The sequence below is a fragment of the Vibrio barjaei genome (assembly GCF_001639065.2).
Lineage (GTDB): Bacteria > Pseudomonadota > Gammaproteobacteria > Enterobacterales > Vibrionaceae > Vibrio > Vibrio barjaei.
On sequence record NZ_LQXO02000014.1, the window covers coordinates 326 to 57787 of the forward strand.

Annotated in this window: 59 protein-coding genes, 1 tRNA gene and 1 riboswitch (1 of these 61 running past the window's edge); of the genes, 29 read left to right on the top strand and 31 right to left on the bottom strand. The window is 45.1% G+C overall.

Translation table 11 applies throughout. The features are described 5' to 3' along the window. Nucleotides 1–41: 41 nt before the first annotated feature. The 7 genes from AWH66_RS09615 to pncC form a co-directional block, all read right to left on the bottom strand. Nucleotides 42–134: transfer RNA gene (locus AWH66_RS09615), tRNA-Ser, on the bottom strand. A 209-nt stretch (nucleotides 135–343) separates the two neighbouring features. Beyond that, nucleotides 344–541 (bottom strand): carbon storage regulator CsrA, encoded by a 198-nt coding sequence (gene csrA / locus AWH66_RS09620; protein ID WP_004415691.1) that lies wholly within the window; start codon nucleotides 539–541, stop codon nucleotides 344–346. A 92-nt stretch (nucleotides 542–633) separates the two neighbouring features. Continuing rightward, nucleotides 634–1821 (bottom strand): aspartate kinase, encoded by a 1188-nt coding sequence (locus tag AWH66_RS09625; protein ID WP_063604596.1) that lies wholly within the window; start codon nucleotides 1819–1821, stop codon nucleotides 634–636. Between the two features lie 218 nt (nucleotides 1822–2039). Continuing rightward, nucleotides 2040–4625, bottom strand: coding sequence for an alanine--tRNA ligase (alaS, locus tag AWH66_RS09630; RefSeq protein ID WP_063604597.1), 2586 nt, complete (start codon nucleotides 4623–4625; stop codon nucleotides 2040–2042). Nucleotides 4626–4772: 147 nt separating this feature from the next. Continuing rightward, nucleotides 4773–5237 (bottom strand): recombination regulator RecX, encoded by a 465-nt coding sequence (recX, locus tag AWH66_RS09635; protein ID WP_038228916.1) that lies wholly within the window; start codon nucleotides 5235–5237, stop codon nucleotides 4773–4775. Between the two features lie 75 nt (nucleotides 5238–5312). Then, a complete protein-coding gene (gene recA, locus AWH66_RS09640; RefSeq protein WP_063604598.1) occupies nucleotides 5313–6350 on the bottom strand; it encodes a recombinase RecA in 1038 nt (345 codons plus the stop codon). A gap of 197 nt (nucleotides 6351–6547) precedes the next feature. Beyond that, nucleotides 6548–7048, bottom strand: a complete 501-nt coding sequence (gene pncC / locus AWH66_RS09645; protein WP_063604599.1) for a nicotinamide-nucleotide amidase — start codon at nucleotides 7046–7048, stop codon at nucleotides 6548–6550. 135 nt (nucleotides 7049–7183) lie between these two features. Here pncC and mutS point away from each other — a divergent pair, with 135 nt between their 5' ends. Beyond that, entirely contained in the window at nucleotides 7184–9745 is a 2562-nt protein-coding gene (mutS, locus tag AWH66_RS09650; RefSeq protein WP_063604600.1) for a DNA mismatch repair protein MutS, read from the top strand. Nucleotides 9746–9860: 115 nt separating this feature from the next. Here mutS and AWH66_RS09655 read toward each other — a convergent pair whose 3' ends face one another. Continuing rightward, nucleotides 9861–10661, bottom strand: coding sequence for a glycosyl hydrolase 2 galactose-binding domain-containing protein (locus AWH66_RS09655; protein WP_063604601.1), 801 nt, complete (start codon nucleotides 10659–10661; stop codon nucleotides 9861–9863). Nucleotides 10662–10781: 120 nt separating this feature from the next. Further along, the gene (rraB, locus tag AWH66_RS09660; protein ID WP_063604602.1) at nucleotides 10782–11198 is read right to left on the bottom strand and encodes a ribonuclease E inhibitor RraB; all 417 of its coding nucleotides are present in this window, start codon (nucleotides 11196–11198) and stop codon (nucleotides 10782–10784) included. Nucleotides 11199–11761: 563 nt separating this feature from the next. On the opposite strand from rraB, the gene arcA reads away from it, so the two are divergent. The 5 genes from arcA to AWH66_RS09685 all read left to right on the top strand — a co-directional run bounded on the left by arcA (nucleotide 11762) and on the right by AWH66_RS09685 (nucleotide 16309). Further along, entirely contained in the window at nucleotides 11762–12982 is a 1221-nt protein-coding gene (gene arcA / locus AWH66_RS09665; RefSeq protein ID WP_063604603.1) for an arginine deiminase, read from the top strand. A 123-nt stretch (nucleotides 12983–13105) separates the two neighbouring features. Further along, nucleotides 13106–14110: an ornithine carbamoyltransferase gene (gene argF, locus AWH66_RS09670; RefSeq protein WP_063604604.1), complete on the top strand. Its 1005-nt coding sequence runs from the start codon at nucleotides 13106–13108 to the stop codon at nucleotides 14108–14110. 300 nt (nucleotides 14111–14410) lie between these two features. After that, a complete protein-coding gene (gene pyrB / locus AWH66_RS09675; RefSeq protein ID WP_063604605.1) occupies nucleotides 14411–15340 on the top strand; it encodes an aspartate carbamoyltransferase in 930 nt (309 codons plus the stop codon). A gap of 12 nt (nucleotides 15341–15352) precedes the next feature. Further along, the gene (gene pyrI / locus AWH66_RS09680; RefSeq protein ID WP_006073314.1) at nucleotides 15353–15814 is read left to right on the top strand and encodes an aspartate carbamoyltransferase regulatory subunit; all 462 of its coding nucleotides are present in this window, start codon (nucleotides 15353–15355) and stop codon (nucleotides 15812–15814) included. A 105-nt stretch (nucleotides 15815–15919) separates the two neighbouring features. Next, nucleotides 15920–16309, top strand: a complete 390-nt coding sequence (locus AWH66_RS09685) for a RidA family protein (RefSeq protein ID WP_038228906.1) — start codon at nucleotides 15920–15922, stop codon at nucleotides 16307–16309. A 49-nt stretch (nucleotides 16310–16358) separates the two neighbouring features. Here the strand turns inward: AWH66_RS09685 and AWH66_RS09690 are convergent, their stop codons facing one another. The 8 genes from AWH66_RS09690 to mlaF all read right to left on the bottom strand — a co-directional run bounded on the left by AWH66_RS09690 (nucleotide 16359) and on the right by mlaF (nucleotide 21730). Further along, complete coding sequence (locus tag AWH66_RS09690) at nucleotides 16359–17087, bottom strand: 1-acylglycerol-3-phosphate O-acyltransferase (RefSeq protein WP_063604606.1); 729 nt, start codon at nucleotides 17085–17087, stop codon at nucleotides 16359–16361. Nucleotides 17088–17158: 71 nt separating this feature from the next. Further along, nucleotides 17159–18427, bottom strand: a complete 1269-nt coding sequence (murA, locus tag AWH66_RS09695) for a UDP-N-acetylglucosamine 1-carboxyvinyltransferase (RefSeq protein WP_063604607.1) — start codon at nucleotides 18425–18427, stop codon at nucleotides 17159–17161. A 9-nt stretch (nucleotides 18428–18436) separates the two neighbouring features. Continuing rightward, complete coding sequence (gene ibaG / locus AWH66_RS09700; protein WP_006073308.1) at nucleotides 18437–18691, bottom strand: BolA family iron metabolism protein IbaG; 255 nt, start codon at nucleotides 18689–18691, stop codon at nucleotides 18437–18439. A 9-nt stretch (nucleotides 18692–18700) separates the two neighbouring features. Next, nucleotides 18701–19000 carry an STAS domain-containing protein gene (locus AWH66_RS09705; protein ID WP_063604608.1) on the bottom strand — a complete coding sequence of 100 codons (300 nt, stop codon included), beginning with the start codon at nucleotides 18998–19000 and terminating at the stop codon, nucleotides 18701–18703. Further along, nucleotides 19000–19641: a phospholipid-binding protein MlaC gene (gene mlaC, locus AWH66_RS09710; protein ID WP_063604609.1), complete on the bottom strand. Its 642-nt coding sequence runs from the start codon at nucleotides 19639–19641 to the stop codon at nucleotides 19000–19002. The genes AWH66_RS09705 and mlaC overlap by 1 nt, the downstream gene beginning before the upstream one ends. Before the next feature lie 4 nt (nucleotides 19642–19645). Next, complete coding sequence (gene mlaD / locus AWH66_RS09715; protein WP_063604610.1) at nucleotides 19646–20128, bottom strand: outer membrane lipid asymmetry maintenance protein MlaD; 483 nt, start codon at nucleotides 20126–20128, stop codon at nucleotides 19646–19648. Nucleotides 20129–20145: 17 nt separating this feature from the next. Next, nucleotides 20146–20934, bottom strand: coding sequence for a lipid asymmetry maintenance ABC transporter permease subunit MlaE (mlaE, locus tag AWH66_RS09720; protein ID WP_063604611.1), 789 nt, complete (start codon nucleotides 20932–20934; stop codon nucleotides 20146–20148). 1 nt (nucleotide 20935) lies between these two features. Further along, nucleotides 20936–21730, bottom strand: a complete 795-nt coding sequence (mlaF, locus tag AWH66_RS09725) for a phospholipid ABC transporter ATP-binding protein MlaF (protein WP_063604612.1) — start codon at nucleotides 21728–21730, stop codon at nucleotides 20936–20938. A gap of 292 nt (nucleotides 21731–22022) precedes the next feature. Between mlaF and AWH66_RS09730 the strand changes: the two genes are divergently transcribed. From AWH66_RS09730 to mgtE, 12 genes are all read left to right on the top strand, one after another. After that, the gene (locus tag AWH66_RS09730) at nucleotides 22023–22994 is read left to right on the top strand and encodes a calcium/sodium antiporter (RefSeq protein ID WP_006073285.1); all 972 of its coding nucleotides are present in this window, start codon (nucleotides 22023–22025) and stop codon (nucleotides 22992–22994) included. Between the two features lie 8 nt (nucleotides 22995–23002). Next, on the top strand, nucleotides 23003–23974 hold the full coding sequence (locus tag AWH66_RS09735) for a KpsF/GutQ family sugar-phosphate isomerase (protein WP_143081486.1): 972 nt from the start codon (nucleotides 23003–23005) through the stop codon (nucleotides 23972–23974). Beyond that, a complete protein-coding gene (kdsC, locus tag AWH66_RS09740; RefSeq protein WP_063604614.1) occupies nucleotides 23974–24531 on the top strand; it encodes a 3-deoxy-manno-octulosonate-8-phosphatase KdsC in 558 nt (185 codons plus the stop codon). Before AWH66_RS09735 ends, kdsC begins: the two co-directional genes overlap by 1 nt. Further along, nucleotides 24528–25091, top strand: a complete 564-nt coding sequence (gene lptC / locus AWH66_RS09745; protein WP_063604615.1) for an LPS export ABC transporter periplasmic protein LptC — start codon at nucleotides 24528–24530, stop codon at nucleotides 25089–25091. The genes kdsC and lptC overlap by 4 nt, the downstream gene beginning before the upstream one ends. Beyond that, complete coding sequence (gene lptA / locus AWH66_RS09750; RefSeq protein ID WP_063604616.1) at nucleotides 25072–25569, top strand: lipopolysaccharide transport periplasmic protein LptA; 498 nt, start codon at nucleotides 25072–25074, stop codon at nucleotides 25567–25569. The genes lptC and lptA overlap by 20 nt, the downstream gene beginning before the upstream one ends. 8 nt (nucleotides 25570–25577) lie before the next feature. Further along, on the top strand, nucleotides 25578–26303 hold the full coding sequence (lptB, locus tag AWH66_RS09755) for an LPS export ABC transporter ATP-binding protein (protein ID WP_006073275.1): 726 nt from the start codon (nucleotides 25578–25580) through the stop codon (nucleotides 26301–26303). Between the two features lie 46 nt (nucleotides 26304–26349). After that, entirely contained in the window at nucleotides 26350–27819 is a 1470-nt protein-coding gene (locus AWH66_RS09760) for an RNA polymerase factor sigma-54 (RefSeq protein WP_038228894.1), read from the top strand. 25 nt (nucleotides 27820–27844) lie between these two features. Further along, on the top strand, nucleotides 27845–28132 hold the full coding sequence (gene hpf, locus AWH66_RS09765) for a ribosome hibernation promoting factor (protein ID WP_038228892.1): 288 nt from the start codon (nucleotides 27845–27847) through the stop codon (nucleotides 28130–28132). A 1-nt stretch (nucleotide 28133) separates the two neighbouring features. Next, on the top strand, nucleotides 28134–28580 hold the full coding sequence (gene ptsN, locus AWH66_RS09770; RefSeq protein ID WP_006073263.1) for a PTS IIA-like nitrogen regulatory protein PtsN: 447 nt from the start codon (nucleotides 28134–28136) through the stop codon (nucleotides 28578–28580). Between the two features lie 18 nt (nucleotides 28581–28598). Beyond that, complete coding sequence (rapZ, locus tag AWH66_RS09775; RefSeq protein ID WP_063604617.1) at nucleotides 28599–29456, top strand: RNase adapter RapZ; 858 nt, start codon at nucleotides 28599–28601, stop codon at nucleotides 29454–29456. A gap of 11 nt (nucleotides 29457–29467) precedes the next feature. Further along, a complete protein-coding gene (locus AWH66_RS09780; protein WP_006073260.1) occupies nucleotides 29468–29743 on the top strand; it encodes an HPr family phosphocarrier protein in 276 nt (91 codons plus the stop codon). Nucleotides 29744–29868: 125 nt separating this feature from the next. Beyond that, nucleotides 29869–31227 (top strand): magnesium transporter, encoded by a 1359-nt coding sequence (mgtE, locus tag AWH66_RS09785; protein WP_063604618.1) that lies wholly within the window; start codon nucleotides 29869–29871, stop codon nucleotides 31225–31227. Nucleotides 31228–31283: 56 nt separating this feature from the next. Here mgtE and pmbA read toward each other — a convergent pair whose 3' ends face one another. Continuing rightward, complete coding sequence (gene pmbA, locus AWH66_RS09790; protein ID WP_063604619.1) at nucleotides 31284–32627, bottom strand: metalloprotease PmbA; 1344 nt, start codon at nucleotides 32625–32627, stop codon at nucleotides 31284–31286. A 118-nt stretch (nucleotides 32628–32745) separates the two neighbouring features. Here pmbA and yjgA point away from each other — a divergent pair, with 118 nt between their 5' ends. Then, the gene (gene yjgA / locus AWH66_RS09795; protein WP_063604620.1) at nucleotides 32746–33273 is read left to right on the top strand and encodes a ribosome biogenesis factor YjgA; all 528 of its coding nucleotides are present in this window, start codon (nucleotides 32746–32748) and stop codon (nucleotides 33271–33273) included. Nucleotides 33274–33336: 63 nt separating this feature from the next. On the opposite strand, the gene thiQ is transcribed toward yjgA, so the two are convergent. The 5 genes from thiQ to mpl form a co-directional block, all read right to left on the bottom strand. Then, on the bottom strand, nucleotides 33337–34041 hold the full coding sequence (gene thiQ, locus AWH66_RS09800) for a thiamine ABC transporter ATP-binding protein (RefSeq protein ID WP_063604621.1): 705 nt from the start codon (nucleotides 34039–34041) through the stop codon (nucleotides 33337–33339). Further along, entirely contained in the window at nucleotides 34041–35639 is a 1599-nt protein-coding gene (gene thiP, locus AWH66_RS09805; RefSeq protein ID WP_167360944.1) for a thiamine/thiamine pyrophosphate ABC transporter permease, read from the bottom strand. Before thiP ends, thiQ begins: the two co-directional genes overlap by 1 nt. 124 nt (nucleotides 35640–35763) lie before the next feature. After that, nucleotides 35764–36762, bottom strand: a complete 999-nt coding sequence (thiB, locus tag AWH66_RS09810; RefSeq protein WP_143081487.1) for a thiamine ABC transporter substrate binding subunit — start codon at nucleotides 36760–36762, stop codon at nucleotides 35764–35766. Between the two features lie 54 nt (nucleotides 36763–36816). Next, nucleotides 36817–36923, bottom strand: a riboswitch (TPP riboswitch). Nucleotides 36924–37000: 77 nt separating this feature from the next. Next, complete coding sequence (locus tag AWH66_RS09815; protein ID WP_063604622.1) at nucleotides 37001–37621, bottom strand: flavin prenyltransferase UbiX; 621 nt, start codon at nucleotides 37619–37621, stop codon at nucleotides 37001–37003. Then, on the bottom strand, nucleotides 37621–38970 hold the full coding sequence (gene mpl, locus AWH66_RS09820) for a UDP-N-acetylmuramate:L-alanyl-gamma-D-glutamyl-meso-diaminopimelate ligase (RefSeq protein ID WP_063604623.1): 1350 nt from the start codon (nucleotides 38968–38970) through the stop codon (nucleotides 37621–37623). Before mpl ends, AWH66_RS09815 begins: the two co-directional genes overlap by 1 nt. A 282-nt stretch (nucleotides 38971–39252) precedes the next feature. Here mpl and fbp point away from each other — a divergent pair, with 282 nt between their 5' ends. Together fbp and ppa are read left to right on the top strand one after the other, a co-directional pair. Next, the gene (gene fbp / locus AWH66_RS09825; protein WP_063604624.1) at nucleotides 39253–40266 is read left to right on the top strand and encodes a class 1 fructose-bisphosphatase; all 1014 of its coding nucleotides are present in this window, start codon (nucleotides 39253–39255) and stop codon (nucleotides 40264–40266) included. Between the two features lie 131 nt (nucleotides 40267–40397). Beyond that, entirely contained in the window at nucleotides 40398–40928 is a 531-nt protein-coding gene (gene ppa / locus AWH66_RS09830) for an inorganic diphosphatase (protein ID WP_031494627.1), read from the top strand. A gap of 68 nt (nucleotides 40929–40996) precedes the next feature. Here the strand turns inward: ppa and AWH66_RS09835 are convergent, their stop codons facing one another. From AWH66_RS09835 to tamA, 4 genes are all read right to left on the bottom strand, one after another. Continuing rightward, complete coding sequence (locus tag AWH66_RS09835; RefSeq protein WP_063604625.1) at nucleotides 40997–41353, bottom strand: DUF2799 domain-containing protein; 357 nt, start codon at nucleotides 41351–41353, stop codon at nucleotides 40997–40999. Nucleotides 41354–41375: 22 nt separating this feature from the next. After that, on the bottom strand, nucleotides 41376–41726 hold the full coding sequence (locus AWH66_RS09840; RefSeq protein ID WP_063604626.1) for a DUF2799 domain-containing protein: 351 nt from the start codon (nucleotides 41724–41726) through the stop codon (nucleotides 41376–41378). A 91-nt stretch (nucleotides 41727–41817) separates the two neighbouring features. Next, nucleotides 41818–45576 (bottom strand): autotransporter assembly complex protein TamB, encoded by a 3759-nt coding sequence (gene tamB / locus AWH66_RS09845; RefSeq protein ID WP_063604649.1) that lies wholly within the window; start codon nucleotides 45574–45576, stop codon nucleotides 41818–41820. After that, on the bottom strand, nucleotides 45576–47291 hold the full coding sequence (gene tamA, locus AWH66_RS09850) for an autotransporter assembly complex protein TamA (protein WP_063604627.1): 1716 nt from the start codon (nucleotides 47289–47291) through the stop codon (nucleotides 45576–45578). The genes tamB and tamA overlap by 1 nt, the downstream gene beginning before the upstream one ends. A gap of 166 nt (nucleotides 47292–47457) precedes the next feature. Between tamA and msrA the strand changes: the two genes are divergently transcribed. Continuing rightward, complete coding sequence (gene msrA, locus AWH66_RS09855; protein WP_063604628.1) at nucleotides 47458–48078, top strand: peptide-methionine (S)-S-oxide reductase MsrA; 621 nt, start codon at nucleotides 47458–47460, stop codon at nucleotides 48076–48078. Between the two features lie 76 nt (nucleotides 48079–48154). On the opposite strand, the gene AWH66_RS09860 is transcribed toward msrA, so the two are convergent. Continuing rightward, nucleotides 48155–48355 carry a DUF1107 family protein gene (locus AWH66_RS09860; RefSeq protein ID WP_006073236.1) on the bottom strand — a complete coding sequence of 67 codons (201 nt, stop codon included), beginning with the start codon at nucleotides 48353–48355 and terminating at the stop codon, nucleotides 48155–48157. 279 nt (nucleotides 48356–48634) lie between these two features. Between AWH66_RS09860 and AWH66_RS09865 the strand changes: the two genes are divergently transcribed. From AWH66_RS09865 to AWH66_RS09890, 7 genes are all read left to right on the top strand, one after another. Further along, nucleotides 48635–49186 (top strand): YtfJ family protein, encoded by a 552-nt coding sequence (locus AWH66_RS09865; protein WP_063604629.1) that lies wholly within the window; start codon nucleotides 48635–48637, stop codon nucleotides 49184–49186. 149 nt (nucleotides 49187–49335) lie between these two features. Further along, complete coding sequence (locus AWH66_RS25405) at nucleotides 49336–49629, top strand: DUF2607 family protein (protein WP_083400000.1); 294 nt, start codon at nucleotides 49336–49338, stop codon at nucleotides 49627–49629. Nucleotides 49630–49680: 51 nt separating this feature from the next. Beyond that, a complete protein-coding gene (gene zrgA, locus AWH66_RS09870) occupies nucleotides 49681–50421 on the top strand; it encodes a zinc uptake protein ZrgA (protein WP_063604630.1) in 741 nt (246 codons plus the stop codon). A gap of 64 nt (nucleotides 50422–50485) precedes the next feature. Continuing rightward, complete coding sequence (locus AWH66_RS09875; RefSeq protein WP_063604631.1) at nucleotides 50486–51175, top strand: ABC transporter ATP-binding protein; 690 nt, start codon at nucleotides 50486–50488, stop codon at nucleotides 51173–51175. After that, nucleotides 51172–52431, top strand: coding sequence for an ABC transporter permease (locus tag AWH66_RS09880; RefSeq protein WP_063604632.1), 1260 nt, complete (start codon nucleotides 51172–51174; stop codon nucleotides 52429–52431). Before AWH66_RS09875 ends, AWH66_RS09880 begins: the two co-directional genes overlap by 4 nt. A 58-nt stretch (nucleotides 52432–52489) precedes the next feature. Beyond that, nucleotides 52490–52954, top strand: coding sequence for a DUF3299 domain-containing protein (locus AWH66_RS09885; RefSeq protein WP_063604650.1), 465 nt, complete (start codon nucleotides 52490–52492; stop codon nucleotides 52952–52954). A 379-nt stretch (nucleotides 52955–53333) separates the two neighbouring features. After that, nucleotides 53334–54236, top strand: a complete 903-nt coding sequence (locus tag AWH66_RS09890; RefSeq protein ID WP_063604633.1) for a TIGR03899 family protein — start codon at nucleotides 53334–53336, stop codon at nucleotides 54234–54236. On the opposite strand, the gene cysC is transcribed toward AWH66_RS09890, so the two are convergent. From cysC to cysN, 3 genes are all read right to left on the bottom strand, one after another. Beyond that, nucleotides 54233–54865, bottom strand: coding sequence for an adenylyl-sulfate kinase (cysC, locus tag AWH66_RS09895; RefSeq protein ID WP_083400001.1), 633 nt, complete (start codon nucleotides 54863–54865; stop codon nucleotides 54233–54235). The two genes, AWH66_RS09890 and cysC, sit on opposite strands and share 4 nt — an antisense overlap. A 21-nt stretch (nucleotides 54866–54886) precedes the next feature. After that, nucleotides 54887–56611, bottom strand: coding sequence for an SLC13 family permease (locus tag AWH66_RS09900; RefSeq protein WP_063604634.1), 1725 nt, complete (start codon nucleotides 56609–56611; stop codon nucleotides 54887–54889). A 71-nt stretch (nucleotides 56612–56682) separates the two neighbouring features. Beyond that, nucleotides 56683–57462, bottom strand: the 3' portion of a protein-coding gene (cysN, locus tag AWH66_RS09905; protein ID WP_063604635.1) for a sulfate adenylyltransferase subunit CysN. The gene runs 633 nt beyond the window's last position; only the last 780 of its 1413 coding nucleotides appear in the window; the start codon falls outside the window, past its right edge — the gene reads right to left on this strand; it ends in the stop codon at nucleotides 56683–56685.

The following is a 57462-nucleotide window of genomic DNA, read 5'->3' on the forward strand; positions in this document are numbered from 1 at the left end:
TATGTTCAATAAGAACAGTGTTATACAACACTTCGCAAGAATGGCGGTGAGGGAGGGATTCGAACCCTCGATACGGCTACAAACCGTATACTCCCTTAGCAGGGGAGCGCCTTCAGCCTCTCGGCCACCTCACCGTCTTGCGGAGGCACATATTACGATTTACCAAAAATAAGTCAAACATTTTCTTGGCAAAATTAGGAAAAAACAGACTAAGCGTTGGCAATTTAACCAAACCACCATTTAATCGTAGCTTTCCTACACAAAATCCGACCTAGTGCCCCAGTTAAGCGACGAATTTTGCGCAACAAAAAGGCCGGCATAACGCCAGCCCTCTCAGTTTGGATTAGTAGTTGCCTGAAGCAACGTTACCATTTCCTTTTTCCGCCTGAATGCGCATGTAAATTTCTTCACGATGCACTGAAACTTCTTTGGGAGCGTTAACACCAATGCGAACTTGGTTACCTTTAACACCTAGTACAGTAACAGTGACTTCATCACCAATCATCAACGTTTCGCCAACACGGCGAGTCAAAATCAGCATTCTTTGCTCCTTGAGTATTCTCTAATTATCTTGCTACGAAACTTATTATCCAACAAAAGTTATATTTTCGTAAACTATCTTATGAAAAGTATTTACCCCAAATGTACCTGTTTTTCTTCTCTCATAACGGATTCACTGGTGATAATGTAGTTATCATGCAGTACGTTAGCCGCTTTGTCGATAGCCCCCGGTTCCATTACTAACGTAATTGAGTGCTTATCCTCACAAAAGTGTAGAACAGATATGTCTGATAAGTTGAGAAGTTGTTGATATTGTGATGCTTGCGCCTTTGCATCGGCGCCCACAAGTGTCAATAACGCGACCTCTTGAGTCGCTACCACTTTATCATCGATAACCAGTCGAAGCTTATCGCAACACTCTGGGCCCACTAACAACTGCTTGTAGGTGGAATCTGTCACCCAATGGCAATCATCAACCCCTAGCATTTGACGCTGTTTGTCAACGATATCAGCGTGCTCTGCCATCACGCTTAGCGCCATCATTTGTTTTCGGACTGCTAAACCACTAATCCCAGGCCTCGACTCCATGCCAGCGACTAAGGTCCCTTCGCCCAGTTCGAAACTTGACAACACACGAAGCGGCACTTGATGTTTCCATGCATAAGCAACACAAGGTAAATGTAAGACTTTCGCCCCCTTATGTGCCATTTCATGCATGGTAGGAAAATCAATGGTATGAAGCTTTTCTGCTTTACTGACAATTCTTGGGTCGCAACTATAAACGCCATCAACGTCTGTGAATATCTGACACTCTTGAGCTTCAAGCGCTCCGGCTAACGCGACCGCCGTCGTATCAGAGCCACCCCGACCTAAAGTCGTAATGTCACCAATTTCGTTCACGCCTTGAAAGCCCGCCACAATGACAATTTTGTCCTGAGCCAAATAGTCATCAATCACACTGGTATCGATACTACTAATCGTTGCGTTGTTGTGGTGGTTGTTGGTGGTAATTCTCGCCTGCCCGCCAGTAAGAGAAACCGCAGCGTGTCCAAGTTTACTTAACGTCATGGATAGCAATGCCATAGAAATTTGCTCACCGGCAGATAACAAGACATCCAGTTCACGAACATTGGGTACTTTGTCGATCTGTTTAGCCAGTTCAACCAATCGATTGGTTTCTCCTGACATCGCAGATACGACGACAACAACTTGTTTGCCCGACGCTTTAGCTCGAATTACGTGCTCTGCAACATTATGAATGCGTTCTACAGAGCCAACAGAAGTTCCACCGAACTTTTGCACGATTAGTGGTCTTTTCACCAGTCTTCACCTTCCCAAGACAACTTTACATTGTCGATTTTTGAAATTACGGCCAAATTGGCCGCTCCCTTATAGTAAGCGACGTCCGCACGCACACTTATTAAATCATCTTTACAGTAGAGCATTATGCAATTGATTTTTTAAATACATCGAGACCAAAAGCAACAATGCCCAATCAACGTACATTGATTGGGCATTTTATGATGTCGATTAGCGCGTTATAGACGCTCTTCTAACCAGGTACGAATCGATTTTAACGCTTCAGGAAGCGCTTCAACATCAGAGCCCCCTGCTTGTGCCATGTCAGGACGACCACCGCCCTTACCGCCAACTTGCTCAGCAACCATCTTAACAAGGTCGCCTGCTTTTACTTTGCCTGTAAGGTCTTTCGTCACACCCGCAATCAAACCAATTTTGCCATCTGCTACGTTCGCAATAAACGCAATACCGCTGCCCATTTGGTTTTTCGCATTGTCCATCATAGTACGAAGGTTCTTGCTATCTGCCCCTTCTAGAGCAGCAACAAGAACTTGCGTACCCGCAATCTCTTCTACTTTGCCCATAATGTTGGCACTTTCAACCGCTGCAAGTTTATCTTTCAGTTGCTGAATCTCTTTTTCTAATGACTTAGCTTTACTTGCCGCATCAGTTAGTTTCTCTTCATATTGAGAAGCTTGAGCTTCGATAGCATCTAGTGCGGCTTCACCAGTCACGGCTTCGATACGACGAATACCAGCTGCAATACCACCTTCCGATGTAATCTTGAATAGACCAATATCACCCGTATTGCTTGCGTGAATACCACCACAAAGCTCAGTTGAGAAGTCGCCCATAGATAGAACACGAACTTCATCATCGTACTTCTCACCAAACAGAGCCATCGCTCCTTTGGCTTTCGCTGACTCGATATCCATCACGTTAGTTTCAATAACGTGGTTAGTGCGAATCTGCGCGTTAACTAGACGTTCAACTTCTTTGATCTCTGCTTTCGTCATCGCTTCTAAGTGAGAGAAGTCGAAACGTAAGTTATCAGGCTTCACCAAAGAACCTTTCTGTGTAACGTGCTCACCAAGTACTTGGCGCAGTGCAGCGTGCAACAAGTGAGTTGCAGAGTGGTTCAATGAGATAGCAGCACGACGCTGTGCATCAACGATCGCATCGACTTCATCACCTTTTGCTAGAACACCTTCGACAAGCTCACCGTGGTGTGCAATCGCGTTGCCCAGTTTTTGGGTATCTTCTACTTTGAATAGACCAGCCGCTGTTTTCAGTACACCTGCGTCACCACACTGACCACCTGACTCTGCATAGAACGGCGTTTGTTCTAGCACCACAATTGCTTTGTCACCCGCTGATAGCGCATCAACTTCTGCGCCTTCAACAAACATAGCAGCAACAGAACTTGAACCTTCTGTGCCTGTGTAACCGCAAAATTCAGTGTCGGTATCGACTTTAATCGCAGCATTGTAGTCCGTGCCAAACTGACCGGCTTCACGAGCACGCTGACGCTGTGCTTCCATCGCTTTCTCAAAGCCTTCTTCATCGATAGTAAACTCACGTTCACGAGCTACATCGTTAGTTAGATCTGCTGGGAAGCCGTAAGTGTCATAGAGCTTGAATACTGTCTCGCCATCAAGAACCTTTTCATCACCAAGGTTATCAAGAGCTTCTGTCAGGATTGTCATACCACGTTCAAGAGTACGCCCGAAGTTCTCTTCCTCGATGCGAAGTACTTTTTCGACAACTGCTTGTTGCTTCTTAAGTTCTTCGCCCGCACTCCCCATAACAGAGGCAAGAGTACCAACAAGTTTGTGGAAGAATGCACCTTGCGCACCGAGCTTGTTACCGTGACGAACTGCACGACGAATGATACGACGTAATACGTAACCACGACCTTCGTTAGATGGCATCACACCGTCAACGATTAGGAATGAACATGAACGGATATGATCTGCAATTACGCGTAGAGATTGGTTTGATAAATCTTGGTAACCAATGACTTCAGCAGCAGCTTTGATCAATGTTTGGAACACATCGATTTCGTAGTTTGAGTGAACGCCTTGCATGATGGCAGAAATACGCTCAATACCCATACCAGTATCAACCGATGGTTTAGGTAGCGGTTCCATAGTACCGTCTGCATGACGGTTGAACTGCATAAATACGTTATTCCAGATCTCGATGAAGCGGTCACCATCTTCTTCAGGAGTACCAGGACGACCACCCCAGATGTGCTCACCGTGATCATAGAAAATTTCTGTACATGGACCACAAGGACCAGTATCACCCATTTGCCAGAAGTTGTCTGACTCGTATGGCTTGCCACCTTTCTTGTCGCCAATGCGAACAATGCGATCCGCTGGCACGCCAATTTGCTTGTTCCAGATTTCAAACGCTTCATCGTCGGTTTCATAAACCGTGACAAGTAGGCGATCTTTTGGCAGTTTCAACGTTTCTGTTAAGAACTCCCAAGCAAAGCTGATAGCATCTTCTTTGAAGTAGTCACCAAAGCTGAAGTTACCCAGCATCTCAAAGAAAGTATGGTGACGAGCAGTGAAGCCAACGTTCTCAAGGTCGTTGTGCTTACCACCAGCGCGAACACAACGCTGGGCCGTAGTGGCACGAGTGTAGTTACGCTTTTCTAAACCAAGGAAACAGTCTTTAAACTGGTTCATACCGGCGTTGGTGAAAAGCAGAGTTGGGTCATCGTGTGGAACCAACGATGAACTGTCTACGATTTGGTGCCCTTTGCTCTCAAAGAACTTAAGGAACGCGTTGCGAACCTCGTCTGTGCTCATGTACATGCAGCTCTTCCTGAAATAATTCGAGTTAGATTTTGGGGACGTATTGTAACCCCATGAGTAAGGATTCGCCTAGTATTCTGGTAAAAAAGGCAGGAAACTGGAAGAAATTAGAGATTAATCGCGTTAGGACAAGTGGTTGCAGGTGAACTAAGGATTCTCAAGTGCATTTAATGCATAGTTAATCTGTTCAAATGTGTAACCTCGATACTGCAAAAAACGCACTTGTTTAGCGTATTCTTTTGGATCTTTTGATTTTCCGAGGCGAAACTTTTTCTCCGCTGTTGTTTTAGCCAACTCGAACCAGTCCACTTGCTCCTCTAACATCGCTTCATCAACGACAGAATCTGAGACACGCTTTTGGTTTAGTTCTTGGCGAATTCTACGCTCACCATGGCCCTTGTATACATGCTGACGAATTTGGCTCTTAGCAAAACGCAAGTCGTCCAAATAGCGACAATCACGACAAAAATCTAACGCCGCTTCTACTTCAGATTCCTCGTAACCTTTAAAAGCAAGTTTTTGATAAAGCTCATACTCACCATGGTCGCGACGACTCAACAATTGAATCGCAGCTTCTTTCGCTGACAATGATGGCGGTTTTCGTTGAAACATAGTCACTCGACGAACAAAGTACAGATACAACAAAGCCCTGCTCTGCAGGGCTTATCTCAAGGAGGTTGTTAACGCTTACAACTCTTCAGCTGGCGCTTCACCTTGCTCTGGAGCTTCTTCCAGTGCCGGTGTTAGTAACATTTCACGAAGCTTCGCATCAATCGTTTGTGCTGCTTCTGGGTTTTCGCGAAGGAATTTACATGCGTTCGCTTTACCTTGACCGATCTTATCGCCGTTGTAGCTGTACCATGCACCCGCTTTTTCAACAAGCTTGTGCTTAACGCCTAGGTCAATAAGCTCGCCATAACGGTTGAAGCCTTGGCCGTATAGAATTTGAGTCTCAGCTTGTTTAAATGGTGCTGCAATCTTGTTCTTAACAACTTTGATGCGAGTTTCGTTACCAACAACCTCGTCACCTTCTTTGATAGAGCCAGTACGACGAATATCAAGACGAACAGACGCGTAGAACTTAAGTGCGTTACCACCTGTTGTCGTTTCTGGGTTACCAAACATCACACCAATCTTCATACGGATTTGGTTGATGAAGATACACATACAGTTAGACTGCTTAAGGTTACCAGTTAGCTTACGCATCGCTTGAGAAAGCATACGCGCTTGAAGACCCATGTGGCTATCGCCCATTTCACCTTCAATCTCTGCTTTTGGCGTTAGAGCCGCAACAGAGTCGACCACCATCACGTCAATAGCACCAGAGCGTGCTAGTGCGTCACAGATTTCAAGTGCTTGTTCACCGGTATCTGGCTGAGACACCAATAGCGCATCGATATCAACACCTAACTTCTTCGCGTAAACAGGGTCTAGCGCGTGCTCAGCATCAATAAACGCACAGGTTTTACCTGCTTTTTGAGCAGCGGCAATACACTCAAGAGTAAGCGTTGTCTTACCAGATGACTCTGGACCGTAGATCTCAACGATACGACCCATTGGCAGGCCACCAGCGCCCAGCGCGATATCAAGAGAAAGTGAGCCGGTTGAAATGGTTTCAACGTCCATGGTACGGTTATCACCAAGGCGCATAATCGAGCCTTTACCAAATTGCTTTTCAATCTGACCTAATGCAGCGGCTAACGCCTTTTGTTTATTCTCGTCCATTACTTTCTCCACAACTATCCTTTACGGATATAGGCTCTACGCAAGTTACTTGCTTTGGCAGTTTTCTAATTAGTGAGCGATGCATAAAAGCATCGCGATATGGTTTTATTATACTGTTGATTCATACAGTGTCTATACCTGTATGAAAATTTTTCCGACACAAACAGCAAATCGTTGATGCCGCGAGTGTTATTTTGTTAACAATAAGGTTCGTCTTCCAATACGTGACGATACAATATCAATAGTGCATGCATTACAGCTTGCTGACGCACTGCGACTCGGTCACCTTCAAACAAACAGGTTTCGACTTTGAGCCAGCCTTGTTGCGAAGCCCAAGCAAAACAAACGGTTCCTACTGGCTTGTCTTCACTTCCCCCTCCTGGACCAGCAATACCACTGATGGCAAGGCTAAGCGTCCCTTTAGAGTGCTGCAGCGCCCCTTGTGCCATTTCGACAACAACGGCTTCACTCACCGCTCCATTCTGTCCAAGGGTTTCAGTTGCGACGCCAAGCATATCGATTTTTGCGTCGTTGCTGTACGTAACAAATGCTCGATCAAACCACGCAGAACTGCCCGCAATATCAGTAATTGCCGTCGCCACACCGCCGCCAGTACAAGACTCCGCGGTCACAAGAATATGATCTTTCTGTTCGAGTAACGCGCCTAGGTTAAAACTTAACTCTTCAATAGTGTTCATCTAGCAAACTCCTAAACAACTCAATGTTTGACAACGACCCCAAGCCATAGAGCCACTTTTTTATATTCCCTTTTCGCTCACGTCGGTTTCACGTATCCTAAGCAGCAATTGAAACAAGCAGCTAAAGATGTGACAGTGAAAGCGGAACAAAAACATACGCCAATGATGCAGCAATATCTGAAACTCAAAGCCGAGAATCCAGATATCCTGCTTTTCTACCGAATGGGTGATTTTTACGAGCTCTTTTATGACGACGCGAAACGCGCGTCTCAACTGCTCGATATTTCTCTAACCAAACGGGGCGCATCCGCGGGCGAGCCGATTCCAATGGCTGGTGTCCCTTTCCATGCCGTGGAAGGCTACTTAGCAAAACTGGTTCAACTGGGCGAATCTGTCGCTATTTGCGAGCAAGTTGGCGACCCAGCTACCAGTAAAGGTCCAGTAGAGCGTCGCGTGGTTCGAATTGTCACGCCAGGAACCGTTTCAGATGAAGCCTTACTATCGGAACGATTGGATAACCTAATTGCCGCAATCTACCACCAAAACGGTAAATTTGGCTATGCCACGCTAGATATTACCTCAGGTCGCTTTCAACTTTGTGAACCTAGTACCGAAGAAGCAATGTTGGCAGAGCTACAACGCACGGCACCTAAAGAGTTGTTATTCCCAGAGGATTTTGAACCCGTTGAACTGATGGCTAACCGCAATGGTAATCGCCGTCGTCCAATCTGGGAGTTTGAGATTGATACGGCAAGGCAGCAACTGAATCAGCAGTTTGGTACCAAAGATCTTATTGGGTTTGGGGTCGAGAAATGCGAACTCGGACTCTGCGCTGCAGGTTGCTTGATTCAGTACGTTAAAGATACTCAGCGCACGGCTTTACCACACATACGTTCATTGACTCTAGTTAGCCAAGACCAATCTGTGGTGCTTGATGCAGCCACGCGTCGCAACCTTGAGTTAACTCAGAATTTGTCGGCTGGGCACGACAATACGCTGGCCGAAGTCTTGGATCACACCGCAACAGCAATGGGTAGCCGAATGCTGAAGCGCTGGATCCATCAACCGATGCGCTGTGTTAAGACCCTGAACTATCGCCTTGATGCTATCTCGGAACTCAAACAAGATGCGTTGTATACCGAGATCTCGCCTACCTTGAAGCAAATTGGTGATATTGAGCGTATCTTGGCACGTTTGGCACTTCGCTCTGCAAGGCCACGAGATATGGCTCGATTACGCAGTGCTCTGAACCTTCTGCCCGAGCTAGCACTAAGTCTTGAAACCGTTGCTCACCCTTATTTGCAGCAACTAGCTCAATACTCCGCACCCATGGACAGCATGGCAGAACTGCTTGAGCGCGCTATCAAAGAAAACCCACCCGTAGTAATTCGTGATGGTGGCGTCATTGCTGATGGCTATAATGCCGAATTGGATGAGTGGCGTGATTTGGCCAACGGTGCGACAGCTTACCTTGAGAAACTGGAACTTGATGAGCGAGATCGTCACGGTATCGACACACTGAAAGTTGGTTACAACAATGTGCACGGCTTCTACATTCAAGTCAGTCGTGGTCAAAGTCACCTAGTACCACCGCACTATGTGCGCCGCCAAACCTTGAAGAATGCTGAACGCTACATTATTCCTGAGTTAAAAGAGCATGAAGATAAAGTGCTTAACTCTAAGTCTAAAGCGTTGGCAATTGAGAAGAAGTTATGGGAAGGGCTGTTTGATTTGTTACTTCCTCAGTTAGAGCAACTGCAAAATCTAGCTTCAGCGCTATCGCAATTAGACGTTTTGCAAAACCTCGCCGAGCGAGCTGAAAGTCTCGATTATTGTCGCCCAGTCCTCAGCGACAATGCGGGTATTCTGATTCAAGGTGGTCGCCACCCTGTCGTTGAACAGGTGATGGATGAACCATTCATTGCCAACCCAATCTCGCTCAACCCTGAGCGAAAAATGTTAATCATTACCGGCCCGAATATGGGTGGTAAGTCGACCTATATGCGTCAAACAGCCCTGATTGCGCTGATGGCTCATATTGGCTCTTATGTCCCTGCGGAATCTGCTGAAATCGGTTCACTGGATCGCATCTTTACGCGTATTGGCGCGTCCGATGATCTTGCTTCTGGTCGCTCTACGTTTATGGTCGAGATGACCGAGACGGCAAACATCTTGCACAATGCGACAGAAAACAGCTTGGTGTTAATGGATGAAATCGGCCGTGGTACCAGCACCTATGATGGTCTATCGCTGGCGTGGGCAAGTGCTGAGTGGCTAGCGACCAAGGTCGGTGCTATGACCTTGTTTGCGACCCACTATTTTGAACTGACAGAAATGCCTAACCAGCTACCGCATCTCGCTAACGTTCACCTTGACGCGGTAGAGCACGGTGACTCCATCGCCTTTATGCACGCGGTTCAAGAAGGCGCGGCGAGTAAATCCTACGGCCTGGCCGTCGCCGGATTGGCCGGTGTCCCAAAAGCGGTCATAAAGAATGCGAGACAAAAACTAACCCAGTTGGAACAATTAGGTCAAAAGCCAACGGCCAACGATTCTCCACAAGTCGACATTGCCAATCAGTTGAGTTTGATTCCAGAGCCAAGCGAAGTGGAAGAAGCACTGGCACAAATCGACCCAGACGATCTAACACCGAGACAAGCATTGGAAGAGTTATACCGCCTGAAACGTTTGTTATAGTAGTAACGACTTGCTCTCTTGCTGATGTTTTTAGCAAGAGAGCAAACTCGATTGTGCACTCATAATTGTCATAACTAGCAATATCGTATGCCAGATAACAAGTAGAACTATATCGCTACATAGCTACATGAGTAACACAAAGTGACTGGCTTAACGCCACATCAAATTCCTGCACTTGCCCATCTAAGTTCACAATCAGACTGTACAAATCATCTAGACTAGGCTGAGCCGGATCAGCATATTTAGGGGCTTCAACCTGAAACAGAGCCGATGCTTGATGTGCTCGAACATCAATGGGTAGATGTAATGTCATACCATTAAATCTGACTGACGCCGACACCAAACCAGCACGGTAGGTGCGATAGTGAAGGTCGACTTTAAACTCACAGCCACCACCGTGGTGCCAGATTTGCTCCATTGCTACATGCTCTAATCTAACATGAGGAATAAACTGCAAATAAGGCATTTTCCACACACCGATACGCGTCTCGGTAGCTGGTTTGGTAACAGATAAAGAACACTGCGGCGCTTCATCAAGATCAATCAACAAGTCTTGTTCATCATACTCTAAGAACAAGATTTCAATGCGATTGGGTCCTTGCTGCAAATGGGCTCTTACTTCACGACGATATATCGCTTCACTGCCATCGCAATCCACCACCGCACGACCATTGATACGAACTTCTGCATAATGTTCAACACCACCGATCACCAAGTCGACAGCCGGATTCTGCAACTCTTCTTCAGTTAACTCAAAGTCATGCATGAGGTGCCATTCTTGGTTGGCAATCATTTCTTCGGTAAGCTCTGAAGGCAAGACCTGACTTAAAGCGCCTGGGAAAGAGAGATCATCTTGAGGTATAGAGAGATCAGTAAGGGGAGACAGTTGCCATAGGCCTGCCAAAATCTTTTTCATGGGGTGAATTGACCTAGATCATATTTAGCGCAGTATAATCAAATCCGTTATCGAAAGATAGTTGAACCCGCCAGATAGCAAAAAGGCCAGCTAAGCTGGCCTTTCAACAACAATTAAGGCTTACTCTTCGCCGTCTTCATCTTCATCGGTATAAAGAGCATCTTCGCCTTCGTAGTATGTACCCCAACCGTCATAGATGATGTCGTACTTCTCAGCTAGGTTCACTAGCTTTTCAACTTGTGCGTCAATCTGCTCTGCATTCAGAGTCGATTCCATTGTTGCATCACAGCACAACAGTTTGTTACCGTCTTCGTCTTCGGTCTCTTCCGCTTCTAGCACTTCAAAGCCCATTTTGAACGCTTCAACAACCGCCTTCTCTAAACGATCGAAATCTTCAGCAAATAGGTGGTGTTCGATCTCATACAATGCCTCTGGATCACTTCCATCTTCAATTAAGGCCTGAATGATATCGCGAGTTTCTTCCTTTTGAATCTCGATCAAATCTTCAACGGACATATACTCATCTTGTTGAGACATAAAGTGCTCCAGCTATAAATAGGTTATCGGCATGAATGATACGAGAAGTCAGCTAAAATCGAAAGATCAAACCGAGATCTTTCCTGACTATTTTTCAGTTATCGAACTCAAATCGAGCAAGATCGAGATCACAGAAACATAATTTTAACATTTCATAGCTCACCTCTGATTTCAGCATAAACTGAGACAAGAGCCATAGCTAATCAGTAGCTATCACGCAGAAAGGTTATGAGGCAATTTTGCATATCAAACACTCTATTCTTAAGTCTGGCCTGGTTTTGCTTTAGTCACAATACTTAGTATTTTCTGCATATTTGTGTTTTTTTATGCACATATCACTCATGAATATTGTGTTAAAACTACTCAAGATCCCTGCATACTCAAGCAAGAATTCATGGAAATTAGCACGACTCTCTTATGAAAATTTTATCTGCGTTTATCTAATTAAATCCACAATATCACTGCAATTGCAAACTTTTGCAGTAACAAACACTGACTTTTTGACTTGCATCTTGATAACAAGCTTGTCATAAATAGCGCAGTCAAAACTGAAAGGAATCACAATGAGTAAGTTGTACGTTGGGTCGGAAGTAGGCCAATTACGCCGTGTATTGTTAAACCGTCCAGAACGCGCCCTAACCCACCTCACGCCATCGAACTGCCATGAACTGCTATTTGATGATGTACTGGCTGTGGAAGCCGCTGGTGAAGAGCATGACGCTTTTGCCAATACATTACGCAGCCAAGATGTGGAAGTACTGCTGCTTCACGATCTATTGGTTGAAACTCTTGCCGTCCCTGAAGCGAAGGGATGGCTTCTTGAAACGCAAATTTCTGATTTCCGTTATGGTCCTATCTTCGCTAACGAACTTCGTAACTATCTTACAGAAATGGACGACGAACACTTAGCGACTATTTTGCTCGGTGGCCTTGCATACTCTGAGCTGCCAATTAAAACCCCTTCTATATTGCAGAAGATGAGTAAGCCGCTTGATTTTGTCATTGAGCCACTGCCAAACCACCTTTTCACTCGTGATACCTCTTGCTGGGTGTATGGTGGTGTATCGCTGAACCCGATGATGAAAGCAGCTCGTCAACGCGAGACAAATCATCTAAGAGCTATTTATCGCTGGCATCCAATCTTCGCTGGTCAAGATTTCATTAAATATTTCGGCGATGAAGATCTTCATTATGATAACGCCAACATCGAGGGCGGTGACGTTCTTGTTATCGGTAAAGGTGCAGTATTAATTGGTATCTCTGAGCGCACCACTCCACAAGGCGTGGAAAACTTAGCGGCGAATCTATTTAAATCTGGACAAGCGTCTCAGGTCATTGCCATTGACCTTCCGAAACATCGCTCTTGCATGCATCTTGATACCGTTATGACTCATATGGACGTGGATACCTTCTCAGTATACCCAGAGATCATCAATGACAAACTGGATACTTGGCGTCTAACCGCCGACAGTAAAGGCCAAATGCAAGTTGAAAAACTACCGAACTATCTTAAAGCCCTAGAAAGTGCGCTTAACGTTGATCAATTAAAGATCATCACAACGGGTGGTGACAACTATGAAGCAGAGCGTGAGCAATGGAATGATGCCAATAATGTGCTCACCGTCAAACCTGGTGTCGTTATCGGCTACGAGAGAAATGTGTATACTAATGAAAAGTATGACAAAGCGGGCATTCAGGTCCTAACTATCCCAGGTAATGAGCTAGGACGTGGTCGGGGCGGAGCCCGTTGCATGAGCTGTCCAATCGAGCGAGATGGCATATAGACATAATTATTTATCAAAAGCCCCTTAAAGGGGCTTTTTTTGCATTAAATTAAAATACTTATTCACAATAAAAGAATTTTTATGTATAAATAAACCAAGAAACTAAATATAAGGGTACGAATCATGGCTTACAACTTACGAAATAGGAATTTTCTCAAGCTTCTCGACTATTCACCAAAAGAGATTCAGTTTCTTCTCGACCTGTCTAAAGATCTTAAAGCCGCTAAATATGCCGGCACTGAGCAAAAAAAACTGGTAGGGAAAAACATTGCACTGATCTTCGAAAAAGCCTCGACTCGTACCCGATGTGCTTTTGAAGTTGCCGCTTTTGATCAAGGTGCTCAAGTCTCTTATATCGGCCCCTCTGGCTCCCAAATTGGCCATAAGGAATCCATGAAAGACACGGCCCGCGTACTAGGTCGTATGTACGATGGCATTGAGTATCGTGGTTTTGGACAAGATATCGTTGAAGAGCTTGGCGCTCACGCTGGCGTACCTGTTTGGAACGGTTTAACCAATGAGTTCCACCCAACGCAAATCCTTGCTGACTTTTTAACCATGCTAGAGCACGGCAGAGGCAAGCTGTTACACCAAATTAAGTTCGCCTACTTAGGGGATGCTCGCAACAACATGGGGAACTCTCTAATGGTGGGTGCTGCAAAAATGGGAATGGATATTCGTTTGGTTGCGCCAAAAGCTTTTTGGCCCGAACAAAGCCTTATTGATGAATGTCAGACCATCGCATTATCAACAGGTGCTTCGATCACTCTCACTGAGGACGTACAGCAAGGCGTAGCCGATTGTGACTTCTTGTATACGGACGTTTGGGTCTCTATGGGCGAGTCAGCATCGGCGTGGGAAGAGCGTATTGCCTTGATGAAACCGTATCAGGTAAACATGGATACAATTAAAGCAACAGGTAACAAAGATGTTAAGTTTATGCACTGCTTACCAGCCTTTCATGATGACCAAACCACTATCGGAAAAGAAATCGCCGAAAAATATGGCTTGAATGGTCTCGAAGTCACAAATGATGTATTCGAGTCGGATTACTCCATCGTGTTCGATGAAGCCGAAAACCGAATGCACACCATCAAAGCAGTCATGGTCGCCACATTAGGCAGCTAGTTAAGTTCACTGGCAGTTTAACGATAAACCTTTGATGTAATCGCTTGCGCTCACGATTTTTAGGCGTATAATTCTCCGCAATTTGTCTGGGGAACAATCAATGGCGCAAGCGAGTTTTACAACACATCACGCTCTCGATAAGCTTTTTGCTTATCACGCACCGTTATTATTTCCTGTTGATTACTAAACCTCCCATTATGGGGGGTTTTTTTATGCCTGCATTCCTAGTTGTGATTGAGCACACGCCTTTCGCACTTGGAATATCCATCTGGTCTGGTTTTAACTATAGGGAAGATAAACATGGCGAATACGCTCTTTCAAAAGCACATTATCTCAATTCCAGAGTTGTCACGCGATGAGCTAGAACTCATTGTACAGACAGCCGGTCAACTAAAATCAAACCCTCAACCTGAACTCATTAAAAACAAGGTTGTTGCTAGCTGTTTCTTTGAACCTTCAACGCGCACACGTCTGTCATTTGAAACCGCCATTCAACGTATCGGCGGAGACGTGATTGGTTTCGATAGCGGTGGTAATACCTCGCTTGCTAAGAAAGGTGAAACACTGGCAGATTCAGTTCAGGTTATTTCGTCTTATGTTGATGCGTTTGTCATGCGTCACCCGCAAGAAGGTGCAGCACGTCTAGCTTCTGAATTCTCAAACGGTGTACCAGTTATCAACGCGGGTGATGGTGCCAACCAACATCCAACACAAACGCTGCTAGACCTATACAGCATCTACGAAACTCAAGGTCGTCTAGATGACATTAACGTTGCCTTTGTTGGTGATTTGAAATACGGCCGTACGGTACACTCGTTAACGCAAGCCTTAGCGAAATTCAATAACGTACGCTTCTTCTTTATCGCTCCCGATGCACTTGCGATGCCTGACTATATCTGTGAAGAGCTTGAAGAAGCTGGCATCCAGTTTAGCCTTCATACCGACATGGAAAGTGTAGTATCTGAACTGGATATCCTATACATGACGCGAGTACAAAAAGAGCGTTTTGATGAGTCTGAGTACGCACACATTAAATCGGCTTATATTCTTTCTGCTGATACGTTGAAAGACGCGCGCGAAAACTTAAAAGTACTTCATCCGTTGCCACGAGTTGACGAGATTACTGTCGACGTAGATAAAACGCCTTATGCGTATTATTTCCAGCAAGCTGAAAACGGTGTGTACGCCCGTGAAGCTCTACTCGCTCTAGTTCTAAACGAAACGCTTTAAGGAGGATAAATCATGTCTAAAGAAACCCAGTTGCAAGTAGAAGCAATTAAAAACGGCACGGTTATCGACCATATCCCAGCAAACATTGGCATCAAAGTTCTTAAACTGTTCGCTATGGATCAATCCAAGCAGCGTGTCACTATTGGTCTAAACCTTCCTTCTTCAGCATTAGGTTGTAAGGATCTACTGAAGATAGAGAACGTGTTTATCACTGAAGAACAAGCGAACAAGCTGGCACTCTATGCACCACATGCTACCGTCAACCAAATTGAAAACTATGAAGTGTGTAAAAAGCTGGCGCTAAAACTACCAGAAACAATCACAGGAGTATTCGAGTGCCCAAATAGCAACTGCATTACTCATAATGAACCCGTCGACAGTAGCTTCAAGGTGTTTGAGAAACATCAAGACATTCGTCTCAAATGCAAATACTGCGAAAAAGTCTATTCGCGTGAGATCGTTACTGAAAGCTAAGAATGACACGAATATTAAACAAGCCTACACATTGTAGGCTTGATTTTTATTGAGCCTAGAGGCAGTCTAGACTCTCTTTGAATTCACAGAACAATGGATAAAACGATGACAAAAGTACTTCATACAGAATCTGCACCAGCAGCAATCGGTCCTTACGTACAAGGTGTCGACCTTGGTAACATGGTACTGACTTCAGGTCAGATCCCAGTAAACCCGCAAACGGGTGAAGTGTCAGAGGACATCGCTGAGCAAGCACGTCAGTCTCTAGACAACGTAAAAGCGGTTGTTGAAGCATCTGGCCTAACGGTTTCAGACATCGTAAAAATGACAGTTTTCGTTAAAGATCTCAACGACTTTGGTACAGTAAACGAAGTATATGGTAAGTTCTTTGACGAGCACCAAGTAGCTAACTACCCTGCGCGTTCTTGTGTTGAAGTTGCTCGTCTTCCTAAAGATGTGAAGATTGAAATTGAAGCTATCGCAGTACGTAAATAAGTTCTGCTAGGCATCAAAAAAGGGTTGTCATCGACAACCCTTTTTAGTATCACTTCTTACTGTTTAACTCGGCGACTTCGGCATCAAGCTGCTCTAGCTTCTCTACCATCTGCTCTCGGCATACATTCGCTAGTTTTCTCACATCTTCTTTGCCGTAGCCTTCGATAGAGATAGGTGGCAGCATCTCAACAATGATATGACCATTGTCCCACTTATTAAGCTTTAGATGGCTCGTACTGCTACACACAATAGGAATGATTGGTGTTTTTGCTCCAATCGCTGCATGAAAAGCCCCCGTTTTAAACGGCAATAAGCCACGTCCGCGAGAGCGTGTACCTTCAGGAAACATCCAAACTGAAAGGTTACTTTTCTTCATGCTATCAACGACTTGGTCAATCGTACCTTTCGCTTTACTGCGGTTGGCACGATCAATCAGAATGTTACCCGTTAAATAATAAAGCTGACCAAAGAATGGCATCCAGAGCAGGCTCTTTTTACCAACCGTTACCACATTTGGTGTGACGGCAGAAGAAACCGTAAACAAATCCCAGTTGTTCTGGTGATTGGCGATATAGATGTGTTGACCACGTTTATAGGCATCTTCAGGTAAACGAAGATCGAGTTTAATACCAAAGATCTTCGACATCGCGCCAAAATAACGCCCAAACGTAAACACGTGTTTAGGGTTTCTCGGACTCAGTAAACAGTAACCACATCCAAATACGAACATAATTACCGCAAATATCGCCACTGCAATGCAGCGTAGGAAAGCAACCATTTTGGTCTCCGATAATGGCTTCAAAAAAAAGCCGAAACCTTAAGATTTCGGCTATTTATAATCTATCGTTATTATTCCGCAGAACCCGCGATACGAGTGATGTTAGCACCCAATGCAGACAGCTTATCTTCAATACGTTCATAACCACGATCGATATGATAGATACGGTCTACAATTGTCTCACCATGAGCGATACAACCGGCAATAACCAAACTTGCCGAAGCTCGCAGGTCAGTAGCCATTACTTGTGCGCCACTCAATGATTCTACGTCACCACAAATCACGGTGTTGCCTTCAATTTCTGCTTTTGCGCCCATACGCATTAGCTCAGGAACGTGCATGAAACGATTTTCAAAGATTGTTTCAGTAATCACGCCGCCACCTTTTGCCATCATATTGAGCAAGGTAAACTGAGCTTGCATATCCGTAGGGAAACCTGGATGTGGAGCTGTGCGAATTGAAACCGCTTTAAGCTCTCTATCGGTCATATCCAATGAAATCCAGTCATCGCCAGTCTCGATTTTAGCTCCGGCTTCTTCCAGCTTAGCCAACGCAGCTTCAAGCAGGTGAGCATGGGTATTGCGACAAATAATCTTGCCACCTGATACCGCCGCTGCCACCAGGAAAGTGCCGGTTTCAATGCGATCTGGAACAACAGAGTGCTTGCCACCACCAAGGCGTTCTACACCTTCGATTGTAATCGTATCAGTACCTGCTCCAGTGATTTTTGCACCTAGCTTGTTCAAGAAATCGGCGGTATCGACGATTTCAGGTTCGCGAGCCGCATTATCAAGTACAGTAGTACCTTCAGCTAATGTTGCAGCACACATTATCGTGATGGTCGCACCAACACTCACTTTGTCCATCACAATGTGAGCACCTTTCAATCGACCTTCTACTTCAGCTTTCACATAACCATCTTCTAATGTGATGGTGGCGCCAAGCTGCTCAAGACCATGAATATGTAAATCTACCGGACGTGCGCCAATCGCACAGCCACCCGGAAGAGAAACTTGTCCTTTGCCAAAACGAGCAACCAGTGGACCTAATGCCCAAATCGATGCACGCATGGTTTTCACCAAGTCATAAGGTGCGCACAACTCGTTAATCTCGCTACCATCAACGTGAACAGAACCGTTGCGATGCACTTTAGCACCTAAACGGCTAAGTAGTTTCATTGTCGTATCAATGTCACGAAGATGTGGTACGTTGGCCACTTCTACAGGCTCCTCAGCCAGAATAGAAGCGAATAAAATAGGTAGTGCTGCATTTTTAGCACCAGAGATCGACACTTCGCCAGATAACGGCTGATCCGATCCAATAACTCGAAACTTATCCATTAATAAACCTTACAAAGACATCAGCTTTTTATCACGAGCCCACTCTTCTGGAGTATAGGCTTTAATTGAAACTGCGTGGATGTCATTACGCTGAATGTAATCCATCAGAGGACCATAGATCATCTGCTGCTTTTTAACTCGGCTCATGCCTTCAAATTGAGCATCTACCGCAATCACTTCGTAGTGGCTACCTTCACCTTTTACGTGTAGCTCTTCTAGGTTCAATGCGTTTTGTAATAGTTCCTGTACTTTTGTGCTATCCACAAGATACTCCTAAATGTGTTTCTCAATAACTGATTCAACGTTATATAGCTGAAACAGTATTTTCAGCTCATCGGGCACGAAGCTGAGCATTATATGACACTTTCGATTTTTTGCATGCTCTAATAAGTGAATTAGCATCACCAATCCCGCAGAATCGAAGCGTTTTACTTTATCTAACGCCAATTCCATCTCAGGCTTCTCAAAATTAACACTTTGAATAGTATTCCAAAGCTCAGGTACAGTATCGCGATCAACGTTACCAATTAGCTCAAAAACACCTGGGTTACGAACCGCTAAATTAGTGTCCATTATTTTTTGCTGCCTTCAAAACGAATCGGGGCCTGTGCCAACTGCTCAAGTTCCTCTGCTACCGCTAATATGCCATCTTGACGAATTTTACTGTTCCATTCAGATTGTTTACTAGAGAGCAGGCTAATGCCTTCCGCAATCATATCAAAGGCTTTCCATTCGCCAGTTTTCTTATCCTTTCTGAGTTTAAACTCGAGATTAATATTAGGTCTAGGTGAGTCCATAATCGTGACACGAACACCGATAATAGTCGTCTTATCATCAATTTTTGGTTCCGGACCAAATTGAATATCCTGTCCGGTGTATTGAGTTAGAACTTGCGCATAAGAAGTAATCAAGTACTCTCGAAATGCTCTGGCAAACTCTAATACATCCTCTCGTTTAGCACCTTTTAAATTAGGACCCAATAGCTTCAATGCCGCGTAACGATCATTCACGTAAGGCATCAGCTCCTCTTCGACTACTACCTTAAGATAATCAGGATCTTTCTGAATTTGCTCTTGCTCATTCGCTAAACGGGTAAACGTTTTATCGGCGACTTTCTGCATCATGTCATAGGGCTTTGTAGCATCAATCTCATTAGCATGAAGACCAAATGAGAGCATCAAGGCACTAAATATCAGTAAACATTTGTTGAACATCACTTTACTCCTTTTTCTCATCAGAACCGCCAATGCTATATAACACTTGACCTATCATGTCTTCGAGCACCAACGCAGACTTGGTGTCCTCAATTCTGTCGCCATCGGCTAAATACCCTTCATCATCAAAGATAAACCCAGGCACCAGGCCTATATATTGCTCACCAATTAACCCCGATGTTAACACTTGTGCGCTCGAAGTATCTGGGAAATGGTAATCTGAACTAATAGACAAGGTTACCACAGGCAAATAGCTCTCTTTATCAAGGCTAATGTCACTGACTCGACCGATAACGACTCCACCAACTTTCACAGGAGAGCGAACTTTTAGGCTACCGATATTATCGAACCTGGCTTCCAGCTCATAAGTATCCCCTGAGCCCAATCCTTTCACGTCAGCAACCTGAAAAATCATAAACAAGATTGCGCAAAGTCCGATGATGACAAAACTGCCTACCCACAATTCTAACTTTCTAGTTTGTTGCATTGAATTGTCCTTTACTCTTAATTGCCAAACATCAGTGCTGTAAGCACAAAATCTAATCCCAACACCGCCAATGATGAGTGCACGACGGTTCTCGTTGTCGCCTGACTAATACCTTCCGAAGTCGGTATGGCATCATATCCATTAAACAGTGCAATCCACGTCACCGTAATCGCAAACACCAAACACTTAATGATGCTGTTACCAATGTCTCGACCCAGTTCTAGTGACGACTGCATCGCTGACCAAAAACTACCGTGATCAATGCCTTTCCAATCCACACCAACCAGTTGACCACCCCAAATACCTATTGCCATAAAGATCATGGCTAGCAGTGGCATGGAGATAATCCCAGCCCAAAAACGAGGCGAGATCACTCGTTTAAGAGGATCAACGGCCATCATTTCCATGCTCGATAGCTGTTCCGTGGCTTTCATTAAGCCAATTTCAGCAGTCAATGCTGAGCCTGCACGGCCCGCGAACAACAGAGCTGTAACGACTGGCCCCAACTCTCTTAATAGTGATAACGCCACCATCTGCCCTAAACTGCCTTCCGCTCCATAATCGACGAGCACTACGTACCCTTGCAGACTGAGAACCATGCCGATAAACAGCCCAGACACCATAATGATGGCCAGTGACTGCACACCAACGTTATGTAACTGTTTTATTAATAGTGGAAAGTGCTTTTTGGGCTGTGGTTTGGAAAACAGGACACCAAATAGCATGAAGGTTGCCCTACCCCATGATTGGCAAAGAGATAAGGTACGCTGACCGACTTTTTGAATCCATACTGATGGAAACGACATATTAGAACAGCTCCTTAGTTAATGCCTTTGCTGGATAACGGAATGGAACTGGCCCATCAGCTTCGCCAAGCAAGAACTGTTGGACTCGAGCATCAGGGTTATTTCTCAGTTCATCAGGAGTACCGCAAGCAACTACTTTTCCGTCCGCGAGCAAGTAAACCCAATCGGCGATAGACATGACTTCGGGAACATCGTGAGAAACGACAATGGAGGTAAGGTCTAGTGCTTTGTTCAACTTACCAATTAGTTCCACCAGCACCCCCATCGTTATAGGATCCTGACCAACAAAGGGCTCATCGTACATAATTAATTCAGGGTCAAGGGCAATAGCTCTTGCGAGTGCTGCACGTCTTGCCATGCCTCCAGAAAGCTCACTTGGCATAAGTTGAGATGCCCCACGTAATCCGACAGCCTCTAACTTTAGCAGTACTAAAGTACGAATCATCGACTCACTCAGTTCAGTATGCTCACGCAAAGGAAACGCGACATTGTCAAAGACATTAAGGTCGGTAAATAGTGCACCCGATTGGAATAGCATGCTCATTTTCTTACGAACATGGTAAAGACGTTTTCTAGAAAGCGTAGGAATATTGTCGCCTTCGAACCAAATCTCCCCATGGTCAGGCGAGATTTGCCCACCGATCAGGCGAAGTAATGTCGTTTTACCAATTCCCGATGGCCCCATGATGGCTGTGATCTTACCTTTTGGTACATGCAACTCGACGTCATCAAAAATGACGTGTGAGCCACGTGCAAAAGTCAGTCCCTTTACGGAAACCAAGTCATTGTTTGACATACATTTCCTTATCATCCTAACAATAGTCCTATGAGCAACAATAATAATGACACAAGCGGACAATTAAAACCCTTATATCCAAATGGTTGGATAATTACAGAGTCATATCCAATTACGCCAAATTTGTGTCATTACGAGCATTTATGACATCTCTCTTCACCTTAGCCTATCTATTAGCGTATTAGCTTCGGCGCACTATTGTTATTTTATTTGTTGATTAGCTTCCATTTTGGCCGACAAACCGTCAAAATTAGCCGCCAAATGTCTCAGAAAAATAGAAGTGGATAAAAACATGCTTGAAGCCGTAGTGTTTCTGATAATTGGACTGGTTTTTCTCGTTTGGAGTGCTGATAAGTTGGTATTCGGCGCCGCGGCACTGGCACGCAATGTGGGTATCTCACCTTTAGTTATCGGTATGACTATTCTTGCTATGGGGTCATCCGCGCCAGAAATGATGGTTTCGGCCACCGCCGCCCTAGAGGGTAAAACGGATACTGCGGTTGGTAACGTCCTAGGGTCCAACATCGCCAATATTGCCCTTATTCTTGGTATTACCGCCATGATTAAGCCTCTTTCTATTTCATCTGCGGTTCTGAGACGCGAGCTACCTTTAATGATTGCGGTAACGCTTATCGCAGGTCTTATTCTTTGGGATAGTCACCTTGGTTTCTATGAAGGGATTATTCTATTTGCCTTATTTGGCGCATTTATCCTTGCCATGCTTCGTATCAGCAAAGCTGAAAAAGAGAGTGGCAACAATGACGCCATGCTAGAAGACCAAGAGTCCGAAATTCCAGAAGGTGTGAGTAACGCTAAAGCAGCCATGTGGGTGGTGATAGGCCTAATCATCCTCCCTATCGCAGCAGATAGACTGGTAGATAGCGCAGTAACGATCGCCCAATATTTTGGCATGAGTGACCTTGTTATCGGTCTAACGATTATCGCGATTGGCACCAGCCTGCCAGAACTGGCCGCATCTCTTGCTGGTGTACTGAAAGGCGAAGATGATATGGCGGTAGGTAACATCATAGGCTCAAACGTCTTCAACATCCTCGCCGTGATGGGTATTCCAGGTATCATTAATCCTTCTATACTCAGTGAACATGCTATGGGCCGTGACTTCTGGGTTATGCTTGCCGTTTCGCTATTACTGGTTGTAATGGCACTGGGCAAATCTAAGAGCATTAATCGAATTGAAGGATTTATTTTGTTCGTGCTATTCCTTGGTTATCAGGTTTATCTATTCGCTAATATGGCAGCTTAGGAGCGGTTATCATGTCTGGTTTTGATTATGTTAGCGCTGCGAAGCGTGTTTTAGAGACCGAAGTACAAGCACTTCAACACCTCGAGCGCTACTTTGACGAGCAATTTGAGTCGGTATGTGATGCGATTCTCAACCACCAAGGCAAGGTTATCGTCATGGGGATGGGTAAATCAGGGCACATTGGTAAGAAAATTGCGGCTACGCTTGCTAGCACTGGCACATCGGCGTTTTTTGTCCACCCAGGAGAAGCCGCTCACGGCGATTTGGGTATGATTGAGGCTCGCGATCTCGTTATCGCCATCTCCAATTCCGGTGAGTCGCACGAAATCATTAGTTTATTTCCAGTCTTTAAGCGCCTTGGTATTACTACTGTAAGCATGACCGGAAAGCCTGAATCTAACATGGCAAAACTCTCTGATTTTCACTTACAAATCACTGTACCTAAAGAAGCGTGTCCACTTGGTCTAGCACCCACTTCTAGCTCGACGGCAACTCTGGTCATGGGAGATGCATTGGCCATCGCCTTATTGGAAGCTCGTGGCTTTGGTGAAGAAGACTTTGCCCTGTCTCATCCGGGAGGCGCATTGGGTCGTAAACTATTACTTAAATTGAGTGACATCATGCATTCAGGTCAAGCGCTGCCTGTAGTCGGTCCACAGACCTTGGTACGCGACGCACTACTAGAAATTTCCGATAAAGGACTTGGCATGACAACTATCGTGGACAACGATATGAACTTGCTAGGTATCTTTACCGATGGAGACTTGCGACGTATTCTTGATAAACGAGTCGATATTCATGACACCACCATTGGCGAGGTCATGACCGTTAACCCAACCACTGCTGCGCCTAATATGCTAGCGGCTGAAGGATTAAACTTAATGCAATCGAAGAATATTAACGGTCTTGTACTGCTCGATGACAATAAAGTCGTGGGTGCACTCAATATGCATGACTTATTAAAAGCGGGAGTAATGTAGTGTCGAAACAAGTTGAAACGCTCTATGGTTTGGTGGCTTCATCCACTTACGATAAAGCAGCAGACATCAAACTCCTGATTTGCGACGTGGATGGCGTCTTCTCCGATGGCTTGATTTATATGGGTAACCAAGGTGAAGAGCTAAAAACCTTTCATACTCGTGACGGTTACGGTATTAAGGCTTTAATGAGTGCGGGCGTAGAAGTCGCCATCATTACAGGCCGTCGCTCACAGATCGTTGAGAACCGCATGACCGCACTGGGTATTTCTTTGATTTACCAAGGGCAAGATGACAAAGTCTCCGCTTATCAAGATATTTGCCAAAAGCTTGCTATCCCAGCTTCGAAAACGGCCTACATCGGTGATGACCTTATCGATTGGCCTGTCATGGAGCAGGTCGGCTTAAGCGTCTGCGTGGCGGATGGGCATCCACTGCTCGCCAGAAAAGCAGATCACGTCACTACGATTCCAGGTGGACGTGGTGCCGTTAGGGAAGTTTGTGATCTGATCCTAGAATCAAAGGGAGAACTAGAGCTTCACAAAGGTCTTAGTATATGAGTTTGTCTCGTATTCTTTATAGTCTACTTGCCATTATTTCTATTGGGTGTGCGGTTTATTTGTACACCAAGGACGAATCGAGCACGATTCAGATTGTCCCAGATATTGAATTGCCAGCTTTCAGTGGAATAAATGTTCATAACATTTCTTACTCTGATACCGGTATTCGAAGCTATACGATCAATTCCGTACATCTGGAACATTTCGCTCAAAAAGGGAATACTATTTTTGAGAGTCCTATATTGTCTATTTACGCGAATGGCACAACAAAAGAGTGGGAAATTTCCGCAGATAAAGCCATTTTGGACAAGGATGAAGTACTCACTTTATACGACAATGTTCTAGCTCAAAATCTATTACCAGAGTCAGGATTTGATACACTATCAACACAGAAGATGAGCATTAAACTAACCAACAGAGACTTTTGGTCCGATACCAAGGTCATTATGCTCGGCCCTCAATTTGAAACATGCGGCGAAGCGATGAAAGGAAATTTCGCAGACAATATCGCCGAGGTTTATAACAAAGTGAACAGTAGATATGAAACTCTCACACCTTAGTTTAGGTATTTGCTTACTTTTACCTATATCAGCAATGGCGTTATCAACGGACTCAGAGCAACCGGTGTATATTGACTCTGACTCTCAGCTACTTGATATGAAAAGCAACCAAGTAACCTTCGAAGGCGATGTAAAGCTTAAACAAGGTAGTATTAACATCAATGCCGATAAAGTGATTGTTACACGTGAAGCAGAAACCGGCACAATTCAGGTTATCGAAGGTTTTGGCAATTTGGCGACATTTTCTCAACTTACTGACGATGGTAAAACCTTATACGGTGAAGCAAAGCAGTTACATTACTCACTGAAAAACGATCAATTGACTATGACGAATAAAGCGATGCTATCTCAAGACGACAGTATCATTCGTGGCAGTGTAATTAAGTACAGAATCTCATCACAGAAACTCATCGCTGATGGCGACTCAAAGGGAAGAGTATCTACTGTGCTACAACCACAACAGGTCCAAGAGAAGTAATTGTATTTATGGCGTTATTGAAAGCGACACATTTAGCAAAAAGCTATAAAAACCGTAAAGTGGTCTCAGACGTTAGCCTTTCGGTTGAATCTGGTCAAATAGTGGGATTGCTAGGCCCTAACGGCGCCGGTAAAACTACTTCGTTTTACATGATTGTAGGTCTGGTTGCTCGCGATGAAGGCACCATAACTATTGATGGAGAAGACATCAGTATTCTCCCAATGCATAGCCGCGCTAAAATGGGCATTGGCTACCTGCCACAAGAAGCCTCCATTTTCAGAAAGCTCAGTGTTGAAAACAACATTATGGCAGTACTCGAGACTCGTAATGAGATCACTCAAGAAGAGCGACAAGATAAACTAGAGGACCTGCTGGATGAGTTCAATATTCAACACATTCGAAAAAGTGCAGGTATGGCACTGTCTGGCGGCGAACGTCGACGTGTAGAAATTGCTAGGGCTCTGGCCGCCAACCCGCAGTTCATCTTATTGGATGAGCCGTTTGCGGGTGTTGACCCAATTTCAGTGATTGATATCAAGAAGATCATCGAGCATTTGCGCGATAGAGGCTTAGGAGTTCTTATCACCGATCATAACGTTCGTGAAACCTTAGATGTGTGTGAAAAAGCATACATTGTGAGCCAAGGTCACCTAATTGCTGAAGGAAGTCCTGAAGATGTTCTCAATAATGAACACGTAAAACAGGTTTATCTCGGTGAACAATTCAGACTATGATTTAATAGGCTTGGATAAAATTTTAATAATAGGCTAGCAATACTGCATGAAACCCTCATTACAACTCAAGCTAGGTCAACAGTTAGCAATGACGCCCCAGTTGCAACAAGCAATTCGCTTACTGCAATTGTCGACGCTCGATCTGCAACAAGAGATTCAAGAGGCCTTAGACTCAAACCCATTACTTGACGTGGAAGAAACCGCGGAAGAAGCGCCGCCTTCTAATGAGGAAAAGTCGAGCCCTGAAAGTAAAGAAGAAGCATCTGCAGAGCCAGTTAGCGAACCAGAGCCAAAAGACAGTTCTGAACAAATTGAAAGTTCTGAAATATCGACGGAACTTGAAATGGACACCACATGGGATGATGTCTATAGCGCCAATACCGGTAACACGGGCATTGCCGCCGATGATGACATGCCAATTTATCAAGGTGAAACCACACAGTCTCTACAAGACTATCTAGTTTGGCAATTAGACCTCACGCCATTTACTGAAACAGATCGTGCCATCGCCTTAGCCATCATTGATGCTGTCGATGATTACGGCTATCTGACCCTGTCCTGTGAAGAGATTCTCGACAGTGTCGATATTGAGGATGTTGAGCTTGATGAGATTGAAGCAGTAAGAAAACGCGTTCAGCAATTCGATCCGCTAGGCGTTGCTTCTCTTAATCTGCAAGATTGCCTACTACTGCAACTCGCTACTTTCCCTGAAGATACTCCATGGCTCGCTGAAGCTAAGTTGGTCTTGTCTGATCATATCGATCAATTGGGTAACCGTGATTACAAACTCGTTATTAAAGAGACTAAGCTTAAGGAAGCGGATCTTCGAGAAGTTTTGAAGCTCATCCAACAGCTTGACCCTCGACCAGGCAGTAAAATCACGCCTGATGAAACTGAGTACGTAGTGCCGGATGTCTCCGTCTTCAAAGACCGCGGAAAATGGATAGTTCAGATTAACCCTGACAGTGTTCCAAGACTGAAAGTGAATCAACAATACGCGAAACTAGGTACAGGCAACAGTGCTGACAGCCAATATATTCGCTCTAATTTGCAGGAAGCGAAATGGTTGATTAAGAGCCTTGAGAGTCGCAATGAAACTTTGCTCAAAGTAGCTAAGTGCATTGTCGAGCATCAACATGACTTTTTCGAATACGGTGAAGAGGCAATGAAACCAATGGTTCTCAACGATGTTGCCCTTGCTGTAGACATGCATGAATCGACAATTTCTCGAGTTACCACTCAGAAATATATGCATACCCCACGCGGCATTTTTGAACTGAAGTACTTCTTCTCAAGCCACGTATCGACCGACAATGGCGGCGAGTGTTCCTCGACGGCCATTCGAGCACTAATCAAGAAGCTTGTCGCTGCAGAAAATCCAGCCAAGCCATTGAGCGATAGTAAAATCGCAGCGCAACTAGCTGACCAAGGAATTCAGGTTGCTAGACGAACTATAGCGAAATACCGTGAGTCGTTGGGCATTGCCCCTTCCAGTCAGCGTAAACGCCTACTTTAAGGCCAATAACTAAGAAGGAAAGTCTATGCAAATTCAAATTGAAGGCCACCACGTCGATGTCACTGAGTCAATGCAGGACTACGTTCAGAGTAAATTTCAAAAGCTGGAACGCTTTTTCGATCATATAAACAGCATTAACGTCATATTAAAAGTTGAAAAATTAAACCAGATCGCAGAAGCTACGCTCCACGTTAATCAAGCTGAAATTCATGCGGCGGCAAATGATGAGAATATGTACGCTGCCATTGACGGACTTGTCGATAAGCTCGTCAGACAATTGAATAAGCATAAAGAAAAATTAAGTAATCACTAAAATGCAAATAAGTGAAGTATTAACTCTGGACTGCACCAAAAGTGCAGTCCCTTGTACGAGTAAAAAGCGCGCCCTAGAAATTATTAGCGAAATCGCAGCAGAGCACACGGGTCAAAATTCTACCGAACTGTTCGAGTGCATGTTAAGTCGTGAAAAAGTGGGCAGCACGGGAATTGGTAATGGTATTGCGATTCCTCATGCCAGAATGCATGACAGCGATAAAGCCGTTGCCGTATTACTTCAGTGCCAAGCGCCAGTTGACTTCGACTCTATAGACAATCGCCCAGTTGATCTCATGTTCGCTCTGCTCGTTCCAGATGCGCAATGTAAAGAACATTTAAAGACATTGTCATGTATGGCTGAGCGTTTAAATGATAAAACGGTCCTAAAACAACTTCGTAATGCTCAGTCCGATCAAGAGCTTTACGATATTATCGTTAGCCATTAAAAATAGCTGAGAAACAAAATGCGATTAGTCGTTGTAAGTGGACATTCGGGCGCAGGCAAAAGTGTGGCGTTGCGAGTACTAGAAGATTCTGGCTACTACTGCGTTGATAATCTACCTATCGATTTACTGGAAGCCTTTGTGGATTCTTCAAAAGATTCCCAACAAAGTGTCGCCGTCAGTATTGATATCCGTAACTTGCCTGACAATCTGAACAACTTAACCTCTAAGTTGCAACAATTGTCTAAGCAACACGACGTCAAAGTACTTTTTCTTGATGCATCAAAGCCAGTGTTGTTAAAACGCTACAGTGAAACTCGTCGTATCCATCCTCTCTCTCAGCGCAAAGATAAACTGTCACTAGAGCAGGCTATTGATTTAGAGCATACACTACTCAAACCTATCAAAGAGCATGCCGACTACATCATTGACTCGAGTGAACAGTCCATACACGACTTAAGCGAAACCATTCGTTTTGAATTAGAAGGCCAAGAGAAGAAAGATCTTGTCATGGTTTTCCAATCGTTTGGGTTTAAATACGGTATGCCAAGTGATGCCGATTACGTGTTTGATGTGCGTTTTCTACCCAATCCACATTGGCAGCCAGAATTAAGACCAATGACAGGGCTAGATGCACCAATTAAATCTTTCCTAGAAGCTTATCCTGACGTCATCGAGTTGAAACAACAAATTCAAGGCTTTGTTGAACGTTGGCTACCTTTACTGGAAAAGAACAACCGTAGCTATCTGACTGTTGCTATTGGTTGTACGGGCGGCAAACACCGCTCTGTCTATATCACTCAGCAAATTGGTGAGTATTTTGCTCAGCTCGGCCACCAAGTAAAAATTCGTCACGCATCGCTAGAGAAAAACAGCTAACAGGAAATCAAATGTCACTATCTCGCACTGTTCTCATTCAAAATCGTCTTGGTTTGCATGCTCGCGCTGCCGTCAAGTTAGTCGAGTTAGCACAAAGCTTCGAGGCAACCGTGACGATTTGTAATCACGAACAGAAAGAAGCAACAGCGGATAGTGTAATGGGGCTTCTTATGCTCGAGTCGGCTCAAGGTGAGAACATCACCATCAAAGCGTCAGGAAACCAAGCTGAGGATGCTCTGCAAGCGGTATGCGAGTTGGTTGAACACCGCTTCGACGAAGACGAATAGATTCCGCACACTTTTCTGTTTTATTTCCACTCTCCGATAACTTCTTCGTGCCCCGTAGGTTACTTGAACCCAAAATTAAGCTACTATTCAGTACATTAAAAAGCAGTTGAGTGTAGGGGGCATCCATGGCGGAGCAAATAGAATTCGATCAAGCTCACCAAACCCTCCAAGAAGTCAGTGAAGCGCTAGAAAATGGCCGCTTCGTTTACGTAAGAAGACAACTTCAGGACATGGAGCCTGAAGATATTGCCCATCTTCTAGAAGCCTCTCCGCGTAAAAGCCGTGAAGTCCTGTGGCAACTCACCGACCCTGAAGACTATGGTGAAATCCTTGATGAACTCAATGAGGACGTCAAAGATAGTCTTGTCTCCAAAATGGCGCCAGAAAAGCTGGCTGAAGCAACGGAAGGCATGGACACCGATGACGTAGCCTATGTCCTACGTAGTCTGCCTGATACCGTATCGCGCGAAGTTCTGTCACAAATGGACACTGCTGACCGCTTGCGTGTCGAAACCGCCCTTTCTTACCCAGAAGATACCGCCGGCGGAATCATGAATACCGACGTTATCACTATTCGTGGTGATGTCGATGTCGATGTAGTTCTGCGCTACCTGCGTATGAAAGGCGAGCTGCCAGAGGCGACCGACGCACTGTATGTGATAGACGAAGAAGACATGCTGATTGGTCACCTTTCTTTGAGCACACTTTTAACCACTCAGCCAGATGTCAAAGTCGTCGATGTCATGGATGATGCCGATGAGGCAATCCATGTTGAAACTAGCGATTCGGACGTTGCCTCGTTATTTGAACGACGCGACTGGGTCTCTGCCCCTGTTGTGGATAGTGAACATCACCTAGTTGGTCGTATCACCATCGATGACGTGGTCGACATTATTCGTGAAGATGCCGAACACTCGATGATGAGTATGGCAGGTATGGATGACGATGAAGATACCTTTGCGCCTGTTGTAAAATCTGCTCGTCGACGCAGTGTTTGGCTGGGCGCCAATGTACTTGCCGCTTTAGCAGCAGCATCTGTCTCCAATATGTTTGAGGCCACATTAGAGCAGATGGCAGCAATAGCCGTCTTGATGACTATTGTACCTTCCATGGGAGGGGTTGCAGGTAACCAAACCGTTGCCCTGGTGATCCGAGGCCTAGCTTTGGGCCATATCGGTGACAGTAACCGACGTGAACTGCTACTCAAAGAAGCCGCCATCGGTTTTCTCAATGGTGTCCTTTGGGCCCTAATTATCGGTGGTATCGTAGTAGCGTGGAAAGGTGATTGGATGTTAGGCGGGATTATCTCTGCCGCCATGATGACTAATTTACTGGTGGCGGGTATTGCTGGCGTTACCATCCCTATTCTGCTCAAAAAAATGAATATCGACCCCGCATTGGCGGGCGGAATGGCCCTTACGACCATTACCGACGTTGTTGGTCTTTCGGTCTTCTTAGGCTTAGCCACCATAATGATCAGCTGACGCTAGATACAAAAAGGGCGTAACCGGTAGGTTACGCCCTTTTCGCTATTCGCTATTTACTCACCAGCGACTTTCATTGACTCCAACAGGATAGAGCCCGTTTGAATTTGTGATCGCGTTTCCACATCACTGCCAACTGCCACAATTTGCTTGAACATTTGAGCTAGATTACCAGCAACGGTAATTTCCGAAACTGGGTATTGGATTTCTCCATTTTCGACCCAGAATCCTGCTGCACCGCGAGAGTAATCACCAGTAACGATATTTACCCCTTGCCCCATCACTTCGGTTACCAGCAAGCCAGTGCCAAGCGTTTTCAACATAGCATCAAAATCTTGCCCCGTTGATTTAACAAACCAGTTGTGAATACCTCCAGCATGCCCTGTTGGCGTCATCTTCAGTTTGCGCGCAGCGTAACTGGTCAACAAGTAGGTCGCCAACTTACCGTCAGTGATAATATCTAAATCTTGTGTTGCCACCCCTTCGTTATCAAACGGACTAGATGCTAAGCCTTTAAGTAGGTGAGGTTTTTCTTCAATAGCGAACCAATCTGGCAGAATCTGCTCACCCAGTTTATCTAACAAGAACGACGACTTACGGTATAAATTACCGCCGCTAATCCCCATCACTAAGTGTCCCATAAGGCCAGTCGCAACATCGTTGGCAAAAAGCACTGGGTATTGACCCGTTTTGACTTTTCTAGGGTCTAGACGCTCAACTGTTTTGATAGCAGCCTTCTCACCGACCGACTCTGGTGTCCACAAATCATCACGGTGACGAGCAAGGGTATAACTGTAATCACGCTCCATATCGCCATTTTGGCCTTGGCCAATGACGCTACAGCTAATGCTATGACGGCTAGACGCATAACCGGCCAAGAGGCCATGAGAGTTACCATAGACCTTAACGCCATAGTGGCTGTCGTAACTGGCGCCATCACTCTGCTTTATTTTGTCACTGTAAGCTAATGCTGCTTTCTCAGCAGCAATCGCTTTTTGCGCAGCCACATCGGGATTTGGCTCATCTGGATGGAAGAGATCAAGGTCTGGGATATTCGTTACCAACAACTCTTTTGGAGCTGGCCCTGCAAATGGGTCTTCGGAGGTGTACTGGGCAATATCCAGTGCAGCAGCTACCGTTTGTGCAATGGCCTTTTCACTCAAGTCAGAGGTTGACGCACTGCCCTTACGCTGCCCACGATATACCGTGATACCCAGCGCACCGTCACTATTAAACTCTACGTTCTCCACTTCACACATGCGCGTGGAGACGCTCAAGCCAGTGCTTTTAGTAATAGCGACCTCAGCAGCATCTGAATTTACTGAAGCCATATCCAGCGCTTTAGCAACAGCGGCTTCTAGCTCAGCTTGCTGCTGAGCAACTTGCTCTCTTACATCCATAATTCATCTAACTTTTATCGTTTAATTGAGACTAGAATAACAAGGTTTTCGCATTCTCCCCAGATTTCTTGCTAAAATAGCCAATATTCGTAATGAGATAGTGATATAGGCAGTAAACATGGCCCGTAAAAATCAGAAAGCACCTTGGGAAGAGGAAGAAGAAATCATTTGGGTAAGCAGAACCGAAATGAAAAACGACATGGAAGAGTTGCAAAAACTCGGTGAAGAGTTAGTTGAACTAAAGCCTGCTGTGTTGGATAAGTTTCCTCTTAGTGAAGATCTGAGAGAAGCGGTCGCCGATGCCCAGCGCTTCAAGAACGAAGCTCGACGTCGCCAATTGCAATATATTGGTAAGCTGATGCGCACCGAAGATCCTGAGCCAATTCAAGCGGCTCTAGACCGCGTACGTAACAAACACTCACAATCTACTGCAGCACTTCATAAACTTGAGCAACTGCGTGATCGTATTGTGGAACAAGGTGACGAGGCTATCGCGGATGCACTTGAGCTGTACCCGAACCTCGACCGTCAACGTCTACGCCAACTTGCTCGTCAAGCCAACAAAGAAAAGAAAGCAGGAAAGCCTGCCAAAGCATTCCGTGAAATTTTCCAAGTGCTTAAACACGAAGAAGAACAAGAGTTCTAGCTTCAACGCTCAATTAACGACCATAAAGGCAGCATAAGCTGCCTTTTTTATATCCTTAGAACTCTAGTGAGCCGCTTTTACAAACCGCGCGAGCTCTTGATTGTCATGCTGCGTCGTCAAAGCCGTGATGTCCCCTTCAGCAGTGATGATGCCATGACTAAGGTAAGCAAACCGGTTGGCAATGGCTCTAGCATCACTAAGATGATGTGTCACCATAATGACGGTCGCTTGCTTTTCTTGAGCTAGAGAGTGAACTACCGACAGCATCTCTTTACGAAGCACCGGATCTAACGCCGAAAACGGTTCATCAAGTAACCAAATATAGTGAGGCTGAACAAAGCAACGAGCTAAAGCCACTCGCTGCCTCTGCCCACCGGAAAGCTCAGACGGTAAGCGCTGGATCTTATCAATAAGACCCACTTTGTCTGCCGCATCTCGCACTTGCTGTTGATCTTCTGCAGTTAGTTTAAGGGCTGGATTGAGTCCTAAAGCAATATTATCGAACACTGAAAGGTGCTCGAATAAGTTGTGCTCTTGAAACAACATAGACAAAGGCCGCTGGTGAGGCTGCTTAGATTGAATCTCTTCATCATCGACAGATATCGTTCCCGATTCAGGCTGACAAAACCCCGCTATAAGCGCCAACAATGTCGATTTACCAGCACCACTGGGCCCAATCAACGCCAACACATCACCTTTTTCTACTGAGATAGAGAACCGAAACCAATCACTGTGGTAGCGATAGTCGACATGATCCATTGTTAACATTATGATCTCTCTCGCTCGGTCGATACAGGTCGTAACAACGACTCCGTTAAGGTAAATACACCAATACTCAATATAAACAGCACCAGAGATACTACAGCCGCAGCTTGCAATTGATAGCTGCCCATCAGCTGATATAAGTAAAGCGGTAAGGTATTAAAGTTCTGACTACCAAATAGCGCGATAACAGTAAGATCGCCCATGGAAAGGACAAAGCTAATCGAGAAAGCATGCAATATCGGTGCGCGGATTGCTCTCCATTCCATTAACCAAAATCGTCGAATGCCACGCAGTCCTAAACTTTGCCAAAGCAGGTGATATTGCTTGGCTAACCTCAACATTGGCTGATTAAGTGTTTTGATAACATACGGCAGCGCCATCAAAGCATTCACAGCGACAACGATCCCAAAGGCAAGACTAAACACATTGGTCATTCCTCGAAGCATTAGAAAAGTCGCTGTGCTCAATACCAACGCGGGTGTCACCAAAATAACCGTACCAACAAACTCCACGCCATCCGCACGGCCATAGTGAGACTTTATTCGTAACATTCGCGAACTACTCAATAGCACAATGCCAACCACTAACGCGATACTAGCAGCCATGATTGCCACTTGTAACGAGGTCATAACTGCTGACCAAAACTTGCTATCGGCAAGCACTGACCACAATTTCTCATTCAGTCCACTTGCAACAATGGCAATAAGTGGCGGGATGACCAGTATTAAGGTTGCCATGATCCAAAAGCTATCCCAGCATTTTTTCAACCATGAGTCTTGAGGTTGAATCGTGGGCATGTCGCTATAATTGGTTTTGCCCTCCAAGTCTCGACTAAATTTGCCAATAAACAGCACCAGTAGTGCGCAAATTAACATTTGCCACAATGCCAGAACCGCTCCGGTTTGTAGGTCAAAATCAAACTTGATCGCTTGATAAATCGCTAATTCAATCGTAGTGGCTTTCGGGCCGCCACCTAGCGCCATGACGGTAGCAAAACTGGTAAAACACAACATGAAGACTAAGCCAATAACATGAGGTAAATGTGCTTTTAGTCGTGGCCACTCCACCAATCTAAAACACTGCCAGCTATTCATTCCCAAGTGCAGTGCTAACTTGCGCTGCTCTAGTGGAACACTTTCTATCGTCACTAATAGCAAACGAGTTGCAAAAGGCAAATTAAAGAATACGTGTGCCAGCAAAATGCCGTTTAAACCATAGAGAGAAAACGGCATAGAATCATTCGAAGTGAGCCACCATTGAGCAATAACGCCTTGATTGCCATAAATGGCGACAATGCCAAACACGCCGACCAGTACTGGCATCACCAACGTGGTCGCAAACAATTTGAGCAGCCATGATCTTCCCCAAAAATGGCGACGAGAAAACGCATGTGCCACTGGGATAGCAAGCCCTACACTTAGCAACGTTGATAGACTTGCTTGCCAAAAGCTAAATTTGGCTACGTGCTGGTAGTATGGGTCAGTAAACAGCAGACCAATATCAGTCATTGACGAGTAGGAAAGCAGTGTCCACAACGAAGCCAGCACATATATAGCAATGAGCAAAGCAATCGCTAAACCTGATTTTGGTATTTGGGTCACAATAACCTCAATGGAAAAGTAGACACGATAACGGTTCGTCACACCAGTGAAACTCTGGTGCAGTATTAGCTTGCCCCTGCCTGCGCAGGGGCGATAATCTGCAGATTTTCTTAGATGGCCAATACTACTTAATCAGCGCAGACTGCCATTCGCGAATCCAAGCTTTACGGTTTTTCGCCACTTCATCTGGACTAAATGTCAGCGCCTCACTTGGAATGGTTAAGCTATCAAAACCTTCAGGCAACTTGCTCTCAACAACAGGATACATCCAGTTGCCTGTTGGGATTTTTGATTGAAAGTCTTCTGAGACGATAAATTGCATAAATTCATCAGCTAACTTTTGCTTGTCACTGCTGGCCACTTTTGCTGCCACTTCCACTTGAGTGTAATGGCCTTCTGAAAAGTCTGCGGCTACAAATCGCTTATCTTGCTCGGCAATAATATGGTAGGCCGGAGAGGTGGTGTAAGAGAGTACCAAGTCAGATTCTCCCTCAAGGAACATAGAGTACGCTTCCGACCAACCTTTGGTCACAGTTACGGTCTTTTTCGCTAGCTTTTGCCATGCTTCACTGGAGTCATCACCATAAACAGACTTCATCCAAAGTAAGAGCCCTTGTCCTGGTGTAGAAGTGCGCGGATCTTGATAAATCACCTTAAGGTCATCACGTTGCTCAACCAGCTCTTTCAGGCTTTTCGGTGGATTCTTTACCTTTTCTTTGTTGTAAACAAACGCAAAATAACCGTAATCGAAAGGAACAAAAACATCGTCACTCCAGCCGTTGGGTAACTCAAGCGCAGAAAGGTCAGCCTTGTGTTTAGCCAACAAGCCAGAGGCTTTCGCTTCACTCATTAAGTTATTATCGAGACCAAGTACGACATCAGCTTGGGAGCTGGAGCCTTCTAGACGCAGGCGGTTTAGAATCGAGACACCATCATCTAGCGCAACAAAGTTAAGATCGCATCCACATTTAGCTTCAAATGCTTTTTCAATCGCCGGACCAGGGCCCCAATCTGAAGCAAATGAGTCATAGGTATAAACGGTAAGCGTATTCGCCACAGCGAGTTGAGAGGCACTTAGAAGTGTCGTTGCCAAAGCAAGTTTAGCGAGTTGATGTACTTTCACTGGTTCTATCCTTAGATATATATTTTTATATTATATGATCCAGAAAAAGCCTCCATAGAACGGAGTTCTCATCCCTACGCCAGCATTATCTGGATCAGGTATACGGGTGTCAGGTATTACCTTCTCTCAGCACCACTGCTAGTGCACCCCGTGAGTCACAACCTTTAGAAAGCGAATTGTAACCCTTTCGTCACAGATTCGCCAAATCTATCCCTAAACTCGTTTGATTGATGTGGATTTATCGCTGATCGTAGCCCCAACGAGGCACGAGAGTTTGGTCAATACCCATATGGTCAAGCACACGAGCCACAATGAAATCGACTAAGTCCTCAATAGATTCTGGCTGATGATAAAAACCAGGCGCAGCTGGCATGATGGTCACCCCCATTTGCGAAAGTTTGTGCATGTTTTCCAGATGTATGGTTGAAAATGGCGTCTCGCGTACCACTAAGAGAAGTTGACCACGCTCTTTCATTACCACATCAGCAGCACGTTCAATTAAGTTATCGGACATCCCATGAGCAATCGCAGCCACACTGCCAGCCGAACATGGGCAGACAATCATCTGTTTAGGCGCTGCTGACCCAGAAGCCACTGGTGAAAACCAATCTTCTTTACCACATACCACCAGCTTATCTGGCGAGCAATTCAGTTTTTGTACTAGTGCTTTGTGCGCGGCATCTGGCCCGCTCGGCAGTTTTATATTATGTTCTGTCGCCAACACTACTCTCGCAGCGGAAGAGATCAATAAGTACACGGTGTAATCTTGAGCTAACAAACACTCAAGGAGGCGCATCCCATAAGGAGCGCCAGATGCACCAGTAAATGCCAGCGTGATCGCTTTCTCTACGGGTTTCATTACGCTAATGCCTCTAATAATTTTTGATGAATACCACCAAAGCCACCATTACTCATCACCAGAATTTGATCGCCTGGTTGAGCCTGTTCAACAATGGCCTGCACCAGCTCATCAATAGAGTCACTCACTTTGGCAGGTTGCGAGCATGAGTGAGCAATCTCTTCTACTGACCAATCAATATTGTCGGGTTGGAATAAGAATACCGCATCGGCTTCAGTGAGCGACTGCGCTAACGTCTCTTTGTGCACGCCGCGTTTCATGGTGGCACTACGTGGCTCTAAAACAGCTAGGATTCGCTGCTTGCCAACTTTGTTACGCAAACCGCCTAAAGTCAGTTCAATTGCCGTTGGATGGTGGGCAAAATCATCGTATACCGTTACTTGATTCACTTCGCCCTTCAGCTCCAAACGTCGCTTGGTATTGATAAACTTGCCTAATGCTTCGCAAGCAAGATCCGGAGTCACGCCAACATGTCTTGCTCCAGCAATAGCCATAAGGGCGTTATCGACATTATGGTCACCCACAAGCTCCCACTGCACTTCTCCTACTTTGCTGCCATGTAGGTACACTTCAAAATGCGAACCATCACGCTTTAACTTGTGAGCATGCCAATCAGCATTCTCTCCCGTGTGTTCCACTTCGCTCCAGCACCCTCTTCCTAGCACGTCACTCAACGCTTTATCTTTGCGCGGCGCAAGAATGCGGCCGTTTCCAGGAACAGTGCGGACTAAATGATGGAATTGTCGTTTGATGGCTTCAAGATCGTCAAAAATATCCGCATGATCGAACTCAAGGTTGTTCATAATGAGAGTGCGTGGATGGTAGTGAACGAACTTAGAACGTTTGTCAAAAAAAGCGCTGTCATACTCATCCGCTTCCACTACGAAAAACATAGATTCACCCAAACGAGCTGATTGACCGAAGTTGCCTAATACCCCACCAACTAAGAAACCCGGTTGATAACCACAATCTTCAAGAATCCAACTTAACATGCTGGATGTGGTAGTTTTTCCATGAGTCCCTGAAACAGCCAGCACCCAGCGATCATGCAAAAGAAACTCTTGTAACCACTGTGGGCCAGAGGTGTATTTCAGGTTATGGTTAAGCACGTACTCAACGCAAGGGTTGCCACGACTCATCGCGTTACCAATGACGACAAGATCTGGAGCAGGATCGAGCTGAGCTGGGTCAAATCCTTCAATAATCTCTATGCCTTCCGACTCCAATAATGTGCTCATTGGTGGATAAACGTTAGCATCACTGCCTGTAACTCGGTGTCCCAACTGCTGGGCCAATACCGCAGCGCCTCCCATAAAGGTACCGCAAATACCCAGAATATGAATGTGCATAGTTCGCTCTCTTAACTCTTTGCGTCTAATTTTACGCTATTGTCGCTATATATACCCAAAGCGTGCGTCAAAAGCGAGAAAGTTAGCGGTTAGGGAAATAAATGTGATATTCATCATACAAAAAGGAGCATGTCAGGGTTACTTCATTACCATTAAAAAGTTCTGCCACCTACAATACACATGTGTGTTGATGAATACCCCCAATAAACGCAATCGTTTGGTTGCTACATTTCTCTCACACATTACCCCCAAGAAAATAAGCAGAAAAGTTAAGGATATAACATGTCTGAAATGCGCACCCTTGGCGAATTCATTGTTGAGAAACAAACTGATTTCCCCCACGCTAGCGGTGATTTATCTTCCCTTTTGTCTTCGATTCGACTCGCTGCCAAAATCGTAAACCGAGAAATTAACAAGGCTGGCCTTGCTGATATTACTGGTTCTGTAGGCTCTGAAAACGTTCAAGGTGAAGCTCAACAAAAACTCGATGTCTATGCCAACGACAAATTTAAAGCCGCTTTGGAAGCGCGTGACCAAGTTTGTGGCGTTGCCAGTGAAGAGGAAGATGAGGCAGTAGCCTTTAACAAAGAGCTCAACAAAAATGCCAAATACGTCGTACTAATGGACCCACTTGATGGCTCATCGAACATTGATGTCAATGTATCAGTAGGTACCATCTTCTCTATCTATCGTCGCGTTTCACCGGTCGGTACTCCTCCGACTCAAGAAGACTTCCTACAACCAGGTAACAAGCAAGTTGCAGCAGGCTATGTGGTGTACGGCTCGTCGACTATGTTGGTTTATACCACGGGTAAAGGCGTTAACGGATTTACTTACGACCCATCGATCGGCACCTTCTGCCTATCTCATGAAAATATGATGATCCCTAAAGATGGCACCATCTATTCCATTAACGAAGGCAACTATATTCGCTTCCCTATGGGCGTGAAAAAGTACATCAAGTACTGCCAAGAGAATGTGCCTGAAGAGAAGCGTCCGTACACGTCCCGCTACATTGGCTCCTTGGTCTCTGACTTCCACCGTAACCTTCTTAAGGGCGGCATCTACTTGTACCCAAGCACTCAAAGTCACCCAAGTGGTAAACTGCGCCTACTATATGAGTGCAACCCAATGGCTTTCATCATGGAGCAAGCAGGTGGCTTAGCATCGGATGGCACTCAGCGTATCATGGACATCAAACCTACCGAACTCCACCAGCGAGTCCCATTCTTCGTCGGTTCAAGCCGAATGGTTGAAAAGGTCGAGTCTTTCCTAGAAGAATATAAAAACCAATAACTTCGAAGTGCCTCTCAATAGAGGCACTTTTTGTTTTAAAACTAACCAAGTATACTCTTTGTAAACGATTCGTGTTTCAGCCCTCTATTCCCTCCTCAAAGGAATAATGAATAAAGAAAAGGAAAGTCAAAATGAGCTTGAACAATGTCCCTGCAGGTAAATCATTGCCTGATGATATCTATGTAGTGATTGAAATCCCTGCCAATGCCGATCCAATTAAGTACGAAGTCGACAAAGACTCTGGTGCTGTTTTCGTTGACCGCTTTATGTCAGCACCTATGTTCTACCCATGTAACTATGGTTACGTAAACGAGACGCTTTCTCTTGATGGTGATCCGGTTGACGTGTTGGTACCGACACCTTATCCGTTGATGCCTGGTTCAGTAATTCGTTGCCGTCCAGTAGGCGTACTTAAGATGACCGACGAATCTGGTGAAGATGCAAAAGTCTTTGCCGTTCCTCATAGCAAGCTTTCTAAAGAATACGACCACATTCAAGATGTAGGTGATATCCCTGAGCTACTCAAAGCCCAGATCACGCAGTTCTTTGAGCGCTATAAAGAACTCGAAGCGGGTAAGTGGGTCAAAGTCGATGGCTGGGCCGATGTTCAAGCAGCAAGAGAAGAGATAGAAACTTCCTTTGAGCGCGCTAAGTCGAAATAACGCTCGCTGAATACATGAAAAAGCTCTCTAAATTAGAGAGCTTTTTACGTAGGCTTAGAATAAAGGAGCTAATAGCCGTAGCGACCACGAGATGCTTTGCCATTGTTATACCAGGTTCGAAAAGTCGGTTTGATCTCATCACAGATGCCGCGATACATTTCTCCTCGTTTTCCCAAGATGCTCGGGTCTTGTTGACAGTACTCAATGCGACCTTCCTCATAACCGATAGAATAGGCTTGATATAAATCTTCCGTGAAATCTATGGTGGTTGAAGATTGTAACTGTTGAGTCGAGAGTTTCTCATACCCTATAAGAGCTTGCTCTTGACCGTACTGCTGCCAGTCTTGAGGTAATACAGAAGTAAGAGAAATGTGTTGAGCACAACCCGATATGATTAGTAAGCCAATGATAAATAATAGCCTCATAAGATACCTCCAGCCCTAATTGCTAGCGCTTAGCGCGAGCATTTTTGCCACGCCAATACTCATCGAGATACATTCGGTCTATATCGTTACAAATACCATAATAGATTTTTCCATTTCGCCCTAAGACAAACGGATCTTGTTTGCAGTATTCGCTTTTACCTTCTTGATATCCTTTGAGGTACGCTTTGTATTGGCTAGTCGTGACGTCTGGTATTTTAGAGCGCAGTTTCGTTTCTGGTTCAACAACATAGCCCTTCAACGCCCATTGCTCGCCAAACTGTTGCCAACTCATATCACTCTTGTCAGTGGGAGGCTGTAGTTGGACACAACCCGCTAACAGCCCTCCAATTATTAACAACAACCAAGGCCTCATATTACCCTCTCTATTCCGCTTGTTACTTCATTAGTATACGAGAAAAAGTGCAAATCGATTACGTTATGCGGCGGCGCTGAGACCGCTCGCATTAATCCACTTCAAACTGATACAAAAAGGTTACTGAACTATAAAGCCCAGACACAGCTTCAACATAAAAGTCTTCAATGATTCGATAGCGTATGGTGAATTCACCAAGGGAGTTAAAAATGCCTACTCCATATTTCACTTGTAGCCCCGGTAAGACATATCCACTTACGGTTACTTGAGAGTCATCACCACTACCTGCTGTATCAAGCTGTAAGTCTTGTACACCAAAAGCTTGGCCAATATCGCCGACCACTTTACCACTGCGAGCTAAGCTCAAACCAATTAAGGTCGTGGTCAGTGCGTTACCACCTGTTTCACCATCAATATCTTGACCACGTAGTAGGTAGGACAGGGCATTCGCTTGTGGCATAGTTGGGTCAGAGAAAATCTCGATTCTAGGCTCTGATGCAAGGCCCGTTACTTTTACCCCTGCTTTAACATCATCAGCAGTGGTATCTGGGTTTCGTATCGCAGTAATATTGACGTAAGGCTGATCCACAGGCCCAGTCATTAGGATTTTACCTTCTTCGATAAGCAGGTCTTGCCCAAACGAAGTGTATGAACCGTTGATGATATTGACTTCACCCTGAACGAATGGTCCCTTATCTTTTTGGGAAACTTGCAATCGGCCTCTTAGGTCACCTTTTAGACCAAATGCCGACACACGAAAATCATTACCGATATTGATCGCGACGTCACTTTCGATATTGAAAGGAACCGCCGCTTCTTTGTCGATAGGCGTCATATCAGGATTTAACAACACTTGGTCACTGGACACCGATACCGCACTCTGCGGCAGTTCTTCAACTAAAATTCGTCCCCAAGGCAAACCTATGGTGCCCGTTACTTTCGCCAGTTGTGGATTAGCCTCGATGGTCATATCCGGAACAACCTTAACCTTCACCATAGGTGGCACTTCGACATTCAACTCATCAGCAAACACCCTAAGCTTAGTTCGCCATGCGTTCAGATCCTGCCAATTGCCTTCACCGGATAATTGCAGCTCACCATCATTAGTCTGAATTTTCGCATCTAAGTTGGCGTCATAGCCATTGAACGCAATATCCACACCACCCGACTTCACTTGGATTGGCGAAATGTCACCTTGAAGGGAAAGGTCCGAAATGGAAAAGTCACCAAACAACTGAGGATGTAGAGCATCCCCTTTAATTTTGATGTTTGAATCAAGGTTCGCCTTGAGTTTATTGAACTCTCCAATAACAGGCTGCAGGAAGTCCAAGTTAAAGGTAGAAAGGTTAATCTCACCCTCTATCTTTTTATTGTCCGCGAGCACATCCGGTAAGGTCACTTGACCAGAAAGATCGCCGTTATCTGTTACATCCACTAACCAACTGGCTTCGAGCTTATCATCCGCTAAATTCGCAGACACATTCACCTTATCCCAGCCTATGACAAGAGGTGCTTCCAGTGTTTGCGTGACCTTACCCTTCGGCAGGCTCACATCCAGCTTAACTTGCGGAGCAACCTCTGGCGCCCACTTGGCCCACACCGTCACATTGGCGGTCCCTTCCACATTGGTATTTTTAGGAATATAAGCATCAACCTGTTTAAAGTTGAAATTCTTCACTGTGACTAAGGCTTCACCTGACGTCCCTGCTTGGATGTCTTTTTCCAAACACACTTTCGAGTCAGCTTGCGCCCAACAGTGCGCCGAGACATCTGCTACTTGTTTATCGATATCCACTTTGACATCGATAGGGTCCACCAAATCAAGCGGCCCTTGTTCTGACTCTAAATGGACGTCAGCAAGTCGCCCAGTCCAAACAAGGCTTGGCTTATCCTGGAGAGAACCATCTAAGTCAATCTTTGCAGATAGGAGATTGGAAACAAGATCCAATGACAGTGTATGGCTTGCTTGAGTACCACTTAAGGCGAGATCCACACTCTCCACAACCTGCTCTTGATAAGTAATCCCAGAAGCCTTTAGAGAGAGGTTCGCCTGAGCTTGCTCAAGAGGTAAGGGTTTCGCCGAACCGGATAAAGATAGGCTATCGATACTGGCTTCTTGTTTCCATTTTACTTTTTCTACTTTGAGATCGGTTGCGATCTCAGGTTCTAACATCGCTCCTTTAATGCCCACCTTCCCCTTCAGAAGACCAGTGAGATCCGGAACCGATTTCGCTAAGTCAGGAAAATCGATGCGAACATCCATATTCCAATCCTTATCGAGCGTTCCCTTTGCACTGAGTTGATTTGGACCATGAGCGACTGACAGCCCTTCAGTCCTGACTTTATACTTGCCCTTGCCCGAAGTATCTGCAGCTTCTAGCTGCCCTTTAACGTTTAGCGGGTAATTACGAAGTACACCAACAATGTCGAGGGTAGGAACCGACACATCCCAGCCACCAGCTTCAGTAAGTTGACCACTGGTGACAATATGCCCACTAATGTCACCTTCAGCCTCAGGCCACTGAAGACCTGGTTGAATGTGTGTGAGGTTAATATCCCCTTTCCAGTTTATTGGCGACTCCCAATTCGCCATGACCTGACCTGAAATGTTGCCACCTAAGCTATCAATAGAGAGCTCACTTAGGTCAATTTGCTTCAAGTCGCCCTTACCAATCAACTGGACTGCCACATCTGGAATGTCCTTACCTGATGCTTGAGCATTAAGAGTAACGTCATACCCTTCCAATGAACCTTTAGCTTTCAAGCTTTCAATAGCAACTTGATAATCACTTTTACCAGTTAATGGCCACGTCGCTTTTGCATCACTGATCGTGGCATCAAACGGAAGCGTTGGTTCCAGTGGCTGCAACTCTCCATTTAAAGCACCGGTGATTAGCCCTGAAAACTGACTATCTAGAGACAGCTTTTCAACGCTTCCTTTAGCCTCTAGTTGTAACCTCTGACCTGCCAAATCTGTTTGTTTGAGATGAGCCGTAAGGAACAGGTCTAATGGATAACCCTGATTTAAGGTAATGTCTCCATTAAGAAGCGCATCCACTTGCGGCATATCTAGCTGCAGTTTATCTACATGAACATCGTGTTCACCTGCTCGGCCCACCAACTGCAAATTGTTGACAATGACAGGTTCATCTTGCTCAAGTTTAAAGTCTTGAATTTCGATTCCCGCAATATTAACGAAGAGCGGAATTAATACTTCTGGCAGCTCAATAGCCTGAGGCTTGGTCTCTTGTTGTGGCTCTTGAGGCTCTGCACTGGTCTCATCTGACGGCGCTAACGCTACTCTCGGTGATTTTAGCAAGGTATCACCGACCGTGAGTTTAGAACCGGTCATTGCAAGAGACGTAGAAAAGACATCCCAATTCACTTTGGTGCCTAAGATATCCAAATTGATATCACTAAAGTTCACCTTACCGATAGCAATTGGAATAGGTGTTGAGATCGACGTTAGCGGCTCGCTTGGCTCGGTTGAAGGTTCACTTGGTGCGACTTCAGGCATCGAAAAATTCAAACCCCTTATCGCCAGTTCATTAATGCATACCCTAGGATCGCTCAAGCAGTTGAGATCAACGGCCAACGTCAATGACTGAGCGTTAAGATCAATATGAAGACTCTCGTCGACAAAACTAACTTGGTTAAGGGTAAATCTGGGGAATAGTGAACCTGTGGCTTCCGCCACGTGTAACTGAGGCAGCGCTTTGTTTACCCCCCAAAGGATGCTGTTCAACCCAGCATTGGTGAACATGGCGAAGGCCAGCGTTGCCACAATAAGTAGTATCAACGTCGCAAAGCCGATAGAGACCCACTTGGTCACTCGCCAAACTTTTAACATCATAATTCTGGCCCTAAACTAAAGTGAATACGCCATTCTGCTTGCGGTTTCTGATCTAACCCCTTCGCATAGTCAAACTTCACCGGGCCAACAGGCGACACCCAGCGGATACCAAAACCGGCACCACGTTTCCACTCTGGACTATCATTAAATGCATCACCAACATCGAAAAATGTCGCTGCCCACCAATTTCCAGTAATACGATATTGATACTCTAGTGTACTGGTCGCCAAGTATTGGCCACCGGTCTTATTACCGACATCATCCTGAGGAGAAATACTCTCATAGTCGTAACCTCGGATACTGTTATCACCACCCGCATAGAATCGTAGTGACGGCGATAACTTAGAAGGATCGCTAGCAATGTTGGCACCAACATCCACTTTAAAAATACCACGATGATTTTCACCAATACTGGAAATCCAAGTAGACGTTCCACGCATGCGGAACACGGAAGTCTCTGAGAGCGCGCGCTCGTCGCCAACTTCAAACATGATGGTCTGTTTGTTACCACTCATCGGCAGTACACCACCTCGAGACACCACTCGTGAATACGATAGACCAGGTAATACGAACTGACCTAACTCACCTTGCGTATTGAACTCGTAGTTCTCCACCAAATAACGCAGATAAGCGGTACGATGCCAACCGCTATCGAGTACCCAGTGACGCTCGAAGGCCAAGTTGGACTCCAAAGTCTTTTTATCACTTCGGTTTACGTTTTTCAGACCGTATTGAATGAGATAATAATCTTTCAGCACATCATCCAAAGGAATCTTGTAACTCGCGGTCACCTGTTGCTCAGGTATGGAGAGATCAAGACTGGTATTAAAGCTGTGGCCATGTTCGTTCAACCATGGTTTTTTCCACTTAAATTTAATTTTCGCCCCCACGTCAGTGGAGTAACCAAGACCCGTTTCAAATTGGTTTCTTACTTGCGGGGCCAGTGACACCTTCATAGGTAACTCTCGCCCTTTACCTACTTGCGATAAGTCAGGTTCAACAAATACCGATGAAAACCATTCGGTATTAGATAAATTCTGGTTATGGATACCGACTTTAGAGGCAAGATAATCATCACCCGTTTTATATGGTTGTAATGATTGTACTTTTTGAATATCGATCTGACTGCCAGTGATGGTGGTTTTGCCGAATTGATAGCGGATACCACTATCGTAATGCAATCGAATAAAAGCTTGGTTAAGTTCAGGGACGACTTCGAGTCGGCTCAGCACATATCCGCCATCGAAGTAACCTTTTTGCAAAGCAAGATTACGAATGCTTGATTTCATCGCATCGTATTGGCTGTGGTTCAAAATGACACCTTCTTTAAGTGGCGTCAGCCGGATAAGACGTAGAAAGTCTTCATCGTTCTTCGCTTCACCAGAGATATCAATATCAACCAATTTGATTCTCGTCGGCTCACCTGCATTGACGTTTACAATCAACTCAGAGTCCTTATCGTCCACGGAGAACTCGATACGGGCATTGTAATAACCCACCGCATTCAGGGCTGTATTGATTTCTTTGGTGAGGCGAGATTGAAATCGAAGTGACGTTGAGTATTCACTGGGTTCAATAGCGGATATGTAGGCATCAACATTCTCCTTCAATGCGCCACTTAAACCATTAATATCCAATGACACACCATCTTTTGCCATCGCAAAACTCGACGACAGCAACAGAATTAGCGGTGGTAATACTCTCTTTATCATGCTTTATTGTTGAGACTGTGATTCGTTGTTTTTGTATTGAACTGGAATGATAACCCCTATCAATTTAGAAGTCTGTAGTCACCAGCCACATGATGACAGATTAGCGTTATTTTATTGATGGTTTTCAGAAACTTCGTACACCCAATAATAGTCCAAAAAGGAGCCTTTGATGCGTAAAACGGAAATGATATCAGCAGACCAAGCTCTACCGGGGCGTGACCATGCCATCGCAAAAATGGAGCCTCACTTCATCAATCAATCTGACCTAAATGCCTCACTTCAAGAACATCAACAGTCTGTCGTTATCGGCCTTGGTTGCTTTTGGGGAGCCGAGCGTGTGTTTTGGCAGTTGGACGGGGTTGTCTCGACATCCGTCGGCTATGCAGGTGGCTACACTCCAAATCCGACCTATGAAGAGGTCTGTTCTGGAAATACAGGGCATACTGAAGTGGTGCGTGTTGTGTTCGACAGTCGGGTAATCTCTTTGACTGACATACTCAAAGTCTTTTGGGAGAAACACGACCCAACTCAAGGGATGCGTCAAGGGAACGATATTGGAACTCAGTACCGCTCTGCTATTTACGTCGATGATGAGCAACAGCTTTTGACGGCGCAACAGACTCAGCAACAATACCAACAGGCACTTGGCGATACTTCCATCACAACGGAAATTGCCTTACTCAATCACTACTACCTTGCTGAGGTATACCACCAGCAATATCTCGCTAAGAACCCCAATGGGTATTGTGGTATTGGTGGCACAGGCGTCTGTTTTCCTCCTCAATAACCAGACAGCACATAACAAAAAACGCTCTTGGCTTTACACCAAGAGCGCTTCTAAAAATTCTATTGATATCTGTGTTCTACATCGCTAGCGCAGCAATCTCGATGTTAATCTCTTTAAATGCATCGAGCTTTTGTTTGTCACCAACCTCAGGTAGTAGCACTTTGCCGTTATCGAACCGAAACACCCCAATCCCAGCAATGAAAAACTGTCCCTTAAAAAGCGTTTTAACAAATTTAGCAATTTGTCTCGGACGATAAACCGTAAACTTTCGCAGCATAACCTAACCTCAATATCCGTTTGAGTACAACCATCATGTTTTCGCTTTATGCGAGTGTTGTCGCAATATTTTTTGCGCTCGTGACAAGTATACAGCATATTTATTCGTTCACAAAAGTTAAATTAACATCTTTGCAACAAACTATAAATTACTGTTATGCTTGGTATGATTTTATCAAGTAAAGGACATCTCTTGGTCAAATCGCACCAATAACATTGTGGTAATTCCTAGGTTAACCTATGGTATGCCGCTCAACACAAAGTAATGGAAACAATTACAATGAAACTAAAGCCTCTCCTAACAATAGCTATGCTGTGTTTACCCACTCTTGCTATGGCCACGAATTTACAAGTTGGTGGCAACGCACGCTCAATATCTGTGAAGGATCATGGTGAGCTTATTCTCAACAATGACGCAATTACTTACCAAGCATGGAGCAGTAACGATATGCTTGGCAAAGTACGAGTTGTTCAAGCCATCGCTGGTCGTAGTAGCTCAAAAGAGATGAATGCCCCATTAATGAAAGCCATTACGGATGCGAAATTTCCAGAAGACAGCTACCAAACCACGACAATCATCAACCAAGATGATGCAATGTGGGGCACCAGCTCCTTTGTCAAATCTTCAGCTGAAGACAGCAAGCAAGAATTCCCTTGGTCATCCATGGTGCTCGATAAACACGGCCTAGTCGCTAACGCATGGCAACTCAAAGAAGATAACTCAGCAATTATCGTTCAAGATAAGCAAGGCAAGATTCTGTATGTTAAAGAAGGTGCTTTAACGGATAGTGAGGTTCAAGGAGTGCTGACGATGATCAGCGAAAACCTATAACCTTTCGCTATGATGGAAATGATAATGGGAGCAAAGTCGCTCCCATTGTTTTTTTCCTGTGAGAAACCCAAAGCGAACCATTGTTTACGTTGGTAAATATTTTGATTTGTTATAACATAACAAATCAAAATTAAACGAGAACAAGTCGTATGTCGCTGATTCAACCGATAAAACCAGGTTCTAAGCTAAGAGCCGCATTGTGCTTAAGCTTGCTGCTACTTGCTCTCAATGCCCTATCCATCGAGCACGGCTACAATTCTCACATCGACCACCAGGAACATCATTGCCCTTTATTTACCAAAGGCACCCATTCACTTCCCGTCAGTCTTTCCCAAGAAGCGTCAGTGGTTGTTTCCCATTCCAGATTGATCAATATAGATAATAGTGTCTGCCATTCAAAGCCGGAGTGCATCAGCGCACGTTCGCCGCCTTTGCTTACCTAGATTCACTAAAATCATCTATTGTTATCACAGACTAAAATTTAAGGATTCCCAATGAAACTCAAGATGACTCTGTTAGCTGGACTCGTAGTCTCCCAATTTGCAGTGGCAGAAGAAAACTTCCGACAACACGATGCCCATGTTCATGGCCATGTCGAGTTTAATATCGCTCAAGATGGACAAGACCTTTTGGTGGAGATTACGGCTCCTGGCGCGGATGTGGTCGGCTTCGAGCATGCCCCGAAAACTGACGCAGAAAAAGCGGCGCTTACCAAAGCCAAGGCGACACTCAACGACGTGAATAATCTACTGATCCTACCAAAGGCAGCTGGATGCCAACTCGTGGATGCGGATATTGATAACACACTAGAGTCTCATAAAGGTCATGATGACCATCACAACCATAAAGATCATGATGATCATAAAGGTCACGACGACGACCACCACGACCATGACCATGACCATGACCATGACCATGACGGACACGACGATCATAAGGGCCATGACGACCATCATGACCATAAAGAACACGATGATCACAAAGGTCATGACGACCACGACCACGACCACGACCACGACCACGACCACGACCACGACCACGACCATCATGATGGGCATGGCGAGTTCAATGTGCAATACCAATTTACCTGTAGTGATTTCAGTGAGTTAAACCAAATTGACACCAAATGGTTTAGCTACTTCCCTGCAACTGAAAAAGTATCTGTTAACCTGTTAACAGATACTGCACAATCTGCAACTGAACTAACCTCTGGCAACACTGTCATTAAACTGTAAGCATCCCGCCCTAAGAAGTAGCATTATTGCTCTCTTAGGGCATCTTCTTGGATAAGAGGACATTATGGCTAGAGTAATCGAACTCACCGATCTCACTTTCAAATGGCACCCAGAACAAGCTCCAACACTCGATATTCCTTCACTAACTGTAGAACAGGGTGAACATCTATTCTTAAAAGGGCCAAGTGGCTGCGGGAAATCAACCTTATTGGGGCTGCTCACTGGTATCAATACAGCAACTTCAGGCAATGTTGTCGCTCTGGGACAGTCACTACAATCCTTATCTGCCAGTGCTAGAGATAAATTTAGGGCTGATCATATCGGCTATATATTCCAACAGTTTAACCTGCTGCCGTATCTATCTGTCATTGATAACGTCACCTTACCTTGCCGGTTTTCTCATGTCAGAAAAAGCAAGGTAGCGGGCCCTTTAGAGCAAGAGGCCAAGCGACTTCTCGAACACTTAAGACTGCCTTCACACCTTCTCAACAAACCCGTGATTGAGCTAAGTATCGGTCAACAACAACGTGTGGCCGCCGCACGTGCCTTAATTGGTCAGCCTGAATTTCTTATTGCCGATGAGCCAACTTCGGCTTTGGATCACGATAACCGAGAAGCCTTTATCGAATTACTTATGGAACAAGCCAATCAAGCTCATTCCACGCTGATCTTTGTCAGCCACGACCCGACGCTCGAATCCCTATTTACGCGAAGCGAAAATTTACTGGATATCAACCAAGCGAGAGCATTATGAGTATTACATTGAAACTAGCTTGGAAAAGTCTTCTCAACCGAAAAACCACCGCATTATTAACCGTTATGACGGTGGCGATTTCGGTTATTCTTCTCATGGGTGTTGAACGTATTCGAACTCAAGCAAAAAGCAGTTTTGCCAACACGATTTCAGGCACAGACCTCATCGTCGGCGGTCGTTCTGGCCAAGTGAACCTGCTGCTCTACTCCGTCTTTCGTATTGGTAATGCCACCAACAATATCGATTGGAAAAGCTACGAAGAGTTTAGCCAACATCGCGCCGTTGACTGGGCGATTCCCATTTCTCTTGGAGACTCACACAAAGGGTTTCGAGTCATGGGAACTAATCACAGCTATTTCGAGCACTACCAATATGGACAGAAGCAACATTTAAGCTTCTCTTCAGGCCATGAGTTTAATGGGCTATTTGAAACCGTGCTGGGCTCCGATGTCGCCAAATCCCTAGGCTATGACATTGGCAGTGAAATCATTATTGCGCACGGCATCAGTGATGTGGGCTTTAGCCGTCATGAAAACCTCCCTTTCAAAGTGGTCGGTATACTCGCCCCAACAGGGACACCAGTCGATAAAACCGTTCATGTTTCTCTTGAAGCAATTGAAGCGATACATGTTGGTTGGGAGTCTGGTGCGAATCTTGGTAACACACCAAGCAAAGAACAGCTGGAGCAGATTAACTTCCAACCGAAGCAAATCACGGCCATGTTGATCGGTCTTAAGAGCAAGATTCAAACCTTCGCTCTACAAAGACAGATTAACACCTATAAGCAAGAACCACTAAGCGCCATTCTTCCTGGTGTCGCCTTGCATGAATTATGGGGCATGATGAGTGTGGCTGAACAAGCATTGCTCATCGTCTCTATTTTTGTTGTCGTCGCAGGTTTGATGGGAATGCTCTCGAGCTTATTGACCAGTTTACAAGAGAGACGAAGAGAGATGGCGATACTACGTGCCATGGGAGCCAGACCACGACACGTGTTCACCTTGTTGGTCAGTGAGGCCACCGTTCTAACTTCTGTCGGTATCATTTGCGGTATTGGTGGCATGTATGCCATGCTAGCGGTCGCCGCGCCAATCATCACTGCAAACTACGGTATCAATATTGCGTTAACCGCAATCACTGCTCATGAGTGGATGTTGCTAGGGTTTGTTCAAATCGCAGGAATGGTCATTGGATTCTTCCCTGCACTGCGCGCGTACCGACAATCATTAAGCGATGGCATGACCATCCGAATTTAGCGAGATTGACATGAAAATACTGCCTAAACTCGTTGGCATTCTATTATTAACGATAAGCATGCTAACGCCACATATGGCGTTAGCACAGGATGAATCTGATCTATTAAAACTCGATTGGATCGATTTGATCCCCGAGAAAGAACGCAACCAGTTTGATGCGATGGGCATGCCTGCCATTGATCACTCTGGCGGTGTCATGGAGCAATCAAAATTAGGCTCTGTTCGACAAGAGCTTAACGGCAGTATGGTCAAGATCCCTGGCTTTGTTATTCCACTTGAAGGCGATGAGGACATGGTAACTGAATTTCTATTGGTTCCTTACTTTGGCGCCTGTATTCACGTCCCACCACCGCCACCAAACCAAATCATTTATGTAAAGTTTAAAGAAGGGGCACCTGTACATCGTTTGTGGGATGTTATTTACGTGGTAGGAACATTGAAGACGGAAACCATCAATTCTGAGCTTGCTGAAACTGCCTATCTGATTGATGGAATCCGTATTGAAGATTATGACGATGGTTAGAATGCACGCTGAATAGCGTAGAGGCGTTAAAAGTAAACATTTCGTTAACAGTGCTAGCTTGTCATATTGCCACTCAATCTTCTACTTAGCTGATGAAAGTAGATAGATAAGCTAGCACTCCGAGATAAACACATAGCAATAATGCTACCGAAACGTGTTTTTTAACTCTATTCTCTCCTGAGTGACTCATAAAGCCCTCCTTAGTTACACCTTAAATTTAACAAAAATTTATCATTTATCCCAGCATTTTTTACAATATGATGGCCGTTATTGTTAATTCGGAAAATAGCTCACATAAATAGAACTAGTCAGCACAATAAAATATCGCTAAATTGATGATCAATCGTACAATTTCACTGTCTATCTTGAATTCGTTTTTATGAGCAAATTACCTGTCGATCAGCAATCACAAACTACCGAGCCAAACACGCAGAACGAACAGGCTCACAAAAAAAGCCACCATATGAAAGACAGTGGCAGCAGAATACGTGCAATCGCTCAAGCACATAGTTTGGACGCATTGATTGCTGAGGAAACCCCAAGTAAAAGCCTATTTGAACGCGCCATGTTGCGCGAAAAGCAGAGTAAAGAGCAGCGACAGAAGAACTTAGAACAAATTGTGAAAGCCGCGCTGACGTCGTGCAAGAATGAAGTGGCAGGAGAGCCAGACTTTGACTGGCTGGTGCGTTATTTCGACATGGCTAAGAAAATTCACAACAGCTCAATGCAAAAACTATGGGCACAGGTGCTAAAACGGGAGGTGACCAATCCTGGTTCAACTTCGATGAAAGCTCTAAAAACCCTCAGAGACATGACGCCAAAAGAAGCACAAACTTTACAACGCGCTGCTTCTTTGGCTTGCAGTTTTGGTACCGATACTAGCCGAAAACTACTGCTTGGTATTCGCCATCAAGCAGGGTTATTTAGCTTTTCTAAACGCGAAAGTCTTGATGAACTAAGCCTAGGTGAATTTCAATTTCCCTATTCCAGCCTGTTATTACTTGTTGAGCTCGGCATCCTGCTCGCCACCGAATTAGAGTCCGGTGAAATCACCAAAGAGCCCACACTTAAGCTCAGTTATCAAGGTAAAGAAATGACGTTGCAGCCAAAGCATAAAGGCATCACGTTAACTTACTACCGATTTACCCCAACGGGTAACGAGTTGTGCCAATTGCTTGGAAACCGCAGCAATAACCAGTACCACGATAAACTACTAGAGTTACTGAATAGAAAGTTTATTGTGAAGGGTGACACGGCCAGCTCGTTTCACCACACGGTTTAGCAAATGATATTTCGCTCAGTCAAAGCCTGTATACACTGTTCAACCAGTTCCTCTACTTTATATGCGTCGGCATTTAAATAAACTTCTGGTTCAACTGGTTGTTCATATTCAGAATCTATCCCAGTGAAATTCTTAATTTCTCCCGCTCGCGCTTTCTTGTATAAACCTTTAGGATCCCGCGCTTCACAAACCGCTAAGCTCGCATCAACAAAGACTTCCAAGAATTCTCCTTGAGGTAATAGCTCACGCACCAAAGCTCGCTCTTCTCGGTGAGGAGAGATAAAGGCCGAGAGCACAATAAGACCCGCGTCCGCCATCAATTTTGCTAGCTCACCAACTCGTCGAATGTTCTCTCGTCTATCTTGCTGAGAAAAGCCTAGGTCTCGACAGAGTCCGTGTCGCACATTATCGCCATCTAGCAAATAGGTATGATAACCACGTTGTGTGAGTTCAGTTTCCAGAGCGCCTGCCACCGTTGATTTTCCAGCACCGGAAAGCCCAGTAAACCACAACACAACTGGCTGCTGATTTTTTAGTGTTGCACGCTCTGATTTAGTTACCTGATGCTGATGCCAAATAACATTTTCATCTTTGCTTATTTCGGCGCTTGCCAGTGCACTATTTGACATAGTAAGTCCTTGTAAAAATACTTAAAACGGAAAGAAATAGGGAATAAGTGCCAATACCAAAACGGAATAGACAATAGAGATGGGTATCCCAATTCTCATGTAATCTTTCAGTTGGTAATTACCAACGCTATAAACCAGTAAGTTAGTCTGATAACCATACGGAGAGATAAAACTCGCGCTCGCACCAAACAGCACAGCCATTATGAAAGGCATAGGATCAACGCCATAGCCAACCGCCATGCTGTAGCCAATGGGAAATGCCAATGCCGCAGCGGCATTATTGGTCACCAATTCGGTTAGGATAAGCGTCACTAAGTAAGTAGCCACTAACGCTCCAAATACTCCCCAACCATTGAATAGCTCGATAAACATTGCTCCCATGCGCTCAGAGAGGCCAGTAGAAATCATCAACTGCGCGATAGACAATGCCGAACCAACAATCACCACTATGTCGACAGGAAAGCGACGCCTTAGCTCACCGATATTAACGATACCAAAGGCCAGAACTGCGATTAGATACAGCGCTAACCCCTTAATTATGGGGAGAATGTGAGTGAGTGCTAACGCAATCACAGCAACAAAGCCAAGCAACACATAACTCGATTTGGCAAAATCAAGCTTGGCACTGGAATCTAAGTCATTGACTAGCACAAACTCTTTTCGGTGTTGGCGACGAGCCTGTTCGAACCCCTTGCCGGGCGCCAATACCAATGTATCTCCGGCCTGCAAAATAATATTGCCGAGACCACCTTCTAGTCGTTCATGACCACGCCTAATCGCGACCACAACAGCATCAAAACGGTCACGGAAATGGCTCGATTTAAGCGTGTTATTACAAAACGTCGCCGATGAGCTGACCACCACTTCTAATAGGTTCTGTCCGTTGAGATGATGCTGTCCAAAAAACGTCAAACCTTGGATTTCTTGAAGAGTAGCAACACTTTCAACATCACCACAAAACAGCAGACGATCCTTGGCTTGAAGGACAAAGTTAGGGTCAACTGAAGCCAGTGTTTCACCATCTCGTACCACTTCGGCCAAAAACAACTTTCGTAACGCCCTGAGATTGTTCTCTGCAATGCTTCGTCCCACTAGTGGTGAGCCAGGCTCCACTCGAGCTTCCAGAAAGTAAGGTAAATCATCTTGATTCGCGTCATCATAATTGGGCAGAAGATAACTCAGTGGAATCAGCACCAAGACTCCACCAACTAAGACACTAAGTCCTATCCAAGTTGGTGCGAAAAAGTCCAAACTTGGTAAGCCCACATCTTCGACGAAGCTATTGATTATAAGGTTGGTAGAAGTACCAATTAGCGTCAGTGTGCCTCCAAGAATGGCCGCATAGGATAAAGGGATAAGCAGCTTTGAAGGGGCATGACGCTGGTTGCGCTTAATAGCACCAATTAATGACACAACAACAGCGGTATTGTTGGTAAAAGAGGAGAGCAAAGCCGTAGAGATCCCAAGCTTTGCCACCACTGAGCCCAAACGGCCTGTAGCAATGGAACGACTGACCCAACTAATCAATCGAGTTTTTTCTAACGCCGCTGACGAAAGAATCAGTAGCACCAAAGTTAATAGCGACGAATTAGTAAAATTGGTCGCTATCGCATTGAGCTCTAACATACCGGAAATAAACGCGATAAACGCAGCACCAGCAAAGATAAGGCTCGGTTTTATCTGGGTCGCGATCAAGCAAGCAATGATAGACATCAACAGTGCTAGCACTACTCCTTGTTCCCACATATCCTTCCCCTTACTACTTAATGCTACGTTGCATTGATTTCACGTCACAATGGTTCCAACTAACCAAGACGTTAGATATTGGCATCCCACTCAGGGAAGTGCTTCATAATGAGTGCTTTCAGCTCTTTCTCAAATGCCCCCATGCGCTCTTGGGGTGAACGTTGTTCTTCAGCTAATGCCTCACGAACCAAGCCTGCACCTACTGTGACATTAGTGAGTCGGTCGATAACAATAAAACCACCCGTATCTTGCACCGCATCATAACTATCTACCGCAACCGACTCAGTAAGTGACCACTCACATAAACCAATACCGTTAAGAGGCAAAGCGTCAGCATCAAAAGACTTCAGTGTATTAATGTCATATTGATGACGCACACCTTCTAGCTGGCCCTGAGTTTTCTTACCAGCAATCTTGATGTCATAGCTTTTACCTGCAGCCAAAGGCTCATCAGTCATCCAAACCACATCAGCAAGCAGACGATTTGACGAAACCACTTTCGCATCTTGTTTCACAATCAAGTCACCGCGACTTATATCGATCTCATCACTTAGAGTCAGCGTTACTGCTTGACCAGCAAATGCACGAGGTAAATCACCATCGAACGTCACAATACGCTCTACACGTGATGTTTTCCCAGAAGGTAGTGCTTTGATTTCATCGCCAACCTGTATTTCACCTGAACCAATGGTGCCAGCAAAACCGCGAAAATCGAGGTTAGGTCTATTCACATATTGCACTGGGAATCGGAAATCTCCTTTTTGCTTCTCTTGGTCGATATCGACTTTTTCTAGCAGATCAAGCAGCGGCTCTCCTTGATACCAATCCATGTTGCTGCTCAAGTCGACCAC

Excerpts from the sequence above, each read along its gene's own strand:
- tamB (WP_063604649.1), bottom strand. The coding sequence starts at position 45,576 with ATGTTAAAAGTTTGGCGAGTGACCAAGTGGGTCTCTATCGGCTTTGCG.
- AWH66_RS09780 (WP_006073260.1), top strand. The coding sequence starts at position 29,468 with ATGTCACTATCTCGCACTGTTCTCATTCAAAATCGTCTTGGTTTGCAT.
- mlaC (WP_063604609.1), bottom strand. The coding sequence starts at position 19,641 with ATGTTCAACAAATGTTTACTGATATTTAGTGCCTTGATGCTCTCATTT.
- pmbA (WP_063604619.1), bottom strand. The coding sequence starts at position 32,627 with ATGGATGTAAGAGAGCAAGTTGCTCAGCAGCAAGCTGAGCTAGAAGCC.
- cysC (WP_083400001.1), bottom strand. The coding sequence starts at position 54,865 with ATGTCAAATAGTGCACTGGCAAGCGCCGAAATAAGCAAAGATGAAAAT.
- pncC (WP_063604599.1), bottom strand. The coding sequence starts at position 7,048 with ATGAACACTATTGAAGAGTTAAGTTTTAACCTAGGCGCGTTACTCGAA.
- mpl (WP_063604623.1), bottom strand. The coding sequence starts at position 38,970 with ATGCACATTCATATTCTGGGTATTTGCGGTACCTTTATGGGAGGCGCT.
- yjgA (WP_063604620.1), top strand. The coding sequence starts at position 32,746 with ATGGCCCGTAAAAATCAGAAAGCACCTTGGGAAGAGGAAGAAGAAATC.
- hpf (WP_038228892.1), top strand. The coding sequence starts at position 27,845 with ATGCAAATTCAAATTGAAGGCCACCACGTCGATGTCACTGAGTCAATG.
- recA (WP_063604598.1), bottom strand. The coding sequence starts at position 6,350 with ATGGACGAGAATAAACAAAAGGCGTTAGCCGCTGCATTAGGTCAGATT.
- AWH66_RS09730 (WP_006073285.1), top strand. The coding sequence starts at position 22,023 with ATGCTTGAAGCCGTAGTGTTTCTGATAATTGGACTGGTTTTTCTCGTT.
- tamA (WP_063604627.1), bottom strand. The coding sequence starts at position 47,291 with ATGATAAAGAGAGTATTACCACCGCTAATTCTGTTGCTGTCGTCGAGT.
- thiQ (WP_063604621.1), bottom strand. The coding sequence starts at position 34,041 with ATGTTAACAATGGATCATGTCGACTATCGCTACCACAGTGATTGGTTT.
- AWH66_RS09900 (WP_063604634.1), bottom strand. The coding sequence starts at position 56,611 with ATGTGGGAACAAGGAGTAGTGCTAGCACTGTTGATGTCTATCATTGCT.
- mlaD (WP_063604610.1), bottom strand. The coding sequence starts at position 20,128 with ATGCAACAAACTAGAAAGTTAGAATTGTGGGTAGGCAGTTTTGTCATC.
- lptC (WP_063604615.1), top strand. The coding sequence starts at position 24,528 with ATGAGTTTGTCTCGTATTCTTTATAGTCTACTTGCCATTATTTCTATT.
- rapZ (WP_063604617.1), top strand. The coding sequence starts at position 28,599 with ATGCGATTAGTCGTTGTAAGTGGACATTCGGGCGCAGGCAAAAGTGTG.
- AWH66_RS09890 (WP_063604633.1), top strand. The coding sequence starts at position 53,334 with ATGAGCAAATTACCTGTCGATCAGCAATCACAAACTACCGAGCCAAAC.
- fbp (WP_063604624.1), top strand. The coding sequence starts at position 39,253 with ATGTCTGAAATGCGCACCCTTGGCGAATTCATTGTTGAGAAACAAACT.
- mgtE (WP_063604618.1), top strand. The coding sequence starts at position 29,869 with ATGGCGGAGCAAATAGAATTCGATCAAGCTCACCAAACCCTCCAAGAA.
- AWH66_RS09865 (WP_063604629.1), top strand. The coding sequence starts at position 48,635 with ATGAAACTAAAGCCTCTCCTAACAATAGCTATGCTGTGTTTACCCACT.
- recX (WP_038228916.1), bottom strand. The coding sequence starts at position 5,237 with ATGTTTCAACGAAAACCGCCATCATTGTCAGCGAAAGAAGCTGCGATT.
- AWH66_RS09840 (WP_063604626.1), bottom strand. The coding sequence starts at position 41,726 with ATGAGGCCTTGGTTGTTGTTAATAATTGGAGGGCTGTTAGCGGGTTGT.
- AWH66_RS25405 (WP_083400000.1), top strand. The coding sequence starts at position 49,336 with ATGTCGCTGATTCAACCGATAAAACCAGGTTCTAAGCTAAGAGCCGCA.
- AWH66_RS09835 (WP_063604625.1), bottom strand. The coding sequence starts at position 41,353 with ATGAGGCTATTATTTATCATTGGCTTACTAATCATATCGGGTTGTGCT.
- lptB (WP_006073275.1), top strand. The coding sequence starts at position 25,578 with ATGGCGTTATTGAAAGCGACACATTTAGCAAAAAGCTATAAAAACCGT.
- ppa (WP_031494627.1), top strand. The coding sequence starts at position 40,398 with ATGAGCTTGAACAATGTCCCTGCAGGTAAATCATTGCCTGATGATATC.
- AWH66_RS09690 (WP_063604606.1), bottom strand. The coding sequence starts at position 17,087 with ATGGTTGCTTTCCTACGCTGCATTGCAGTGGCGATATTTGCGGTAATT.
- pyrB (WP_063604605.1), top strand. The coding sequence starts at position 14,411 with ATGGCGAATACGCTCTTTCAAAAGCACATTATCTCAATTCCAGAGTTG.
- AWH66_RS09860 (WP_006073236.1), bottom strand. The coding sequence starts at position 48,355 with ATGCTGCGAAAGTTTACGGTTTATCGTCCGAGACAAATTGCTAAATTT.
- AWH66_RS09885 (WP_063604650.1), top strand. The coding sequence starts at position 52,490 with ATGCTAACGCCACATATGGCGTTAGCACAGGATGAATCTGATCTATTA.
- mlaE (WP_063604611.1), bottom strand. The coding sequence starts at position 20,934 with ATGTCGTTTCCATCAGTATGGATTCAAAAAGTCGGTCAGCGTACCTTA.
- alaS (WP_063604597.1), bottom strand. The coding sequence starts at position 4,625 with ATGTACATGAGCACAGACGAGGTTCGCAACGCGTTCCTTAAGTTCTTT.
- pyrI (WP_006073314.1), top strand. The coding sequence starts at position 15,353 with ATGTCTAAAGAAACCCAGTTGCAAGTAGAAGCAATTAAAAACGGCACG.
- AWH66_RS09875 (WP_063604631.1), top strand. The coding sequence starts at position 50,486 with ATGGCTAGAGTAATCGAACTCACCGATCTCACTTTCAAATGGCACCCA.
- AWH66_RS09705 (WP_063604608.1), bottom strand. The coding sequence starts at position 19,000 with ATGGACACTAATTTAGCGGTTCGTAACCCAGGTGTTTTTGAGCTAATT.
- AWH66_RS09655 (WP_063604601.1), bottom strand. The coding sequence starts at position 10,661 with ATGAAAAAGATTTTGGCAGGCCTATGGCAACTGTCTCCCCTTACTGAT.
- csrA (WP_004415691.1), bottom strand. The coding sequence starts at position 541 with ATGCTGATTTTGACTCGCCGTGTTGGCGAAACGTTGATGATTGGTGAT.
- argF (WP_063604604.1), top strand. The coding sequence starts at position 13,106 with ATGGCTTACAACTTACGAAATAGGAATTTTCTCAAGCTTCTCGACTAT.
- AWH66_RS09815 (WP_063604622.1), bottom strand. The coding sequence starts at position 37,621 with ATGAAACCCGTAGAGAAAGCGATCACGCTGGCATTTACTGGTGCATCT.
- rraB (WP_063604602.1), bottom strand. The coding sequence starts at position 11,198 with ATGTCTCAACAAGATGAGTATATGTCCGTTGAAGATTTGATCGAGATT.
- AWH66_RS09685 (WP_038228906.1), top strand. The coding sequence starts at position 15,920 with ATGACAAAAGTACTTCATACAGAATCTGCACCAGCAGCAATCGGTCCT.
- AWH66_RS09760 (WP_038228894.1), top strand. The coding sequence starts at position 26,350 with ATGAAACCCTCATTACAACTCAAGCTAGGTCAACAGTTAGCAATGACG.
- lptA (WP_063604616.1), top strand. The coding sequence starts at position 25,072 with ATGAAACTCTCACACCTTAGTTTAGGTATTTGCTTACTTTTACCTATA.
- AWH66_RS09880 (WP_063604632.1), top strand. The coding sequence starts at position 51,172 with ATGAGTATTACATTGAAACTAGCTTGGAAAAGTCTTCTCAACCGAAAA.
- murA (WP_063604607.1), bottom strand. The coding sequence starts at position 18,427 with ATGGATAAGTTTCGAGTTATTGGATCGGATCAGCCGTTATCTGGCGAA.
- zrgA (WP_063604630.1), top strand. The coding sequence starts at position 49,681 with ATGAAACTCAAGATGACTCTGTTAGCTGGACTCGTAGTCTCCCAATTT.
- arcA (WP_063604603.1), top strand. The coding sequence starts at position 11,762 with ATGAGTAAGTTGTACGTTGGGTCGGAAGTAGGCCAATTACGCCGTGTA.
- mlaF (WP_063604612.1), bottom strand. The coding sequence starts at position 21,730 with ATGTCAAACAATGACTTGGTTTCCGTAAAGGGACTGACTTTTGCACGT.
- ptsN (WP_006073263.1), top strand. The coding sequence starts at position 28,134 with ATGCAAATAAGTGAAGTATTAACTCTGGACTGCACCAAAAGTGCAGTC.